This window comes from Halorussus halophilus (assembly GCF_008831545.1).
Lineage (GTDB): Archaea > Halobacteriota > Halobacteria > Halobacteriales > Haladaptataceae > Halorussus > Halorussus halophilus.
On sequence record NZ_CP044524.1, the window covers coordinates 1 to 57671 of the forward strand.

The window sequence follows — 57671 nt, forward strand, 5'->3', positions numbered from 1 at the left end:
CGTCACGCCGTCGCTCGGTGCGGGGTCGTTCGGTTCGAACGTTCGTTCGACGGAGACAGAAGCGTCCGGCAGTCGTGCGAGTGCGCCGACGACCACGTAGGCCAGCGGGAGCAGTGCCGCCACCAGTAGCCGCGGCTCGGCGTAGAGCAGGCCGAGCGCGACGAGTAACAGCGCCGCCGCGAACGCGCCGTTCCAGCGGCCGACGTGAGTCACGCGCGGTCACCCCGAGCAGTTTTTTGGACGGCGGACACTGTCCGCTCGACGCGCCGTCGCCGCTCGGTTTCGGGGTCGAGCCACCCCCTCAATCGGGTCCACAGCGAGTAGTCGGGACCGTCGTCTCCGGCCACGAACGCCGCCGCGAGTTCGTCGTCGGTCCACTCGCCGGTTTCGACTGCCCGGCGCGCAGTCTCCTTCGAGCAGTTCTGCGAGCGGGTGAGTGCCCGCGTCGCGGTGTCGGCTAGTCGCTGCTGGACCGGTTGTAGTGCCCGCGAATCGCCTGCGAGCGCGGCTTCGACCTGCCTGTCGAACCCGTCGCCGGGCGTCTCGTGGTCGGTGACGCCGACCGCTTCCGGCGGTTCGTCGGCCGCGGCCTCGTAGCGAGCGGTCGCCGGGTCCTCGTCGTCCGGCGAACTGCCGCGCCGCCACGCGGTCCAGACTGCGTAGCCGCCGGTGAGGGCACCGAGCAAGAGGAGCAGTCGCGTCGGGTCTTCACCGGCGAGCATAGCTCCGAGCGGGTCGAGTAGCGTTCCCGCGCCTGGAACGACCGACGACACGATTGCGAGCAGTGTCAGGACGACGCCAGCGGTCCCGAACACCGCGACTTTAGTCTGCATCAGTCCGCACCTCCGTCGTTCGCGGGCGTCTGGGAACTCACGGACTCCTCGTCCGGCCGAGCGGACGACTCGATGGCCGTAATCGCCGACTCGACGAACTGGAGTCGTTCGTCCGGGTCTCGCGCGCCGTACTCAACGTCGCGGAACACGTCCCGAAGCGTGCCCACCGCATCCGCCGGAAGGTCGTCTCGCTCGACGGCGTGGGTGGCGAGTTCGCCGGGCGTCATCCTCGCGGGGTTCCGAACCGACGTAGCGGCGAGGAAGCGCCCCCACGCGGCCCGAATCGTCCGGTAGGACTCGGGCGGTTCGTCCGAATCGGCCGCGTCAGTCGCGGCCGCCCCCGACCGGCCCGAAATCGTTGCATCGGCCGCCGCAGTCGCTCGTTCTCGGAGGAACGCGAACCGCGACTCGGCCCACGCTCGCAGGCGAACGAGGAGTTCGCCGACGGTCACGTCGCCGTTCCAGAGGTCACGGAGTGCTTCGAAGACAGTCCGGGCACCGGCCCGTGCGCGTTCGAGCGCGCGCTCGGCCACGGCGACCGCACCGAACAGGAACCCGACTGCGAGACCGGGGAGCGCGCGAGCGACGCCGAGCAAGCGGTTGCCCACGGAGCGAGGCGTCACCCCGCGGCGGGCCGCTAGTCCGAGGAGCGCGCCGAGAAGTGCAAGTACTGCGACGAGGACGCCGAAGAAGTTGAGCAGGAGTCCGGAGACGGTCGTCTGTCGCGTCTGGCCGTCTGCGGCCACCGAGATGGTCGCCGCGTTACGGAACGGTAAGTCGGCCGAGAGCGTTCCGTTCACGTCCGTCGTGCCGACCCGCTCACCACCAATTTGGACTGGGACGCCGCTGGCGCTCTGGCCGCCGTAGGTGGCGTTGACCGCCACCTTCGTCCACGGAAGCGCGAGCGGAAGGCTCGGTTTCGCGGTGACGTTCAGCGCGGGCAGTTCGAGCGTCTTCTCGCCAGCGACCGACTCACGCGTGACGTTCAGCGTCACGTTGCCGGGCGTTTCTGGGAGCGTCACTCGGGCGCGGCCACGCTTGTCGGTTCGGCCCACGACTTCGCCGTCGAGTCGGACCGCGGCGTTCCGCACTGGAACGCCGCGAACCGTCGCCGTGACGACGACGGTGGAGTTGGTCACGACGTCGCCCGAGACTGCGACCGAGGCGTTCGTGTCGAGCGAGTAGGAGCGCGTGCCGTTGCTAGAGTCGTTTTGGCTCTGCACGAAGACGCTCCGAGGAGGCGGTGCCGAGGCGACCGCGTCGGCGGAGAGTCGCGGGAGACCGCCAATGGGGGCAGTTCGGGTCGCTACTGGAATCGAACGCGAGGCAGTCTCGGTCGTTCCCGCGACGGAAATCGTGAGGTTCTGAGCGTACGGCACCGTCGCGGTCACGCGGCCGTTCGAGTTCGTCTCGCCGACGGGGTCGCCGTTGAACCGCACGACTTTGTTCGGCACCGGACTCCCGCCGAAGGTGACCGTGACTTCGACCTGTGCGCCGGGGACCGGCGTCCGATTCAGCGACACGTCGTACTGGGGACTCCCCTGCGTCGGCGGCGAATCCGAGTCCGACGGCGTGGTCGTCGTTGGCGGACTCGAATCCGGAGGCGTCGTCGTCGGACGCTCCGTCTCCTGCGTCGAGTCCTCGCCGGTCGTCGGGGCGCTGGTCGTCGGGCCGCCCGTCGTCGTTTCACCGGGCGTGTCCGCGGGGTCAGACTGCGTCGTTCCCGACTCCGAGGGGTCCGAAGGCTCACTCCCGTTCGCAGAGAACGTCTCGCCCGGACTCCCCGATTCGGTGGGCGAGTAGGTGCCAGAGTCGCGCTGTCGTTCGTAGGCTTGTCGTTCGGATTCGAGGCGCTCCTGACCGGGCGTCGGGTCGAATCGGACCCAACCGACGTCTGGGAAGTAGACCTCGACCCACGCGTGGGCGTTCATGCCCCGTACGCGGTAGGTGTTGTCGCCGACCTGCTGGCCCGTCGAGTAGCCGACCACGTAGCGGGCCGGAATCCCCTGCGAGCGGAGCATCACCGTCATCGACGTGGCGTAGTACTCGCAGTAGCCCTCCTCCATCTCGAAGATGAACTGCGAGGCAACGTCGGAGTCCGGCGGTTGGCTGACGTTCAGCGAGTAGTTCTTGTTCGCTTCGAGCCACGACTCAATCTTCTTCGCCTTCGCGTACGGTGTGTCGGCGTTCTTCGTGAGGTTGGCCGTGAACTGCCCGACGCGACGGTTCGTGTCGTCTGGCAGGCCGGTGTAGCGCCGCTGTAGTCTGTCGGGGTAGTCTCTGCCAGCGGTTCGCAGCACGTTCGGGTCCCTCGCCGGGAGGTGGCTGACGCCGGTGTAGGTCGTGCCGGGCGACACCGGTTGGTCGGTCGAGAACGCTCGGCCGTCGGTGACGAAGAGCGACTCGGTTCGTGAGACGGAGTTCGGCCGCCAGACGGTCGGCAGCGTCGTCGCAGAGCGGTTGAGCTTTACTTGGTAGCGAACTTCTTTGCCCTGAATGCCGCCGCCCTCAATCGGGCCGTCGTACTGCTCGCGTTCGCCGGTCTGTTTCCAGCCACCGCCGGTGTACTGGTCGTACGAACCGGTGCGCCAGTACGAAGAGACGGAACTCTGGACGACGAAGTGCGTCTCTGCGTTCTGGGACTGGAACGCGGAGGTGCCGTCCTCGCTGGCGAGCGACCCGCCGACGCCGGTCTGCGAACCGGGGTTCAGCGCGCCGAGTTGGCCGCCCGCGCCTCCCCCGCCGGGACCGGACGCGCCGGGTTGGGCGAACGGGTCTACCGCAGGCTGAGGCACGAGCGACCCGAGAGGCGAGTTGCCGAGTCCGCCCGTCGAGACGGCCGGGATGACGGTCGCGGCGAGTAACACGGCGACGACGCAGCAGACCGCGAGCAGCGCGCGGAGGCGGTCGCGGGACTGCTCTCCGGAGGGCACGAGCGACGATGGTTTGTCGGGCATGATGGGCGAGTGGCACGGCCGTTCTCGGACGGCCGTGCCGGGGAGTATGTATGAAACCTGCGACGAGATATACAAAAAGATTGGTGTGTGCGCAGGGGTCGCCGGAAGGGAATCAGTCGCTCTGCAACACCATCACTTTCACGCGCGCCACCGCGTCGAAGTCTCGGAGTCGGTAGACGAGTTCCCGGACCTGTTCGGCCGGGCCGTTGCAGAAGGCAGTTTCGAGACACCACTCGCCGCGGTGGACGTGATTCGTGGCGGTGATGACCTCCTCGAAGTCGTGCTGGACGTGATGGAGGTCGTGGATGACGGCGTCGTGTTCGTAGTCGTAGGCCAGCACCGCGACGACGTTGCCGTCGGCGGATTCGAGTTGCGCGTGCGACTCGACGTACTCGGCCATCGCCTCTCGCACCGCGCGCGAGCGCGAGTCCAGCCCTTCGGCCTGCCACGTCGCGTCGAACTCCGCGAGTACCTCGTCCGGAACGTTCAGACTCGTTCGCATGTTCGGCAGTAGGAGCGCCGAGACTCAAGTTATTACGGGTTTCGTGTTCCGGTAATAACAACCAGTTTACGTGCCGTCTGCGAATCGAGGAGTAGATGATATCGAGCGACGCAGTTGGACTGTTCGCCGGGGCCATCCTGTTGGGCATCGTGCACGGTGTCGAACCGGGACACGGGTGGCCGGTCGCGGCGAGTTACGCGCTGGACCAGACGAACAAGTGGCTCTACGGCTTCGCCGCGAGTTTCATCCTCGGACTTGGCCACCTCGTAAGTAGCATCGCGATGGTCGTCGTCTTCTTCCTCGCGAAGCAGTACTTCGAACTGACGCAGGTCAACGAGCCGATTCCGATCGATATCTTTTCGACCACGATTTTCTTGGGCGGGCCGGTCAGTCTCTTCGCCGGAGTCCTCCTCGTCGGACTCGGCATTCGTGAGTACTTCCACGGACACAGCCACGACCACGGCGGCGACGGCCACGACCATTCGCACGGTCACGGTGGCGACCACGACCACAGCCACGACGAGAGCGACGGACAAAGGTACCACATCGGCGCGACGCCAGACTACGCAGGCTCGCACGACCACGACGCTCACGAACACGAGAGCCACGACCACCCGCATGGTCACGACGACGACCACTCGCACGGGCACGACGAACACGGTCACAGACACTCTCACGACCATTCTCATAGCCACGACCACGCAGACGACGACTCCGGCGTCCTCGCTAAACTCAAACTCGCGCTCCCGTTCGTCGGCGGGCACAGCCACGGGTCCGCAGAGGACGCGAGCGAACGCGGTTTGTGGGGCATCGCTGGCTTCGCGTTCGTCCTCGGGTTCGCCCACGAGGAAGAGTTCGAAATCATCGCCATGTGCGCGGGGTCCGAGTACTGCCTGTCGTTGATGACCGTCTACGCGCTGACGGTCATCGCGGGCATCGTCGCGCTGACGCTCCTGCTCATCGCGGGCTACGAACACTATGAAGAGCGCGTCGAGCGATACACCGACTACTTGCCGTTGTTCTCGGCCGTCGTGCTGATTCTGATGGGCCTCGGATTCATCGTGGGGCTGTTCTGACAGTCGAACTCAGAGGAACTTTCCGTTGTCCTGACGACTATCGCCCATGGCCGACCGCCTCGACACCGACCACCACCTCGACGCGGTCCACTCACTCCGGGACGCTCCCGACGTGTCGTTTCGCACGGCGACGATAGAAATCGAGGCCGAGAACTGGCCCGAAAACCCCGAAGACGGGTGGATCGGAGCGGGAGCAATTGTCTGCTCACCTGACCGCGAGCGCGTCGCGCTCGTCAGAAACTGGTGGAGCGACGACCAGTGGGTCCTGCCAGGCGGTGGCGTCGAAGCGAGCGACGACTCGCTCCGGGCGGCCGTCCGGCGCGAAGTTCGAGAAGAGACGGGTCTCCCGGTCGAAATCGAGGAGGCGCTTCTAGTCGAATCCCAGACGTTCGTCCACGGAGAGGACTCATCGCGGTCGTTCGGCGGGTGGTTCGTCGTCTTTCAGACGGTAGCTGACAGGACCAGGTTCGCGGAGGACCCCGGCGAACACGACGAGGAGATTATCGACGTGGAGTGGTTCGACGAGGTTCCCGACGACATCGAACGGCACGGCAACCGAGTGCGGGACGTTCTCGGGTCGTCGTGACGTGGAGTTACCGTATTCGCTGGGAGAGTTGGCGGATGCTCCACCAGAGAGCGACCACGACGAACGCGACGGCGACCATCGAGTGAATCGGCGTGCCGGGCGTGTGGGGCGGAACGAGCGACACGAGGGTGACAATCGTCGGCTGGACTGTCAACTTTTCGTTGATTCAGGGAGGGCCTGCTTGCTCCGGACCGAGCGTGCGTCGTGATTCGACCTCGAGTACGTCGATGGTCTCGTCTAAGAGGAGTCGTAATTCGTCGTCGTCACAATCGATACTGACCCGAATCCGCCACGGGTCGCGGGATTCGACGGTCATCCGGTCGTGATTGACGACGAAGTCGAACGACCAGAACGGTCGGTTGCGGAGGTCGATTCCCCGGTCGTAGAAGAACGAGTTGACCGACGATAGTTCGAGGAGCACGACGCCGAGCGTCGTCCAGAACTGGTTCTCGCAACTTCGACATCGATAGTGCGCCAACATTTCGTGACCCTGATACGTCCAATGACCCGGCGATTCAGCGGTGAGTTCGGCGTCCATCTCTCCCCGACAGGCCGAACAAACCCCGTTCCTGACGAGTGCGAACTCAGAACGGATGTGATGGTTCACGGCCTGTTCTATCTCTGCCGGAGACCGATTCGCCAGTCCGTTCGGTGGAAACGGGACGAACAAACCGGTCTCGTCACAGTCCGTGCAGGTTATAGCGATTCGCTCGCGGTCGTCGTAGCTGATTTCGATGGGGCCTCCACAGACCGGACAGGGGTCTCTTGCCTCGAACGGCGTCAGTTCGACCTGTTCGGTGAAGACGCCCTCGACGATAGCCCGGACGACTTTTCGACCAGCGTACCGGAGTCGATAGCCCTCCTCGGTCTTCTGGACGAACCGGCCGGTCAGTTGGTTGAGGTGGTAGTTGAAGAGTCCGCTGTCGTCGATATCGAGTCTGTCGAACAGCGTAGAGAACGACACAGGCGTCAGGTCGCTTCGGTCGCGCTCGACCGCCGCGAGGCCACGGAGGATTTCTATCCGACTCTCGTCCGACACGACCGAGAACGCCTCCTCCGCCGTGAGTCGGGCATCACCGTCTGTCATAGTGGTCGGTTCGGTAGACGGTGCAAAGGTTGCGTGGATTCTGTCGAGAGAGTTGTAGACGACCTTTCAGAAAACTCGTTCGGTTCGAAAGCCAGTCTGCCTGCGCCTAGTCGTCCGAGACAAGTCGAGAACCAACCGAAGGAGAAAAATCATATTTTCTACATAAATAGCGTTCTGCGAACACTTTAGGAGCGTCCCGACCACCACACTATCGCTGGGATTCGGCCCTCCAAGCCGCTCATCAGCGTGATGTCAATGTCGAAAGAGCGAGAGTGGAACGTCGGCGTCGTCCTGAAGTACTACCTCTTCCGAGCAGTCGCCAACCCCGGGTTCATCTGGCCGATATACGCGCTGTACGTCCTCTCGTTTGAAGGCGTCGGCTACGCGACCATCGGCTACATCGGGACAGTGCAAGCAGCCATCGTCGTCGTGGGTGAGATTCCGACCGGCTACGTCGGCGACCGTATCGGTCGTCGAAACAGTCTGCTGGTCGCGCAAGTGCTGTTTACCCTTTCGACGGCGGGCATGATTCTCGCGACCGACGCCCTCGGCTTTACTGTCGCGTTCGGCGTCCTCTCGGTAGCCAACACGTTCATCTCCGGTAGTGCTGACGCGTGGCTCTACGACATCCTCGAAGAACGCCTCGACGAAGACAGTTACACCTACGTTCGGGGCCGCGGCGGCGCAGTCGGCAGTTGGGTGATGGCCGGGACGATGATAGCTGGCAGTCTACTGTACGTCCTCGAACCGGTCTACCCGTTCTACGCCGCGCTGGCGATGAACGTCGTGAGTTTCTTCGTGGTCGCCGCGTTCCCGAAGAACGCTCAGTACGCGACGAGCGACGAGGAGGAGACCGGAGACAACGAGGTGATGGGGGACGCCGAGGAGACCAGAGACGGCGAGAAGACGGAGGGCCACGAGCAAGAGAGAGGCGGAGAAAACGAAGCCGATGCGTCCGGAACCGACCGACTGACGATTATCGACGCGTTGCCCATCATCCGCCAGAAGCTGACCGAACCGCCGCTTCGCTCGTTCGTCGTCTACATGGCGCTGTTCTTCGGCGTCCTGATGACTGCTGGCGCGTACATCCAACCCATCGCCGTCGAAGCACTGAAATCGAGCGCCGGGGACCTGCTCGCGGCCTACGGTGTTCCGGAAGCCGCCTCGCTCGGCGTCCTCTACGCCTCGTTCACCGTCGTCTCGGCTATCGCCAGCGACCGGGCGAGCAACCTCGAAGCCGCGTTGGGCGTTCGCGGTGCGCTCCTCGTCGTCCCGCTAGTGACCGCCGTCGCGTTCGTCGCTCCGGCGTTCGTCGCCGTCGCCGCCTTCCCGATGTTCTTCGTCATGCGCGGCGCACGGTCGGTCGTCAGACCCATTGCTGGACAGTATCTCAACGACCACGTCGAATCGGTCGGTCGCGCGACGGTCCTCAGTGCGGTCTCGATGGTGTACGCGCTGGCACGCATCCCGTTCGCGCTTGGGAGCGGCGTTGCCGCCGACGCGTTCACCCCGATACTCGCCGTCGCTGGAATGGGCGTCGTGCTAGCGGTTGGCGGAACGGCGTTGCAAGTGTGGCGACCGCCGATTGCGGACGTGGGGACGACGAGCGTGAGCGAGTCGGCGACCGCAGAGTAACCCGGGTACGAAATAAGCCCACCAGCCTCGCTCGGGGGTGTCGCCGAGTCACTCGTTGCGACTCGCGTTCGTCACTACATTCGCGTTTTCGTGGCTCGAACTGCCTGTCAGCAGTGTATCTGTGACGGGTTGGCCGGTACTCACGACGAAGGAGTATCTCCCGCTTCCCGGGTTATCTGGCAACGGAAGGACGACCACGCTGTAAGTTCCAGTCGAGTTGACGAGTTCCGACGGAACGACCAGCGTCTTCCGCTCGCTGGCGTTGACGAGCGTTCCCGCGAGCGCTCGCCCGCCTGGACTACCGACGAGAACTGCGAACGTTCCAGTGCCACCTGCTCTCGCGATATCGACGCGGAGCGTCTGGCCCTTCGTCGCGTTGATAGTGAACCAGTCTGTGTCCGTCTCGTTCGAAATGTTGGCGGCGAACGCCTGCCCGGACTGAATCGGGTTCGCAAAGTCCACCTCTTCGTTGGGTTCGCGCTCGACGCCTTCGGTCGGTCCGTTGCCATCGCTGACCAATCGTGGGAACGTCTCGATTGCGAGTGAGTACTCGCCGGTGCCGTCCGCGGACGGGGCGGAACACTCCGGGCATCTGAACTGGGACGCCGAAGCGACGATGACGTAGTACTGGCCTGCTTCTTCGAGAGGCACTGTCAGATTCTCGTTACTCGATTCTTCCAATAGCGCACTGGCGACGAAGTTCCCCTCGCTGTCGGCGACGGCGATGCCGAACAGGCCGAACTCTTGGCCGAACCGCGAGACGTTGATGAGGAGGTTGTCGTCGCTGCTCGCGTTGATGCTGTAGAAGTCGATGTCGCCCGCGACGGGAATCGTTCCCCGAATCTCGGTCGCTCCGGTGATCGGGTTCGCAGATTGGGCGTCGTCGTTCGGTTCGCTCTCGTTAGTCAGTTGCTGTATCGCGACTGAGTTCGAAGTTGGAACTCCGAGAGCGGGGTCCTCGCTGACCGCCCGTGGAGTCGTCGCCACCGACGCCGTCGCCAGCGTAGTGCCACCCAGTACTAACAGCGAGACAAGAACTACACACACTACCGTTCGTTTCGAGGAACTCATTGTGACCGCCCACAATGCGACTGAGGCTGGCTTGAAGCCTCCGGATAGTCGTATCCCGGTACGCGCAGATACGAACCGTCGGACGAGCGATAACGTTCGTTACTCCAGCGAAATTGAACAGAACCCGCTCCTATCGAGTGAGAAACGCCCGTGCTGGAAACAGAGGGAGGCAGCAGTCGAGAGGGAGACGACGAGTACAGACTCGACTCAGCGCAGGAAGCCGAGCAATTCGTAGTCGTGGTCCGGCGTGTACTTTCGGAAGAGCAGACTGTTCGCTAACACGCTCACGCTGGAGAACGCCATCGCCGCGGCCGCAAGCACAGGCTGAAGCAGACCCAGACTTGCCAGCGGAATCATCGCCGTGTTGTAGCCGAGCGCCCAGAAGAGGTTCTGCTTTATCTTCGAGAGCGTCCCCTCCGAGACGCGAATCGCCTTCAGCACGTCGGCCGGGTCGTCGCGCATCAGCGTCACGTCGGCGGCCTCGATGGCCACGTCGGTCCCGCTTCCGATGGCCGCGCCGACGTAGGCCGCGGCGAGTGCGGGCGCGTCGTTGACACCGTCGCCGACCATCATGGCCTGTCGCCCTTCGGACTGAATCGACTCGACAGCGTCGGCCTTGTCTTCGGGGAGGACTTCCGCGCGGACGTTCCCCGTGTCGATGCCGACTTGTTCGGCGACGGCGCGCGCGGTGCGCTCGTTGTCGCCGGTAATCATCATCACGTCCCGGCCAGTCTCTTGCAGTTCCGCGACCGCATCCTTCGCGCTCTCTTTGACCGTGTCGGCGTCGGCGACGACGCCGACCAACTGGTCATCGACGGCGATTAGCATCGCCGTCTTCCCCTCCGATTCGAGTCGCTCCATCGTCTCCTCGGCGCGCGCGGTGTCGATTCCGTCGTCTTCGAGCAGTTTCCGGTTGCCGACCAGCACCTCGCCGTGACTCGTCGTCGCGCGGATGCCGTGACCGGGCACGTTCTCGAACGATTCGGGGTCTTCGACGGTGAGGTCTCGGCTCTCAGCGCCCGCGACGATTGCCTGCGCGAGCGGGTGTTCGCTCCCTTTCTCCGCGCTGGCGGCCGCAGAGAGGACGAACGCTTCGTCGATTTCTTGGGTAATGGTGGTACCCCCGTCGGCGCGATGCGACGACGGGTCCCCGAACGCCACCACGTCGGTCAGTTCCATCTCGCCCTCGGTGAGCGTCCCCGTCTTGTCGAAGACGACCGTGTCAACGTCTTTGACGCGTTCGAGTACGTCGCCGCCCTTGAACAGGACGCCGTTCTGTGCGCCGATGGAGGTGCCGACCATCGTCGCCGCCGGGGTCGCCAGTCCGAGCGCGCAGGGGCAGGCGATGAGGACCGCCGAAGCGAAGACGACGATTGCGAACTCGAAGGTCGTGATGGTGCCGCCCGCGACCTGCGGGCCGCCAGCGACCAGTCCCCAGACGGGGAGCGAGTTCACGAAGCCGGTGAGTACTTCGGGGAAGACGAACCATAGAATCCCCCAGAGCAGGGCGTTAGCGATGACGGCCGGGACGAAGTAGGCACTGATGCGGTCGGCGACCTGCTGAATCTCTGGCTGGCGGCTCTGGGCCTCCTTGACCATCTGGACGATTTGTTGGAGGGCCGTCTCCTCACCGACCTTCGTGGCCTCGACTTTGAGGACGCCGTTCTCGTTGACTGTCGCGCCGACGACTTCGTCACCGGGCGACTTCTCGACGGGGACGGACTCGCCCGTGACCATCGACTCGTCTACGGCGCTCTCGCCCTCGCGGACGATGCCGTCCGTGGGAACCTTCTCGCCCGGTCGGACGACCATCAGGTCGCCGACTTCGACTTCTTCGAGTGGGATTTCTTTCTCTTCGCCGTCCTCCTCGATGGTCGCCGTGTCGGCCTCCATTTCGAGGAGTTTTCGGAGTGCCTCGCTGGCTTGGCCCTTCGAGCGCGCTTCGAGGTAGTTGCCCAGCGTGATGAACACGAGGATGAGCGCGGCCGTCTCGAAGTAGAGCCCTCCTGACAAGCCGAACAGCACGGCGATGCTGTAGAGGTACGCCGTCGAGGATCCGAGCGCGATGAGCACGTCCATGTTCGCGGTGCGGTTCTTCACCAGCGCGGTGTAGGAGTTCTCGTAGAACTCCTTGCCGAGCAAGTACTGAACTGGCGTCGCCAGCGCGAACATCACCCAACCGAGCGGGACGCCGACGATGGAGTCACCGAGCAGGCCGTCGAACAGGAAGTGTTCGAACATGAAGAACACGAGCGGCGCGGAGAGGACAGCACCGAGCAGCACGAGATTCCGCTGTTTTCGAATCTCGGCTTGGCGAGCGGCTTCCCTGCGGTCTGTGGTCGATTCGCCGCTGGTCCCTTCTCCCTGTCCGTCCTCGCCACTGCTACGCTCGTCTTCGCGAACCGGCGAGTAGCCAGCGTCTTCGATGGCGTCGTAAAGGTCGGCCAGTCTCACGTCCTCGGGGTTGTACCGAACGCTCGCCTCGTCGGTGGCGTAGTTGACCTCCGCGGAGACGACGCCCGGCACGGCGAGCAGGGCGTCTTCGTTGGCTTCCGCGCAGTTCGAACAGGACATGTCGGTGATAGCGACGGTCGTCTCATCGCTAACGGGGTCGTAGCCAGCGTCCTCGACAGCGGCGTAGATGTCGCCCAGCGAGACGTCTTCGGGGTCGTACTCGACCGACCCCTCGTCCGTGGCGAAGTTGACGTTCGCCTCTCGGACGCCGTCCAACTCCCCGAGCGCGTCTTCGACGGTGCCCGAGCAGTTGGCGCAACTCATACCTCCGATTGCGAGGTGTGTCTTTCGCGCCATGATGGTTACTTGTTAGGTACTAAGGGTTCCTCATTGAAGCGACTTCTCACTTACAGAGCAAAGAATTCCGAGGGAGAAAATTTTCGAAGTGTCCTCTCTAACCCCCCGAACCTTAGTTACCAAATCTAGTTCTCCATCTCGAACACCGACTGCCGCTGGCGGCGCACGCTCACCGTTCGAACTGGCAGTACTTCGCCACGTGACCGACGCCTGCGAAGCCGATGGCGAGTCAGGGAGTACCTGCCGTCCGTAAAACGACAGTTCGGCCGCGTCTGGGTGTGTCTGAATTCGTTACAGGTCGCGAGTAACAATGGTGGACAGCGTGGTCTCTCCGACTACTCGAAGCATCGACAGACGACTGTGGCGGCCACATTCTTCGACGCCACACGAACGAGACGCGAGAGAACGACAGACGGACCGAGAGACCGAGAAATGCAAACCAGTAGAATACCCACGAGAACGACGACGAAGGCGACAGACCGAGCATCTAGATGGAGTCGGGCGACGGGAGACGGGGACCAGCGATGAATCTCCGAAGGACACTCGCTCGACTGCTGTCGCAACCGGGAGGCGCGGAGAGAGGCGCCGGTAGCGACAGGGAATTGCTACAATATGGCGGGACAATGGTCGGAGACCAGTCGGCGCTGTCGCCGTTCGAACCGAGCGAGATGCGATGTCCTGACTGTCGTTCGGCCCGCGTCGGAACCTGCGACGTCTGTCCGAGTTGCGACTCGACTGCCGTCGAGCGCCGCGACGTGCTCGAACACTTCGACTGCGGGTGCGTCCAGCCCCGGTCCGCGTTCGAAGCAGATGCAGGGTACGTCTGCCCGAAGTGTCGGACGAATCTCGGGTCGTTCGGCGTCGATTTCGCCCGAATCGGCGTCGTCTACGACTGCGCTACGTGTTCGTCCCGATTCGGGCCGAACGACAGACAGCCTGTCTGTCTCGCCTGCGAGAGCGGGACGAAGCGCACGGGAGAGAACGGTCTAAGACACGGGTCAGCGACTGCGCTCTACGAACAGGTGTCCCAGACGCCGCTCCTCGAACGAGGGTCGGAGTGACCGGAGAGACGACCGGGAGCCAGCGGTTCCTCGCGGCCACGTTCGCGGTATTGCTCCTCTCGACGGCCGCGACTGCGACTGTGTCCGCGAGCACTACCGCTGGACCCGCCACCCTGGAGTACCGCTCTATCGTCATCTTCCGGACTGACGACGTTCAGCCGTGGTATCGAGCGGACGCACTCGACGCGGTGAACGGCGTGTTCGCCGCGGAAGACGTTCCCGTCACGCACGCCGTCATCCCGACAATCGACGGCAAACCGGTCACAGCGTCCGGCGACTTCTGCTCGCGTCTGCGAGCGATGCAGGCCGAGAACTCGAACATCGAGTGGGCACTCCACGGCTACGACCACGGCGCGAAGACGGCGTTCTACGGCCGTAGCGAGTTCGGTGGTCTCCCCGCCGACCGACAGAGAGAGATGGTCGCCGAGGGCCACAGGACACTGACCGACTGCGTCGGGCCGACGAAGACGTTCGTCCCGCAGTTCAACACCCACGACCACAACACGACGCGGGCACTTCGGGAATCGGGTTACACCGTCGTCTCCGCGAACCGGTGGTTCGACCGGACGTACTACGGCGAAGGAGAACCGTTCGTCGCCGACGGCGTGGTCCACGTCCCGAGCAGCGAACCCTTCGTGGCCAACTGGACGACGAACCGACTCCGAGACCCTGCCGCGCTTCACGCGTCGTTCGAGTCGGCCTACGACGACGGAGAGTTGTACGTCCAGATGCTCCACTACCCGACGTTTTCGGACGAGCGGAAGGTCGAACAGCTTCGGTCGTTCGTCCAGTTCGTGAAGGCGCACGACGGCGTGAAGTTCACGACGCTCGGGGAGTTCGCGCAGGCGTATCGGAGCGGTCGCCTCCTGAAGACGAGCGATGGGTGGCTGTACCGCGAGCAGGGGCACGGGGCGTTCCCGCGACCGCTCGTGGCGAGCGAGAGCAGTTGGTGGGTCCGTGACCTGCGTGCTAACGGCCTGAGAGGAGAGGCGGCCGACGCAGACGAACTGGAACCGACGGAGAGCGACGACGAATGAGTGTCGGCGCTCGACGACACCTCGTCTCGCTGCTTGCAGTCGCATTCCTCGCCGGTGGCTTCGCCGTCCTTGCGACGGTGGTCCCGCTCGAACTGCTAGTAGTCTGCTTGCTGACCGGCGGCACAGTCGGCGGTCTGCTCGTGGTCGCCAACTGGCGCGCGACGGAACACCAAGCGGCGAACGCCCGTGCGTTCCCCCGACCCGCACCGTTGCTGATTGCGTTTCTCGTCTGCGTACCGCTCCTGTTCGGCGGCGCGCTCGCGTTTCGACGCTCGTTCTCGGCGACGCGGGTCGTCCTGCTGGTCGCGCTGACGTTCGTCTGCTTCTGGTACCTGCTCGTCGTGCCGCTGGCGTGGTATCACGCGCGACGGGGCGAACCGAACTGTGAACCCAACCAGCCACTGTCTGCTGTCAGCGTCCTCGTGCCCGCCTACGACGAAGCGGGCTACGTCGGCGACTGCGTCGAACACCTACTCGCGAGCGACTACCCCGAGAGTCTACTGGAAGTCGTCGTCGTGGACGACGGAAGCAGCGACGAAACGTACGCGGAGGCGAGCGAGTACGCCGACCGTGGCGTCACCGTCGTTCGTCGGCCCAACGGCGGCAAACACGCCGCGCTGAACTACGGCCTGCTGTACGCCTCCGGCGAGGTAATCGTCACGGTGGACGCCGACGCCTTGGTCGAACCCGAGGCGATACGCCGACTGGTCGGCGTCCTCCAGGACGACCCCGAAGCGAACGCGGTGGCGGGCAACGTCAAAGTCGCCAATCAGACCAACGTCGTTACCACCTGCCAGACCATCGATTATCTCGTCAGCATCAACGTGGTCCGGGGAGCGTTCGACCTGTTCGGAGCCGTGCCAGTCGTTCCAGGCGTGTTGGGAGCCTACCGGCGCGAAGTCCTCGAAGGCACGGGGTTCTACGACCCGGACACGCTGACCGAGGACTTCGACGCGACGGTGAAGACGCTGAAAGTCGGCGGCACCGTCCGGGCGACCACTGCCGCCTGCGCTCACACCGAAGCGCCGGGTACGTGGCGGGACCTCTATCGCCAGCGACTCAGGTGGTACCGCGGAAACCTGATGACGCTGTGGAAGCACCGTGACGCGTTCACGAACCCGCGGTTCGGCGCACTGTACCGGTTCGCGTTCCCGCTCTGGTTGCTCACGATGCTGTTCGTCCCGCTGGCAGGACTACTGACGATGGGTCTGCTGGTCGTCGCAGTAATCGCAGGAGTCGGAGCGAGCGCGCTGGCAGTCGCTTGCGTCTTCCTGCTGTTGCAGGCCGCCATCACGATTCTCGGGGTGCAGATGGAGGACGAAGACTACTCGCTGGTCGCGTACGCGCCGCTGTTCGTCCTCGCCTACAAGCCATTCCTCGACCTCGTGATGGTCAAGAGCGCGTTCGACCTCCTGCTCGGCCGGGAGCTATCGTGGACGAGCGCGGACCGCTTGGACGGACTAGGCGTTCTCTCGAAACGCGAGTGACCACGAACGTTTTTAAAATTCATTTGGGTTAGTACAAATCTAGTAGTTTTATTCGCGACGCTCCCGCACGTTCGAGTATGTCTAACGAGTTGACGACCCGAAAAGCGACGCTCGCGGACTCGAAGACCGAGATGAGCGAGATTCTGATGCCCGACGACACGAACAACCTCGGCCGCGCGCTCGGCGGGTCGGTCCTCCACTGGATGGACATCTGCGGGGCCATCTCCGCCCGACGGTTCTCACGCCGACAGGTCGTCACGGCGTCGATGGACCACGTAGATTTTCTGGCGGCAATCGACCTCGGCGAAATCGTCGTCACGGAGGCCTACGTCTTCGAAACTGGGGCGACGAGCATGGACGTGAAAGTAGACGTGTCCGCAGAACGACCGAGTACCGGCGAGTGCCGCGAGACGGCGAGTTCGTTCTTCACCTTCGTCGCGCTGGACGACGACGAAAATTCGGCGAACGTGCCAGAACTGCGCTGTCCGACCGCAGAGCAGAAGCGCCAGCGGGAGCGCGCGCTCGAAGAACGCGCAGAACGCCGAGAGGAGTTAGCGACGAAGTGAACGCCTACAAAACTTATACCACGAGAGTCGGACAACGAACGTATGGCAGACAATTGGTCCTTCCTCCGCCTCGTCGCGGGATTCCTCCTCGTATTCGCTAGCGTCCTCGGGTTCGTCGCGACCGTCGAACACGACCAACACTGTAAGATTACGGGTACGGAAAGCGAGAATCCCGGCGGGTACGCCGTTGAGTACTCGCAACTGAACAGCGAGCAACAGCAAGTCTTCGACCAGATGCGCCAGAATCAGGGCGAGGGAGTCAACAGCGACGCCTGCGTCAGTGAGACGGTGCAGTATCAAGAGCAGTACTTCGCCGTCAACCACTGGCGAACCATCGTGTGGCAGAACCCGCCGACGTTGGCCTCGGTTGCCGTCTTCCTCGGTGGCGTAGCTGTCGTCCTCTCGCTCGTCCGCAAGCAGATAGACGCGACGCCGTGATAGCAGCGCAGCGAGAGTAGTCGGAAAAGGAAATATTCAGCTAGTCGAATATTTTTGCGTGATGGCATTCAAATATCTGGCATGAGTGCCCCCGAAGACCACGAGTGAGACACCACAGGGAGCTACTCGAACCGCTGGATTGGGTCCTCGGATTTCATCGACAGTTCGGCGTTCCGCAGCATGCTCGTCCTGTTGGTGCTGCTCGCGTTGGTGTTCGGAATGCTGTTCTGGCTTCCCCAGATGACGGCGTGAACGGATTTCGTGGCTACCAGTCTAACGACCCGCCCGACTGGTACTCGGTGACCTGCTTCTCGAAGAAGTTCGTCTCCTTGTTGAGGTCGGTCGCCTCCGACATCCACGGGAAGGGGTTGTCAGTGCCGTAGGTCTCCGGCAAGTCGAGTTGCCCGAGTCGCCGGTCGGCGACGTACTCGACGTACTCCGCGAACTGTTCGGGACCCATGCCCAGAATCTCGTCGGGACAGGCCTCGCGGGCGTACTGCTGTTCGAGTTCGACCGCGTCTTCGACCAGCGCGGCGATTTCAGCGCCGAAGTCGTCGGTCCAGACGGTGGGGTGTTCCTGCCGAATCGTCCGGACGAGGTCCACGCCGAACGCGAGGTGAACCGACTCGTCGCGCATGATGTACTCGAACTGCTGGCCGATGCCGACCATCTTGTTTCGGCGTTTCAGGCCAAGCATCATGGCGAACCCCGCGTAGAAGAAGATGCCCTCCATGACGACGTAGAAGCCGACGAGGTCCCGGAGGAGCGACCGAACGTCGCGGTCGGTGTCGAGCGTGAACTCGTCGTCCAGAATGCTCTGGGTGAGGTCCACGACGAAGGCGTCTTTCTCCGCTATCGCGGGGATGCGGTCGTACATCCCGTAGAGGTACTCCGGTTCGAAGCCCAGCGAGTCACAGCAGTAGATGAACGTGTCCGTGTGAATCGCCTCTTCGTATGCCTGCCGAAGGAGGTACTGACGACACTCGGGGTTGGTGACGTACTCGTAGATTGCGAGGACGAGGTTGTTCGCGGTCAGCGACTCGGCAGTCGAGAAGAATCCCAAGTTCCACTCGACCAACTGGCGTTCGGCGTCGGTCAGCGCGTCGCCGTTCCACTGAGCCACGTCCTCGCCCATCGGAATCTCCTCGGGCACCCAGTTGTTGTTGACGCCAGCGCGGTAGTACTCGCGCGCCCAGTCGTACTCTACCGGCAGTATCTTGTTCGGGTCGGTCGCGTCGTCTTCCAGAATCATTATTGACAAGCCTCGCAAGTCGGGTCTTCGACGCTCGGCAGGTCGTCTGCTGAACTACTCTCCTCGTCGTCGCCGTCTCCGTCAGCTCCCGACTGTCCGCGCGTCTGGGTCTTCCCGTACTCGCTCATGTCCACGGTGGACTTCTCGATTTGGGAGGCACCCAGCGTTCGGAGATAATACGTCGTCTTCAGGCCGAGTTCCCACGCAGTCTGGTACACGTCGTCCAACAGCGACCCGTCCGTGGAGGGGAAGAAGACGTTGTGCGAGACTGACTGGTCTATCCACTTGCCTCTCCGAGCAGTCAATCGGAGTTGGTGGCGCGGGTCGATTTCGAAGGCACTCCGGTACAACTCCCGTATCGCTTCGGGAATCGCCTCGATTTCCTGAATCGACCCGTCGTGGAACTTGATGCGGTCAAGTATCTCCTCGTCCCACAGTCCCTCCTCGCGGAGGTCCGCGACGAGGTGGTCGTTTATCACCGTGAACTCCCCGCTCATGTTCGACTTGACATAGAGGTTCGAGTAACTGGGTTCGATGGAGGGCGTCGTCCCTGCGATAGTGGAAATCGTGGCCGTCGGCGCGATAGCCATTACGTTCGAGTTTCGCATCCCCTCCGAAGCGACGAGTTCGCGCACCGACTCCCAGTCGAGTCGCTCTTCGCGGGGGAGTGGAATCTCGTGGCCGCGCTCTTGCTCCAACAGGTCGAGCGTGTCCTGCGGGAAGACGTCTCGGTCCCACTTCGACCCCTCGAAGGAGGGGTACGCGCCGCGCTCACCGGCCAACTCCGCAGACGACCGAATCGTGTGGTAGGCGACGAACTCTTGGGCCTCGTCGGCGAACTCGACTGCCTCCTCGGAGTCGAAGGGCACGCGCTGTTCGAACAGCGACTCGTGGAAACCCATGACTCCCATGCCGATAGGGCGATGTCGCAGGTTCGACCGCTCGGCTTCCTCCGTCGGGTAGAAGTTCAGGTCCACCACGTTGTCGAGCATGCGCATGCCGGTTTCGACGGTGTCGCGGAGTTTCGTGCGATTCAGCCCATCAGCGAGGGTGTGTCTGGCGAGGTTCACCGACCCGAGGTTGCAGACGGCGTGTTCGTCCTCACTCGTGTTCAGCGTAATCTCCGTGCAGAGGTTCGAGGAGTGAACCGTCCCGACGTGGTCCTGCGGCGAGCGCACGTTGCAGGGGTCCTTGAACGTAATCCACGGATGACCCGTCTCGAACAGGCGCGTCAGCGTCTCGCGCCAGAGGTCGCTCGCGTCCACGACTTCGTACTGCCGGAGTTCGCCGTCGCGAGCTTTCCGTTCGTACTCTTCGTAAATTTCTGTGAACTCCGCACCGTACGTCTCGTGCAGTTCCGGTACCTCGTCAGGGGAGAACAGCGTCCACTCGCCGTCTGCTCGGACGCGCTCCATGAACAGGTCCGGAATCCACGCAGCGGTGTTCATGTCGTGGGTGCGTCGGCGTTCGTCACCCGTGTTCCGGCGCAGGTCGATGAACTCCGGGTAGTCGAGGTGCCAGCATTCGAGGTAGGCGCAGGCCGCGCCGCGTCGTTTGCCGGAGCGGTTGATGGCCGCAGTCACGTCGTTGGATATCTTGAGGAAGGGGACGACGCCGGTCGATTCGACGCCCGTCGATTCGATGAGCGACCCCGAGGCGCGGACGTTCGTCCAGTCGTTGCCGAGGCCCCCGCTCCACTTCGAGAGCTTCGCGTGGCCCTTGTAGCCGTCGAAGATGCCCTCCAAGTCGTCCGGAATCGTGGTCAGGTAACAGGAACTCAACTGCGCGTGGGTCGTCCCCGCGTGGAACAGCGTCGGACTCGACGGAACGAATCGGAGGGTAGACATGACCTCGTAGAACTCCACTGCTCGTTCCTCCCTGTCTCCGACTGGTTCCTGAAGCGCGAGTCCCATCGCCACGCGCATCCAGAACGCTTGGGGCAGTTCGAGGCGTTCGCCGTCAGGGGTTTTCAGGAAGTACCGCTGGTAGAGCGTGTCGAGCGCCATGTAGTCGAACAGTTCGTCTCGTTCGGGGACGATTTCCTGAGCGAGTGAATCGAGGTCGTAGGCCAGCATGCGCTCGTCCAGAATTGCTTCTTCGACGCCGCGTTCGACGTTCTCGGCGAACGTCTCACGATAGGCCACTCCCCGGTCGTCGGGCACCTCGCCCACCAGTTCGCGGTCGTATCGCTCCAGAAAGAGCGCGGCGGCGACCGACTTGAACTCCGGGACCTGCTCGGCCCGGGCCGTCGTCGCGTTGATGGCCGCCTCGTAGCGCTCCTCGCGGGACGCGTCCGCGTACAGATTGCGCTCGGTCTCCGCGATGAGGTCCGACAGTCGTTCGTCTGTGAACGTGTCTTCGTCGTCCGGTCTCGCTCGCTCGAACAGTTCGCGTATCGTCTCGGTGGTAGTCGTCGTTCCGTGACTCATGATTTGCCTGCCGGAGCGAGGAGACACGCAGCGGGTGCGCGAACGACAGCGTCGCCACTCGGCGAGTCGCGCTCGGTGGCCGTCCTCTCGAAATCACAGCATCGCCACTACGCGACTGCGTGAGACGTTCTCCTCGGATGTCCGGCGTACCTCGTGCTGTTCGTCCCGACCGGGATAAAGTTTTCCAACCAAGTTTTCAGAAGAGCAAGTTAGTTTGTTTTCACTCCGATTCGTGAATCTGCTCGCCGCGGTTCAGTCGCGCTGCGATGGTGTAGGTCTGCTCGGCAGAGCGTCGCGTCGGGAAGTGTGCCGCCATGTACCGAGCGGTGGCGACCATGTGGACGCGGGCTTTCTCGGGGGCGGATTCGCCGTCGAACTGCTCGAAGGCCGCCTCGACGTTCTGGAGCGTGTGGAAACCAGCATCCTCGCGGAGAAGTCCCGCGCCGAGCGCGGCTTTCAGTTCTGCAGGGTCGCCGTCTTCGGCCAAATAGGCCGCGACGAATCGCCCCGCAGTGTTGACTTCGCCCTCCTCGTCGAAGGTGTCGAGCAGGGCTTCCCGGATGTCGTCGGGCGCTTCGACTTCCGTTCCGTCTGGAATCGGCGCGGGCGGCGTGTTGAGGAACCGGTCGAGGTAGACGCTCATCGCGCCAGCGAACGCGCCCCTGTAGCCCGCCATCGAATTCGTCCGGCGAGCGGCTTGCTGGACCGCGTTCGCGTAGGTGTAGGTGTGGTGAACTGTGTTCCAGTCGTTGAACTCGTTGGAGGTGCCGAACTGCGCGACCCGGACCCCAGCGGCGTGGGCGACTTCGGATGCTAACTGCTCGGCCGTCGCGCCGTTCTGGACGGCGGCCTTCATCGCGGTGACGACTTCCTCGGGGTCGTCAGAGAGCAAGGTGTCAGTGAACCCGTCCGGAGCGTTCCAGTCTTCAGTTTGGCCGTCTGCCACGAGTTTCGGCAGTTCGTCGTAGGCGTCGAAGGTGTGTTCCGCCACGTCGTCGGGTTGCCGCCACGAAGAGAGTTCTTCGGAGCGCGTCGCCTGTGTGAGTCGCGGAATCACGCTCGGCAGAATCTCGTCCGCGTACTCCCACCCGACGTGGTCCAGCGACTCGCAGGCCTTATTGATGAAATCAAAAGTGTGGCCCGCGTCCATGTAGAGGTGGTCGGTCGCCGCGGCGTAGAGCATGTCCGCTACCTGTTCCGGTTCGAGCGTGGCGATGGCGGTCTGCAGGCACCGCTCGGCACCGTCGTCGTCGCGCACCTCGATGGTCTCGCGGAACCACTCTTCCAGCCGTTCGGCGGAGAGGTCAGACGCCGAGAACGACGGCTGGTCGAACTTCGGCGGTTCGCCCTGACAGTCTTGGGCGACGTGCCGGAGGCCGGTGTAGAGGGCTCGCTTCTGGTCTTCGGCGTCGAGTTCGCCGTGCAGGTTCGCCATCGCCGAGAGGATGGTCAGCCCGGAACTCCACCCGTCCTCGCGGTACTTCGCACCGAATTCGAGTCCCTGCCGAAGCGGGTCGGTGTACGGGACACCCTCGTTCACCAAGCCGATGGCCGACTTGGCGACGACGAGTCGCAGACTCTCTTCGAGACCGGTTTCGAGGCGGTCGGTCCAGTGTTCGACCGGCGGCAGGTCCGGTTCCGGGTAGGGGTCCACGTACACTTTGCCGTCCCGCACTTCGGTCGGGAACGTCTGCACGTCGTCGGCCCACGGGTCGAACGTGTCGCCACACGAGAGTTCGAAGCGCGCGTGGTGCCAGTGACAGGTCAGGATGCCGTCGTCCACGGTGCCTTCTGCGAGTGGAAAGCCCATGTGCGGACACCGGTTGTCCACGGCGCGAACCTCGCCCTCGTGGTAGAATAGTGCGAGTGCCTGATTGCCAGCACGAGATATCAGTCGGCCTTCCTCGCGGAGTTCGTCTGCGTCCGCGACCTCTACCAGTGATTCATCAGTTGCCATACACAGTGGGACGGTAGCTACCCACAAAACCGTTCGCTGAAATCGAATTATGTACTAAAATAGACAATTACCGCGACTCGTTCCGGACGTGGGACCCGACGAGGCGACGCCGGGCACCGTCGGACCCGTTCCCGGTTCCGGTCAGGTTGAAACTCCGACTACTCGCCAGCAGTTCACGACGTTTGTCGGCCAGTTGCCCAGCGAACTCGTCTTTGACTTCGAGTCGCTCGTCTTCCCACGCCATGATTCGTTCGTCGGGGATGTGCTGGCGATGGTGGAATCGCAGTTCGACCTTCGCCAGCATGGTGACGAACGAGTCGAGGAACGCCTCGACGGTGGCGTAGTCCGGGTCGTCGTCCAGCAAGAGGCGAACTGTCTCCTCCCACTCCGCGAAGAGGTGGTACGCCTCGGGGTAGTCCTCGCGCGGATACGTCTCGGCCATCGCGTCGAGCGACGCCTCGACGAACTCCACTGTCGGTTTCTCGGTGGGAGTGAAGTCACCGAGCGTGTACTGTTCGTCCAAATCGACCCGTTTGAGTTGCGACCGCAGGTCGCTGTACGCCCGGACGAACTCGTTGGGGATGTGTTCGCGGTGCTGGTAGCGCTTTATCTGTTCCATCGACGCGCGTTCGAATCGCTGGACGGTCCGGCCGACTGCCGTCTCGATTCGCGACTTCGTCTCGTCGTCCACGACGAAGTCCCAGTCGCTCACGTCGTCGGCGGGCACGTAGCGCTGGCCGTTCCAGTGCTTCGCGGCGGGCGCGTGGTAGAATCGGCCGTCGAGCGACTGTTCGTCCACGACTTCGCCGTAGAGGTACCAGTAGCGCGGGAATCCGATATCCACGCCGAGTTCCGAGTCGAGGTACCGGTCGGTGATGCAACTCAGTCGATGGAACTTCGAGCGGGAAATCTGACTGCTCTTCGACGCTTCGAGTTCGACGAGGAGTCGATAGCAGAGGTACTCGCTCGCACCGAGCGGAGCGATTTCGTCGGTCACGGGAGTTCCTCCTGCAGCACGACACCAGCAACTCTCCGACGCTTCGTCTCCCGTCCTGCCATCGATGAGTTCGTCGTTTCGAACACGTGTCGTCTCCTCCTGTTCGGTGGGCGCCGTTCGAGGGACTCGTCACCGTCGTCCTGTCGCCGCTTGGATCTCGGTAGTCCGCCGATTCGCACTTGGTGGTCCGCCACACGCCGTGGAGCCACCGCGCGTCTTTCACAGGTCTTGCGAGTGTGTGACAATCGCGTGGTTTACGCTACCCCTGTAAATATCTTTATGATTGACCTATATTCGAGGCGCTGTTAAAAAGGTTACTTCGAGTGGCCGAGACTAGTAGCAAGTTCGTGATACCGAAAATCGGGGGTGGATCACTTCAGCTGCCGGTCGAAGAGCGGCGAGAAAGTGACCGAGAGTGCCGAAAATCAGAATCGAGCTACGAAGTCACCTCGTCAGTTCGAACGAAGTTGTCATCTTTGTCTAACGAATCGTGGCTGATAACAGAGCGATAACAGTTTGTGGCAGTTTTTCGAGGTTTTCGCCGTCTGTCCGTCGTTTCAATCAGTTTCCTGACTCTCGACTGCCCGTTCGGTCGCCGCGTCCGCCGCGTCGTGAAGGTGACACGCCGCAGAGTGGCCTGCCGTCGTCCCGTCGGTCTCGCCGAGGCCCGTGCGTTCTCGCTCGCAGATCGTCTCGAACTCCCGCGAGAGCGTCTCGCGGGCGACAGTGGCGTCGCCCTCGACGAGCGACTCGATTGCGTCGGCCAGCACGGACTCTGCGTCGGAGTCGGTCAGTTCGGCGGGAATCTCGTAGCGGTCGCGGACCGCGGCGTGAAGGTCAGGGCTGTCCCCGTTTTCGCCGCTCCCTTCAGTCGCGGCGTAGGCTTCGAGCGCGTCGTGGTCGAAACCGTCTGCGAGCGCCACGCGGAGGTCCATCACCGCGCGCCAATTCCCTTGCTCGAAGTCGTAGCCATCGGGCTGGATAATTTCCGGGCATCTGGTGTGGAATCGACAACCCGCAGGCGGGTTCGCGGCGTCAGGCACTTCGCCCGAGAGGTCCACCTGCGTGAATTCGGCGGTCGGGTCGGGTCGCGGAATCGCCGCTGCCAACGCTCGCGTGTAGGGGTGTTGGGGGTCCGCGAGAACTGCCTGCGTCGGGCCGCGCTCGACGATTTCGCCGAGATACATCACGGCCACGCGGTCACAGACTTCGCGCACGACGGCCATGTCGTGGCTGATGAACAGCACGCCAAGGTCGAAGTCACGCTTCAAGTCGTCCAGCAGTGCGAGGATGTCGGCCTGTACGGAGGCGTCGAGCGCCGAGACGGGTTCGTCGGCGACGAGCAGGTCTGGATTGACGACGAGCGCGCGGGCGATGGCCGCGCGCTGTTTCTGACCGCCCGACAGCGAGTGGGGGTAGCGGTCAGCGTCGCTCGCCGACAGACCCACGCGTTCGAGGAGTGCTTCCACGAGTTCGCGGCGTTGTTCCTCGCGGCCGAGGTTGTGGATGGCGAGCGGTTCCGCGATGGAATCGCCGACGGTCATCCGCGGGTCGAGACTCGAATCAGGGTTCTGGAAGACGACGCCGACGCGCCGTCGGAAGTCTCGACGTGCATCGTCGTCGTGGTCGGCGACTCGTTCGCCGTCGAAGAACACTTCGCCGCCGGTGGGCGTTTCGAGTCGGACCATCGAGGACGCGACAGTCGATTTCCCGCTTCCCGACTCGCCGATGAGTCCGAGCGTCTCGCCGCGTGCCACGTCGAAACTCACGCCATCGACCGCTCTGACGCGGCCACTCTCGCGGGCGAGGATGCCCTCCGAGATTGGGTAATGCTTCTCCAGATTTCGAACCGACAGGAGCGTTTCAGTCATCGGTCGCCTCCGCGCTGGTAGTGGGACTGAGTTCTAAGTCGGTCGTCTCGCGCTCCGGGCCGTAGAAGACGCAGGACGCACAGCCATCGCGATTGGATTCCCCGAGGTCGGAGTCGGCGATATCGGAGTCGGCGATATCGGAGTCGGCGAGGTCGTACAGTGGCGGGTGGTCGCCCGATTTGCACGCCGAAACTGCGGCCGAACATCGCGGATGGAATCGACAGCCTTCGGGCGGGTCAGCGGGGTCTACCGGTGACCCCGGAACCGGGTCGAGACCGCCACCGCTTCCGGGCAGACAGTCGAGCAGTGCCTGCGTGTACCGGTGGGCCGGGTCGTCGAAGACGCCGTGAACGTCACCGCGCTCCATCACTTTACCCCCGTACATGACGACGACGCGGTCGGCGAGTTGCGCGACGACGCCGAGGTCGTGCGTGACGAAGAGGACCGCCATGTCGCGCTCGGCTTGTAGTTCGCGCAGGAGTTCTAAAATTCCGGCCTGGATCGTCACGTCGAGCGCCGTCGTCGGTTCGTCGGCGATGAGCAAGTCGGGGTCGCCAGAGAGCGCCATGGCGACGACGACGCGCTGGCGCATGCCGCCGGAGAACTCGTGGGGGTAGTCGTCGAACCGGGTCGCCGCCTCGGGGATGCCGACCCTGTCGAGCAGTTCGATGGCCCGCTCTCGCGCTACGTCCTTCGAGCAGTCCTTCCCGAATCGAATCGTTTCGACCAGTTGCGCGCCGACGGTGTACACTGGGTCGAGGGCGTTCTGCGGGTTCTGGAAGACGTGCGCGATGCGGTTGCCCCGGACCGACCGCAGGTCCGACTCCGAGAGACCGACGAGATTGCGGTCGTCGAATCGAATCTCTCCGGTGGTCTCCTCAGCGTCCACGAGACCGGTGACCGACTCGCAGGTGACTGTCTTGCCCGACCCTGACTCCCCGACCAGACAGACCGTCTCGCCGGGGTTCACGTCGAAGCTGACGCCATCGACCGCGCGGACGAGACCGCCACGCTCTGCGGAGCGAAAGCGAACGTGGAGGTCCCGCACCGAGAGCAGCGGGTCGCTCATCGACGGGTCCCTCGATACTGAGCGTCGAATAGGTTGCAGAATGACGTCCGCATCCGGCTACCACCCCGAAGTGTGGTAGGTCGCACCGTCAGACGTGTGGTCGTTCCTCATGGTACTGTCAGATATGTCACTGACACTAAAGAGTTGGGTTCCGATTCGACTGCACCAAAAAAACAGCGAGCGCGTCTCGATGTTACAGGGAGACGGTCGTCGTCCGCTTCGTCGTGTTGCCGGAGGCATCCTCGACGCGAACGCTGACCTCTGCCCGCGTGCCAATCGGGAACTGGAAGAGGTCCCAGCCGGACGCGCTCGCGCCGTCCACGTTCGACACCGAGAAGTTCACGTTCCCCGGATCGGTGTTGACTGCGACTTCCACCACGTCGAGGTTCTCGTCGGGGTCTGAGACGGCCCATCGGACCGAGAACATCCGGTTCGAGCCGAGTCGCTTGCTCTTGGTGACTCGGAACCCGTCGATAGCGGGAGAGTTCCCGCTAAAAGTTCCCCCACCGTACTCGGTCTGTCCGTAGCCACCCTCGCCGTACCCGATTGTCGAGTCGGCCGCACTGGCGGGAGCAGTCGCAGCGACTGCGCCAGCGGCTGCACCAGCCATCTTGAGATACGACCGCCGGTCGAGTAGTGATTCCTCTGTCTGCTGTTTCGTAACCAGTCGTTCGCGTGCCATGCGCAGTGATTACCCGGGGTGCCACGTGTATGAACTTTTTGGTCGATGTGTAGCGTTCTCTGGGAATGTCACGACTAGACAGCCATTTATCTTATTTAATGAAACTCTACTCGCGATTTTGGAGATGTCTCCTCGGCAGACCCGTCACTGTCCCGTCGAATCCAGCGGGTTGCTACTTCGAAGCTCTCGGACGACCTTGTGCGCCCACCACTTGACGGTTCGTGCATGGAACCGAAGCGGGAACTGGAACGTGTTGCTCGCGTAGGCTTTCAAGACCTCTCGGCGGTGATTCGTCCTCGCCGCTTTCGCCTCTCTGTCGTACTCGTCGGGAGAGACGAGGTCTACGTCCGTCGGAACTTGCGCCCGTATCCGAGGCACGTCGTAGGGTTCGACGGTCGCTCCATCGTTTCTCGTCGTCCGAACCGCTACTCGCGGGTCGCTCCCGGAAGCGAGACCGAATTCAAGGACGCCGCTCTCGACGTTCGCTTCGCGCCACATGTCGAAGACGAAGTTGCCGAGACTGTACGCGACGGCAGTTCCGTGGCGCAGTTCCACCGGTTGGAACGTGTGTGAGTGATGGCCGAGGACCGCATCGACACCCATCGACGCGAGGTCGTTTGCGAGCGAAATCTGGGCGGGCGACGGCCGGAGCGTATGCTCAAATCCGGACCCCCAGTGTATCGACAGTACTGAGAATCCGTCACGAGCGGCGATGTCCTCGGCAGTCGTCAGTATCTCCTCGGGGTCGCTCGACTCGTCGCCGGAACAGAGGTTGAATCCCGCGACGTGAACGTCGTGACCGTTACACGAGAACGTCTTGGGTTGCTCGCGACCAAGTGGCGACCCGACGTACTCGATTCCGGCCTCGTCCAGTCGTGCCTTCGTCTCCGCGAGAAGCCCTTCGCCGTGGTCGAGGATGTGGTTGTTGTCGATGTGGACCACGTCGAAGCCGCTGTCCGCCAAGAAGTCCGCTGTCTCCGGTGGCGACATAATCGGCGGTGGCGGTTCGTCGTACGGGAGTGCGAACGAATCAGATATCACCGCTTCGAGGTTCCCAATCGTCAGGTCTGCGTTCCGGAGGTCAGACCTGAGAGACGGGTGAACGAGACAGCTATCGGAGTGTACGAGACGGTGCGCGGCGAACGTCTCGGGTGGTTCGGTCAGATATCGCCACGACAGCGAGAAGCCAGTCATGATATCACCAACCGCCCGGAGAGTCACGTCGTCTGCCATAGAGCCTCGGCAACCCGCTAGCCTATCAATCTAGTGTCGCCTGGAGAGTCGTCACGGTGAGAACACGATCGGAAAAGAAATGGTCGAACGTCCAGCGGCATCTCGCTGGACTCGGTCAGTACGCTGTCGTCGTCTCGTTCGTGATTTCTGTCCCCGTGACGCGGACGATTTCGCCGAAGTCCCGCGTGAGGACACCGACGTAGTTCAGGCCGGGTTCGAGTTCGCTCGTCGAGACCTCGAACTGAACGGCTACTGTCTCGCCAGCAGCGACGGTGACGGGGCGTTCCTGCACGACAGTGCCGTTCACCCGCAGTTGCACGGTCTCGGTCACCGCTCTGTCGCTCGGGTTCTCAACTTGGGCGTTCACGACCAACGACCCGCCGTCCACGTCGATTCGCCGCGGACTGACGACGTTCGAAACCAGCAGTGCCGGTTCTGCGGGCGTTGTGGTTTCGACCGCGGTGGTCGTTTCGGTCGGTTCATCGGTCGTCGTTTCGGCCACTGTAGTAGTCTCCACGTCCTCCGTCGTGGTTTCGACTGAGACTTCAGTCGTCTCGACCGCTGTCGTCGTCTCGACGGATACCTCAGTCGTCGTTGGGAGTTCCTCGGTCGTCGTCTCTGCTGGTTCTTCCGTGGTCTCCACTTGTTCTGTCGTCTCAGCTACTTCCGTCGTCGTCTCGACCACTTCCGTCGTCGTCTCCGCCGATTGGGCCTCGACGGTCACCGCCGCGTCGTCGATGACCACCTGATTCTCCACGACGTACGCGCTGTCTGCTTCACCCTGCGAACGGACGAACTCGAACGTCTCGTTGCCGTTCGTGTCTCGATACGTGACCGCGAGCAGGAGTTGGTCCGCCTCTATTTGCTCGTCGAAGGTGACGGTGACGTTCTCGTGAGTTCCCGGTTCGAGGTACGCCGACGCCCCGAGGACGCTGTCCAAGACCGACCCGTTCAAGAGTTCCCGGTCGTGGACGACGACGAAGCCACCGTCCGGCACGGTGACGTTGGCAATCGTCACTGCCGACCCGTTACTCGTCTGGTTCTCGAAGGTGACCGACGAAGCGTTCGTCGTCTGGTTCTGCAACGCCGCCGACGCGAAGCGGTCTACGGCCTGCTGGTCAGAGCTCTGTGTAGCTGGTCCCCGTTCGGCGTCGGCCGTCGTGCCGAGCGTCGCCGCGACCCCGCCGGAAATCACCGCGACTGTCAGTACCACTACCGCTATGACCTGCCTCCGACTCATTTTGTGTTCTCCCCCGGCCGGGCTAACCACGACGGATTAGAAAAAATCGAGGGTTAGTTTGAACCGAGACAGGTCCGACGAGGTCACGTCGAGAGCTTTCGACCGACCCACGCCGGAACGGCTCTGAGAACGCCGAGACCCGGCGCGCCGTCCCGAAGCCAGAGCGCGGCCACAGCCACCGTCAACGCGAGTTCGGCGACGAAGAACGGCGTGAGATTCGCCGAGGTAAACTGCGAGGCGAAACTCGGGACCGTCTCGTACGTCGGTGCAGGGACGACCGGCCACGCGAGATAGCCGAGTTCGCCGAGCTCGCCACGAATCGCGGGGTGAATCGCGTCGGCTACCAAGTGACTTGCGTAGCCGACGGCGAACGCAGTCGCCTCGGCATCGTGGTCTCGGCGACGGAGCGCGAACCGGACCACAGCGACGACCACCAGCGCGGTGAACAGCGAGTGAGCGAGCGACCGACCGTGTGGGAGTAGTTCGAGCGACCACGCGAGTGGCTTGTCGATGAGGTCTGGGAACTGCGTCCCGGCTGCCACGGCCACCGTCGCGCGGCCACCCGGTTTGAGACCCGAGTCGAGACGACCTAACAGGCGATAGCTCAGATATCCCACAGCGAGGTGTCCCCACGGCCACATACGGTTTCGTTCGGACCGCTGTCGGTTAGCCTCTTCGGGAACAGGTAGCGGGGACAGAATTTGGGCAAACACCTACAAGCGTGCTGTCCTTGGAGAGCGTATGGCGATGGGAATGGGGCACTTCGCAGTGGGAGCGACTGGTGCAATCGTACTGCTGTTGATTCTGGGTCGATACCCGTGGACGACGCGCAACGCCGTCGTCGTCTTCGCGAGCGGCGTCTGGGCGATGCTACCCGACGTGGACGTCCTCGTGCCGAGTCTCGAACCGACCGACCACACGCCGCTGGTCGATATCTTCTGGTCTCACTACTCGCTCGATACCACCGCCTTCACCGACAGCGCGACCGGGAGCATCCTCCTCGTCGCCGTCTTTCTGCTCGTCGTCGGCGCGTCCCTCGTCATCGGCGAACCGCGGCCCCAGAGAAAGTCGAATCAGTGAGTGAGTCGCAGGCCGAATTGCCGTTCGTATCCAGATATGTCGGGTCAGAACAGCCACGCAGAGCGACGACGTAAACAGTAGCGTCGTCGGACAGATAATCCGGATTACAGCGGCCGTCGATGACCCGAATTCTCGGGTGGTCGAAACTGTGGGACGAGACCGACCGGGTAGACTCCGGCTATACGACGAATTTCCGGATTACCGATACTCGGTCCGACGCGGCTCGAAAGTAACGATTCAGAAACGGACGAAGCGGACGTGAACGGTCGGTTGTTTATATACCAGAACCGATTGAACCTGCTTTCGCGCCGAGAGCATTCCAAGGAGACTGAGAAAATGCAAGCCACAGCTATAGCTATCTCTAAACAGGGGGACCGGGGGCAGTCTCCGGTCGTACGAGGTGAGTAGAGCGATGAACAGCGAAGCGAGTAGCGATAGCTCCATCGTCGGGTTGGGGTACGTCGGACTTACTCTCGCGATGGCGTTCGACGACGCAGGCTACTCGACTGTTGGTTACGACATCGACGGCGAACGGATTCGAGAACTTCGAGACGGCCACGACCCGACTGGCGAGTTCGGTGACGAACGAATCGCGGAGAGCGACGTCACGTTCACCGACTCGCCGAAGGACCTCGCAGATAGCAGGTTCGTACTCGTCGCACTGCCGACGCCGGTAGACGAGACGCAGACGCCTGACCTCGACAACCTCGAATTCGCGAGCGAGACCATCGGCCGCCACATTTCCGACGGGACGACCGTCGTGTTCGAATCGACGCTGTACCCCGGTGCGACTCGGGAAGTCCTCCGTCCTGCACTCGAACGCGGTGCTGGAGAACAGGGCGGCGTGGACTTCAGCGTCGGGTACTCGCCTGAGCGCATCGTCCCCGGTGGCGGCGGTCCGAAACTGGCCGAGGCGACGAAGGTCGTCAGCGCCGAAGACGAGGCGACGCTGGTGAAACTCGTCGCGCTGTACGAGAGTCTAGCCGAGGGCGAGGTGTACGCCGCCGACACCATCGAGACGGCGGAGGCGTCGAAGTGTCTGGAGAACACCCAGCGCGACGTCAACATCGCCCTCGTCAACGAGTTCACGATGGCGTGTCGGCAACTGGACTTCGAGTTGGACCCATACGAGGTCCTAGAGACGGCGAAGACGAAGTGGAACTTCCACGACTACGAACCCGGAGTCGTCGGCGGCCACTGCATCCCGGTTGACCCCCACTACTTGCGCCACCGGTTCGAGGAGAGCGGCTACACTCCGAACCTCATCCGCGCCGCTCGTGGAGTCAACCGCGAGATGCGACGGTACGCGTTCTCGCTGACGCTCGACGCTCTCTACTCCGCGAAGTTCGAGGAGGCAGAACAACATCCCAACCTTCGGACCGAGGGCGCACTTCCCGAGAGCGTCGCCGGGTCTCGACTGCTGCTGCTGGGATTCGCCTACAAGCCGAACGTCCCCGACCTCCGGAACTCACTGCTCGCTGACATCGTCTCTCAACTTCGGGAACTGGACCTCGAACTGCTCGGTTGGGACCCGTTCTACGAGGAGCAGTCGTTACCAGAGAAGTTCGACTTGGACGTGCAGTCGGAACCGGACTTCACCGACGTGGACGCCGCTGTCGTGCTGACTCCCCACGACGAGATTCGGGAGTTCGACCTCGAATCGATGGCGCGTCGGATGGCAGACGACCCCGTGTTGGTGGACATCGGGAACGCCTTCGACCGCGAGAAGGCGGCCGCCTGTGGGTTCACCTACAGGAGGCTGTGAGATGTACCGGGACCACTCGGTGGGCGTCGTCGTCCCGGCGTACAACGAGGAGAACTTCGTCGCCGGAGTCGTCCGCGAGTTGCCCGCGTTCGTAGACGAAATCTACCTCGTGGACGACGCTTCGACGGACGGCACGTGGGCGGCGATGCTAGGGATTTCCGGTGCCAAGAGCCATCCGCAACGCTCCGGCACGCAACGCCTCAGCACCGCGAGCGACGGACTCGGTCGCGGCCTGCTCGCCGACCGCGTGGCGGATTACGAGACTGACGGCCGACTCACGAGAATCAGGCACGCCGAGAACCGCGGCGCTGGCGGTGCCGTCAAGACCGGCTACCTCGCCGCGCTCGAAGACGAAGTCGATATCGTCGCCACGATAGACGGCGACGGTCAGATGGACGCCGCGCTCTTGCCCCGAATTCTCGACCCCGTCGTGGAGGGCCGAGCGGGGTACGCGAAGGGTGACCGACTCGCTGGCGTGAGTCTCGTCCACGAGATGCCGCCGTTTCGGCTGTTCGGCAACCTCCTGTTGACCGGGCTGACGCGAATTGCGACCGGTTACTGGAAGCTTTCGGACCCGCAGAACGGCTTCACGGCCATCTCGCGGGAGGCACTGCTCGAAGCCGACGTGGAGTCGCTCTGGGAGTACTACGGCTACATGAACCAGTTGCTCGCTCGACTCAACGCGGCGGGCGTCGGGGTCGCCGACGTACCGATGGCGAGCAGTTACGGCGACGAAGTGAGCGGTATCGACTACGTCGAGTACATTCGGAAGGTGTCGTGGTTGCTGTTGGTCTCGTTTCTCTTGCGACTTCGTCGCAAGTACGTCGATGAAGACTGGCAAGGCAAACGTCTCGCCATCAGCACTGGACTCGTCGGTGTCGCACTCGCACTACTCGCGAGGTCGGTGAGAGCCGAAGAGGGACGGAACGACCGAGGGGAGATAGAACGAGGAAACGACACTCGACCGGAGGCGGGACGATGAGCTTCGACCGACCGCAGTCTCGCGGGAAAACGGACGTGTCTAGTGTGCCAGACGCGTTCGCGGTGGAACGGCAGAAGAGTGAAGAACTCTCAGCGGTCGATGGGAACGTTCGGCGCAGAGACGCGCCGACAGTCGCGTTCACCATGTGCCACCCGGCACAGGTCCATCTCTTCAGGAACGCCATACGGAAACTCGCTGGAGAAGGGTTTCGCGTCTACGTTTTCGTCCGCGAGAAGGAGATACTCGCAGACCTGCTCGACGCCTACGAGATCCCGTACAACGTCCTGTTGGCGAAGGACGCGCCGAACCTGAACTTCGACGGACCGCAACTGTTGGAGGTCGGACTAGTGCAGTTGCTATTCGAGTATCGCCTGCTTCGGGCGGCGCGGAAAATCGACCCGGACCTGTTCGTCGCGGAGGTTGGCGTCGCTGGAACGCACGTCGCCAAAGCGACGGGCGCGAAGAGTCTCGTCTTCGCCGTCTCCGAACACGCCAACCTCCAAAATCGACTCGCGTTTCCCTTCGCCGACAGAATCTGTACGCCGACCTGCTACTGGGACGACCTCGGCGTCAAGCAGTCGCGTTACCCGGGGTATCACCAGTTGGCGTACCTGCATCCCGACCGCTTCGAACCGGACCCAAGCGTCCTCGAAGTCGAGGGAATCGATCCCGACGAGAAGTTCGTCATCCTCCGAACCGTGGGGTGGAACTCCGCGCACGACGTGGGCAGTTCGGGGTTCGATGGACTCCGCGAAGTGATCGCCGAATTGGAGCGGACCGGCACTCGCGTGCTGGTCACTGCTGAAGAACCACTACCGACCGACCTCGCGTCGTACGAACTGTCGATTCCGCCCGAGGACATCTACCACCTGATGCACTACGCAAACTGCTTCGTCGGCGAGAGCGCGACCATGGCGACCGAGAGCGCCGTCTTGGGGACGCCAGCGATCTACGTCTCGACGCTCGAAGTCGGCTACACGCAGGAACTAGAGGCGGAGTACGGACTAGTGTTCAACTTCGCTGGACCGAATCGCCAACGGAGAGGCCTAGCGAAAGCGACCGAAATTCTCTCCGGAACGCTCGACGCCGACTGGGCGGCGCGCCGACGCCGCCTGCTCGAAGACAAGCGCGACACGACAGACGTCATCGTCGAGCAAGTGCGCGAGATGGTCGGGAGGACTGGAAGATGAGTAGCGTCGAACCACATCGGTTCGCCGACGCCCCCTCGACGCGAACGGCCTGCATCACGCTCGATTTGGAGAACAACTGGACGTTCGGCGGCGAGTTAGAGTACCTCGTTTTCGAGCATCTGGACGAGTTCGTCGGCCTCGTACGTCGCCTCGATGTGCCGCTGAGCGTCTTCGTGGTCGGGAAGGTCCTCGAAGACAGGCCGGACGTGGTGCGACGCCTCGACGCGGAACTCGACGTGGAGTTTCACCTCCACTCGTACCAGCACGACATGACCGGAAACGTCGATATCGGTAGAGAGCTCCGCGCGGGAACGCGAGCGTTCGAGTCCGTGCTTGGCCGCGACCCCGCCGGGTATCGGGCACCGCGGTTTATCCTCGACAAGGGGGATCTCGCCACGCTCTCAGCGATGGAGTTCGAGTTCGACAGTAGCGTCTGTCCGTCCTATCGGCCGGGCGTCTACAACAACCTCGACGCTCCCCACCGGCCGTACTACCCCGCGGAAGCGCCCGACCTCTTGGAGATTCCAGTGTCGGTGCATCCGCGACTGCGGGTCCCGATGGAGCAGAGCTACCTCCGACTGTTCGGCGACCCGTACCTCAAACTGCTAGAACACTCTCGACTACCCAAGACGCTAGTGTACAACTGCCACCTCCACGACTTCTTCCACACCGCGGCACACGAACGATTGGGACGACTCAAACGACTCGCGTTCACGAGGAACATCGAAAACTCGGTGGCCGTTTTCGAGCGGTTCGTCTCGTTGCTGACCGAGAAAGGATATCGGTTCCGAACGCTGAGCGAACTGGCCGACGACGTGCGACTGCGAGAGGACGAGCGTGTCGTCGCTGGTCTGTCGTGATCAAAATCTCCTGATACGTCGAGTTAGAACTGTCGAGCAGATTGATTCGCCACGGAGCTATTCCCCGGCGAGCAGTTTCCGACGCGATAGACGGTCGCGGCTTCCGTCCGATAGACCACCTGCTTTTCGTTGCAGTCGAGTGGATTGTACAATTGCACCGACGAGTTGCCCTCCAAGCCGAACGTGTTGATGTCCAAGTTGCCGCTACTGGCGGCCGACGAGCGGCGATAGTACTCCCTGACGACGACGTAGGAGTCGTTTTCGATGGGTGTCGTGGACGGATAGGTCGTCAGATTTGCCCCGTTCGGTTCCCGCGTCGGAACCCCGGCCTGTCGGAGTTCGGTCCGAATCGTGCGCTTGTAGATGAGGCTGTCGAGGTAGACCGACTGGTCGGGGTCTGCCCGCGATGCCGCGGAAACCATCGCGTCTACCTCGGCGTCAGTCAGTCCGATTCGGCCCACACGCTCCTCGCCGTACACTGGGTTGTTTCGGTTGATGAACGGCGTCGTCAGCATGAAGAACACGAGCAGGACGACGACGAGGTTGACCCCGACGAGTTTCCGGTTGTCGGTCGCGCGTCGGTAGAGGAATCGGAGTGCGACGACAGCGAACACCACGAGGAACAACTCGAAGAAGACGAGGATTCGATGGGGCAAAAGCAGGTGGCCCAGCCCGGCGAACGTCATCGGGTAAATGATGGTGAACAGCGAGAACGCCCCGGTGACGGCCGCAAACCGGGCTCTCGTTCGACGCGATGGGTGGAGCCAGAGGAGCGCGCCGAAGATGCCGAGCGCCATCAGGATGCTGTAGCCGCCCGTGTAGAGGAAGTTCGAAATCGGGCCGTACTGTGAGAGTGTCGCCGCGTAGCTACTCCCGCCCCCGCCGAAGTGGACGATGTTCCTGACGAGTCGCTCGACCATGTTAGTCAGGAAGCTCTGTCGGTCGCTGGACGGCGTGATAGACCACTGAATCAACATCGGCGGGACGAGCAACAACACGTCGCGCAACCGGAGCGAGAAGCCGCTAGCGGGGTCCGCCTGTCCCGATTCGAGGAACCGGTCGTAGACGACCTGCCCGAACCACAGCGCCCACAGCAGCAGCAGGATGACGAACGACGAGAGTTGGTGCGTGAAGAACGTAACGACCACGAGCGGATACACCACGTACGGCGGCCGCTCGTCGCCCCGTAGTAACACGACGAAGATGAAAATAGAGAGGACGATGACGACCGACGAGGGCGTGATGTTCGTCACCCCGCGGAGCAGAAACTGGTCGGAGATGCTGACGACCAGCGCCGCGAGAAGGCCCGCGCGTCGGTCCATCAGTTCAGTGCCGAGCAGGTAACAGCCGACTGCAGTGAGAATCGCGTACGGAACGACGATACCCGCGAACACCGACGACGGCCCCTCGAAGCCGAGCAGTTGGGTCCCCGCCACGACGAAGTGCCAGACGGGTGCGTAGACGTATTTTCCGCCGTCTGGAGGGAACGCGCCGTGCTGAGCGAGGTACGTGGCGAGTTCGAGATGTGCGTGCGTGTCGAACCCCGGCATTGTCGCCATGACGAAAAAGCGCGCGAAGCGGAAGGCGAGCGAGGCGACGACTATCTTGCAGAGGACGAGTGCGACCATGCGCGCCCTTCCCGTGTCCACCGACAGCACGTCGAAGAGGACGGTTCCGAACGCGAGCGTGACGAAGACGAAGTGAATCGTCGGACGCTCGTACGGTTCCGAGAGGGTAGAGACGACTGCCCCGACGAGGAAGAGAACGTACAGGGTTTGGGAGAGGTAGAACAACCATCCTTCTCGCCGGAGTGTCGTCCACTCGACTGCGCCGGGGAGTGACGAAGCGCGGTCCGAGTAGCGAACCCCCGTGTAGAGTCCGGACCCAGTGAGGAACGCGAAGGCGATTCCGTACTGACCGATGTGGAGGAGTAGAGAGAGAAGACCGACCACGACGCCGATGAGCGCACTTCCGAGCAACACGACGAGGTCGAGCGAAACCACACTTCGATTGAAGTTCATTTTGCGATTGTACGAGTAGTCGGCATAGGTGAGTATTAAACGATTGTAGCGTTTAGAACTATGAACGCGAATTACTGACGCGTTACCGTCTCGTACGTCGAAAGTTCTGGCAACGTATCGTCAGTTACGACGCCACTCGCTGCTGGCGATTTCCGCGGTTAGTTGAAGTAGGAGTTGATGGTCTGCACGTCCGCGACACCGGTCGAGACGGCAAGCACTATCCAGACTCCGCCACCGAGTGCGATGACGCCAGCGAGCGTGAACGCGCCCGAGACGAAACCGACGGACGTGAAGACGACGACGCTCATTATAGCCGTGATGGCGAGAATGAGCGTTAACTGTCGCATCAACCGACCTACAGGGACGGACACCTCGGTGTGCATGATGTAGAGCGTCGTCACGACGTACGCAGCGTGTCCGATGACCTTTGCGACTGCCGCACCGACGACGCCGTACACCGGAACGAGGAGGCCGATCAGTGCGAGAGAGGCAACCGCTGTCGTCGCCCGTGCGATAGAGCGCGCTCGCGCCCGCCCGAGATAGTCGAGCGCGTTGTCCGACACCTCTTCGATGGACCAGAGGACCGCGAGAACGGCCATCACGCGTAGCACGTCAGTCGCGGGGAGGTACTCTGCGCCGAACAGAATCGAGATGGCAGGTCTTGCGAGGAGGGCGAGTCCGGCCGCCGCCGGAACGTAGAACAGGAGCGTGTGGACGAGCGTGAACCGGTAGATGTTGGAGATGCGGTCGAGTTCGCCAGACGCCTTCTGGTCGCTGAACCACGGCCCGACCGAGAATCCAACGGCCGACGCGGGTGCTTGGAGGAAGTGGACGGCCTGCCGACTGAGCATGTAGTAGCCAACGGCGGCCGGGTTGACGATGAAGCCGAGCACCACCGGGTCGAGCGTCGTGTCGAGCAAATTCGCGCCACTGGTGGCCGAGAGCGGGACGGTGTACCTGAGAAGTTTTCTCCGAGTCTCGTCGGCGATGGCACGTCCCACATCGAGGTCCGGGTAGAAGCCACGGTAGAAGAGAACGGCCCCAACCGCGCCTGCGAGACCGAATCCGAGTGCGTAGCCGACCAGTGCCCCTGAGACACCGAATCCGAGAGAGACGAGTGCGACGACACAGACGAATCGACCGACACCCTCTGTGGCGTACACCGCCGCGCTCCGCTCGATGGCTTTGAACCCTTGCAACAGTCTCCGGAAGTAGAGGTAGAACGTGTGGCAGAACACGTAGCCGGTCCCGAGGAGGAGCAACGTTTCGAGTCCGGGGTCACCGAAGAGAGCCGCCACGGGGGCGTGTAGCAACGCGACACCAATGCAGACGAGTGTCACCGTCAGGAGGACGAACCGAAACGAGAACGAGACGATGGGGCCGAGTCGGTCGGCGTCGGTTTCGGCGAACTCGGCGACGTACTTCGCGGCAGACTTCGGCATGCTGAAGTTGGCGAACAGGTTGCCGACGGTGAGTATCGACGTTGCCAAGAAGAGTAGCCCGTAGGCGTCCGGTTGCAAGGCCCGGGCGAGGAAGACGAGCGTGGCTCCCGAGGCCGCAAAGTAGAGAAGACGGCCACCGATTTCCGCCCGGAACCCCTCGGCGATGTTACGTACTACGTCCATAGTCGTGTCTGAGACGGACCGAAGCGCAGGATTCGACGGTCGCGTCGTGTCGTTGGTACCCCCGGCAGGGACTGCATTTGTTATTGCGTTCCTAGCCGAGGAAACCCGACGTTACGGGTCGGTCCCAGCTGGACCAACCCGGCCGTCTATCGGTACCGATTCACCCTTCCGAGTCGATTCGGTCGGTGTGAAGGTTCCCATCGTTGTCGAGGTGGACGCGATACTTCGCCGATCCGTCGGGCGTCGTCAAGACCAGTCCCGACCCGGCCGATTCGTTGCGAAAGTCGCCGTCTACCTCGATGACTTTGTCTGCTTGGCCGCCCGTATCGCCCCGGAAGTAGTAGCCGTTCGGGCGCGCGCTGACCGCGCGGAGCAGATTACTCCGACTGCCGTCCTCGCCAGTGTGCCGGAGTTCGAGCAGTGCCCGGTTGGCCGCCTCATAACTGCCGCGCTGTGTGAGGTTCGTGACGGGTTTGTCGTCCCGCCGCAACGACCGGTACTCCGAGAAGTCCTCCCGACGGATGGCGACCGTCTCTTCCTCCGGCGCGTTGTTGGTGATTTCGAGGTCGGTCTCGTGTTGCACGTCGATTTCCACGAACGTTCCGGTGTTGATGTTCAAGAGTACTCCCTCGAATCGTCCGTGTAGCGCCACGCTACCCGTGTTCAGCTCTATGGACTCGCCGTCGGAGATGCCCTCCCACCAGCAGTGGTCACAGAGCAGGGAGTTCCCGGATTCCACGTCGAACTGGCCCCGAAAGAGACAGTTCGTGAAGTTCTGTGCGTTCGGTACCGACTCGCCGAGACTCGTCTGGCGGTACCGACCGAGGACGTACAACCCCTCGTAGCTATTCCACCACGTCCCTTCGTCGCCACCCGAGACCAGCATCGACGCTTGCTGTGCGCCCTCTCTGAGCGTTATCGACCCCCGAATCTGGAGCAGTTTCGCCCCGTCCACGAAGAGGCAGGTCTTCGCAGGTGTCTCCCCTTCGGTCGGGATGACGTCGATGCGGCCCGTGAGCATCTGACTCGTCCGACTCCGTTCGGGAGTGCCAGTTCTGATGCCGTGACAGCCGTCGGGATACAGCGTGGCGTTCAGAAAGTGAAGGTGGCTCCGCGTCGGAAGGAATATCGGTTCCGAGTAGGAGTAGTGTCCCCCGGCGACGGTGACGATTTTCGTGTGACTAAAGGCGTGGTCTATCGCCGCCGGAAGCGACTCAAACGTGTCGCTGACGGCGTCCGTCGGTCCGACCGCCTGTATCGAGATGTTGCCGTCCGTCTCGTTCGTCGCGCTGTCGCTGGTGTCCGTTGTCTGTTTTGACTTTCGAACGATGAAGCCCGAATCCGAACCTTCAGTGTTCTCTATCGGTTGCATCCCCCTGACCCCCGTCTCGGTGTCTCTTCTCCGTGTCAATCCCCCGTAGTGGTCCACGGACGCGACTGTCCCGGCACCCAGCGCCTGTAGGACGCTACGTCGAGAGACCCGTCTCATGACTTTCCCCCCGGAAGTTCTGGCATGTGACCCCCATCGTAGAAGGGTATATGGACTACGTCGTGATAATAGTTAGTTCACCAGTAAGTTACGGGACGCGACGCGGTCGATTCGTCGGAGTGACTCGTGCAAAAAGTGCCGCCAGGGGGGCACAGCAGTCGAAAGTACCGCGAGAATTTCGCGGGGGGTGCCGCAATTACTGCGGGGAAATATTGCGAGGGGAAACGTGTGACGACGAATCGGTTCGATTCAGCCGTCGTGTCGGCCGAGAAGACCCTTACAGGCTGTTCTTCCCGATGGAGATACGGTGGTCGTCGAACCAAACGTCGTTGTCGCTCGGGGATACTTCCGTACCGCCCCAGTAGATGTCGGGGCCGACACGGTCGATACCCATGTCTTCGGTCGTCCGCCAGCGGAGGCCCGTCTGCTCGTCCTGCAGGTTGCCGTCGAGCCACGCACGGTGGACGCCGTCGCGGTTCGCGCTACCACCGGAGACCGTGTTGAGCTTCGTGTAGGTGTCGATCTGGTGCCACTCACCGAGTGGGAGTGGGTCCGGCCAGTTCCAGCCGTCGCCGTACTGTCCGTCTTGGTCCAAGTGGTAGATGTACGTCGCCAACGTCACGTCGCCGTCGCCACTGCCGCCACGGCAGTAGACGCGGTTACTGAACCCGTCGTCGCCGGTCGGTGGGTCGCCACCGCGACCCGCACCGCCAGCGCTCAGGTTCGAACCGGACCAGAAGAGCTTGCAAGTCGTGCTACTGTCGGCCATCTGCCAGTTATCTTCCAGTCGGATGTAGAATCTGGTGTACACCTCGTCCGGTTGACCGTGGTCGTGGTTCGGGAAGTAGTAGGTCAGTCCGCCACCGTAGTGTTCGCCCTCGTGAGCGCGACAGTGGACGGACTGGGACCCGTTGTGGGCGTGGCTGTCGTCGAGACTGAAGTTGCTACCGCGGTTCGCGTGGTCTAAGTCGTAGAACTCGCCGACGGAACTACCTTCGAAGTCGAGATAGATGTCGCTCGTCGTACCGGAGCCACCGGAGTCGTCTCCACCGGAACCGCCCGACTTGACCCACGAACTGCCGTCGTAGTACTTCATCGCGCCGTTCGCTTGGTCGAACCAGACGTCGTTCTTGGTCGCGTTTTCCGGTGCCGACGCTTGGCTGTACAGCTCCGGGCCGCTGTTTCCGATGGTGCCGATTCGGTTCCACGAGGATCCGTTGCCCGCGTAGACAGCACCGGAGTCGGTTGCGACGAAGTGCGCGCCGTCGAACGGCTTGTAGTTGCCCTTGTTTCCATCTTTGTCCCAGATGGGAACGTCGCGGTCCAGCGCCGCGAAGTTCTTGTTTATCGGTTGATGCCAGTCGGTCGCTCCCTTCGAGGGAGTGTTGTAGTCGTGATTCTGAGTCATGCGCCCTCACCAAAGAAACGGTCGAACTGCGCGTTTCGAAGCGTTTCCCGCCGTGGAAGGACGCCACTCGAATATTCGAACTTGGTGCCGCTGTTGCGTGCCATGCAGTCTCTGCTCTGGCAGAACCAGTATAAAAATCTTCCCATGTTAGTTCAAGATTTGGGTTATAATTTAAGTAACAACTCCGGAAATCGAGTCGAACCGACCAGTGGCCCAAAGTCTTTTAAGTACTAGTTCCGGAGAATCGCTTTCCGCCACACGCTCGGACTCGCGGCGAACCGAGCCATCGCCAGTAGTCTCCCCACGGCAGGTCCGGCGTCGTCCCAGTGTGGAATCTCGTAGTGAACATCGGGGTCGAAAATCGGGAAGAACTCCCGAACGGCTTCGCGGTCGTGAACCGCCGCGAGTCGAAGCAGGTCGCCCGGGAGGATGTATCGAGCCTGGACGTCCGCACGGTAGTCCAGATTCGTGTCGAGGTCCTCGCCTCGGGCGTGTTGGTAGACGAGCCACGGGAAATCGACGCCTGAGAACACCGCGAGGTGGAGCGAACTCCAAAGTCGCGGGTTGACCTCCATCAGTTTCGGTTCGCCGTCGCGCGGGTCGAGTTTGAACTCGACGAGCGCGACCCCCTGCCACTCCAGCGTTTCGAGCAACCGGCTTCCGTACTCCAGCAGGTCCTCTCGGCCGATGCTCTCGTGGAACGTCGAGGGGCCTCCGCTCGGCGGATACTCGCGCAGGAACTCGCAGGCGAACTGCGCGTGGAGTTCGGTGTCCTCGTCGTAGACGAACGCCGCGCCGTACATCGACCCCGACTGCGGGACGCGCTCTTGGACGAGCGGCCGCGGGTACGACTCGCTCACGCGGCGGTACGCTCGGTCGAACTCCTCGCGTGTCTCCACGAACTCCAATCCCCGAGAACCGGAACTCGTGCGCGCTTTGACGACGACCGGAAATCCGATGTCGTCGGCAATCGCTCTGGCCTCCGATATCGAGTCGGGACACTCCGTTCGAGGCATCGGTATATCGGCCTCTTTGGCCGCTTCGAACGTCTCGGCTTTGTCCCACCCGCGCCGGAACCGTTGATAGTCCGTCACCGGCACGTCGGTCAGTTCGGTGAACCGGTCGCGGTGTTCGCTGACCAACTTCGTCGTCTGGTGGCCGACCGGAATCAGCGCGTCAACGTCGTTGTCTGCGAGGAAGTTGAGCAGGAACGAGACGAACTCGTCCGGGTCGCTCTCCGGCGACGGGTAGACGACGCGCTCGTCGGCGTGTCGAGAGAAGAACGCCGTGGCGAACCGCGTTGATTCGCCAGCGATGACGTGCGCGCCACGCTTTCCGAGCGACCGGACGACCGCGAGACCGCTTCGCAACTGGCCGTCGGTAACCAACACTCGTTCTCCGGACATGGTCGCAATCGGTACCACAGCAAGACACATAAATCCGGTCGCTCGTGGGTGGAGGACGGGGCAGTAACGACCGACTTACAGGTGGTCGTGGCCGACGTTGAACTGGTGGTCGTCGTAGACTAACTCGTTGTCTCTCGGGGACACCTCGCTGCCGCCCCAGTACGACCCCGGTCCGATTCGGTCGAAGCCGAGCGCCTTCGTGGTCCGCCATCGAACGTCCTCGCGGTCTTCCTGACGTTTCCCGTCCAGCCACGTCCTGACGATTCCGTCGGCGTTGGCCGACCCGTCGGTCACCGAATTGAGTTTGACGTACGCGTCTATCTGGTGCCAGTCGCCGATGGAAATCTCGTCCGGCCACGGCCACAAGCTACCGAACCTGCCGGACTGGTCCAGATGGTAGACGTACGTGCCGAGCGAGACGCTCCCGCCGTCGTCCGGCCCCCGAGTGAAGACGCGGACGCTCCACCCGTTGTCGCCGGTCGGCTCCTCGCCGGACTGCCCGGCGTCGCCAGCAGACAAGTTCGCGCCCGCCCAGTAGATTTTACATGTGTCCGAAGGAGTCGGCTGTGACCACTCGTCTTCGAACCGAACGTAGAAGCGACTGTACACTGCGTCGGGTTGCGCCCTGTCGAGTCCCGGCGTACCGTAACCATGGTTCGGGAAGAAGTAGAAGACGTTAGTACCCTGATGGTACCCTTCCTTCAACCGATGGCGCATCCGCTGCATCCCGTTGTACGGGGAGTTGCCGACGAGGAAGTCGTACCGACGCATGGAGAAGTTCTCTCGACCGCTTCGGTCCGAGCCGTTCAGCAGGAGCAACTCGTCTAAATCGGTCGCTACTCGCCACCACGAACCGTTCCTGACGTAACTCACGAGACCGCTCGACAGCGCGGTGAGTTTCGCTTTGCCGTTCGGCCCGAACGCACGAATCGACTGGGAATTGCTCGCGTCGAAGGTGACGAACAACTCCGTCGGCGCGAACCTGTCGAATCGTCGCTTGAGTTCCGAGAGCGAGAGTGTCCACTCCGCTTGGACGGCCTCGGACGGTGGGGTCGCAACTTGCACGAGAGCGTCCACGGAGTTGTCCGTCGTCCGGACCTGCCAGACGAGTCGCTCGTCGTCGTCTTGGGGCTTCCACGTTACCACGTACGAGCCGTCCGTTCCCTCGAAGGCGTTCGGCGCGCCCTCGTTCGTGACCCCCTGCATGAACTCGCTCTCGTAGTTCTCGGCGGCCGACGGTAACGAGTAGTCGAACACGACTTCATACGTGAACGGACCGACTCGCCGAAGGCCCCCGATGGAGAGTTCGACGTCATCGATTATCGGGTCCGTGGTTTCAGTCGTTCCAGTGGTTTCAGTCGTCCAGGTCGTTCCCGTCGTCCAGGTCGTTCCCGTCGTCGATTGCGCCTCCCTCCTGTCGTCCTGTGCGTCTTTGGCTAAAGCGGTCGCTCCTAGTCCGACCGCTCCACCGAGAGCGTAGCCTAAGAGACGGCGTCTGCTCAAATCTGGTCCCATCCAACCCCCACGGTAGGTAAGGACAAGGAGTACATAAACCTATAGCTGGTGGCGGCGTTCGCCGCCGATAGACGTCCCCACAAGCCGTTTCACTTTATTTTAGGAGTCGTCCATCCGAACAGTCTGAAACGCTAAGTGCGTCCGCGTAGTCGAAGGAGTCGTTCTGGGGGGACGATGGACGCAAGCACACGGGTAGCGACCGAGGAATCGAACGCTCGAAGCACTGTCGTCGAATGCTCGAACGTCAGCAGAGAGTACGAACGCGGCGGTGGCGGGTCGTGGCTCCCGTTCGTCGGCGACGAGAGCGGGGAGCGACCGACAGTCAAGGCACTAGACGACGTGTCGCTGGGCATCGAGCGTGGGGAGTTCGTCGGACTCTCCGGCCCAAGTGGGAGCGGGAAGTCCACGCTCATCCACCTGCTCGCGGGGCTGGACGCGCCGACGAGCGGCACGGTAACGCTCGCTGGCGAAGACGTGGCGAGTCTGTCCCAGAAGCGGTTGACGCGCCTGCGACTGGAACAGGTCGGCATCGTCTTCCAGCGATTCCACCTCTTGCCGTCGCTGTCGGCGCGAGCGAACGTCGCGCTCCCCCTCGTGGAGCGGGGCGTGCCGAAACGCGAGCGTCGTGAGCGAGCGGCGAGTCTACTCGAACGCGTCGGACTGGGCGAACGTCAAACGCACAGGCCGGGAGAACTCTCCGGCGGCGAACAACAGCGAGTCGCCGTCGCGCGGGCGCTCGCTGGCGACCCACTGGTCGTCTTCGCCGACGAACCGACGGGCGAACTCGACACTGACACGGGCGAGCGGATTCTCGACCTGCTGGCGGACCTCGCCACCGACCGGTCGGTCGTGCTCGCGTCGCACGACCAGCGCGCGCTCGACCGCACCGACCGGGTGATTCGCCTCGTAGACGGTCGGAGGCAGGACGACGCGGTTGTCAAGAGACGAGACGACGCGGCGGTCAGGAGACAGGACGGTAGCCAAGATGGGTAAGCGACTGACGCGCTGGATGGGCTTGCTCGGCTTCTCACTCCGGCGGACTGCGACGAAGGCGACGCGAACCGCGCCGCGCCAGACGGCCATCAGCGTCGCGGGCGTTGCCGTCGCCGTCGCGCTCATGCTGGTCGTGACCGCGACCGGACTCGGACTCGTGCAGGGGACCACGGTTCGGGGCGACGCCGTCGATTACTGGGTCGTCCCCGAATCCAGTGGCGCGGCGACGATGGTCGTCTCGACGGACGCCCCGCAGTTGGGCGACGTGCATCGCAAGAGCGCGGTGGTGATGGAAGACGAACGAGTCGAGTACGCGACGCCGGTTCAGATTTCGGTGGTACAGGTCCGTTCCGGAGGAAGCAACGAGTACGTCCTCGCCGTCGGGGTCGTCCCCTCGCCGAAGTTAGACGACGTGGCTGGCCTGTCACCCGCGCCGTTGAGCGCGGGCGACCCGTACTTCGCCAACGGGAGCTACGACGGCGAGTGGACCGGCCAAGCAGTCCTCTCGGAAGCGGCGGCCGAGCGGGTGGGCGTCTCGCAAGGCACGAACTTCTCGGTCCGCGGCGCGTTCTCCGGTGGGGGGTCAAACGACCTGCGAGTCACTGCTGTCGGTCGAACTGCCGTCGAATCTGGCCTCTCTGGGCTCCCAGTGATGCTCGTCCACCTGAGCGAGTTACAGTCGATAACCGGTGCGCAAGCGAACGACCAAGCCGACCAGATTCTCGTCCAATCGAGCGCGAGCGGTCTCCAGTCCTCGCTCGAAAGTCAGTTCGAGGGCGCGACTGCCGTCACTCGCGCGGGCTTCACTGCACAGCAGACGGCCGACTCGGACCTGCCGCTCGCGATGGCCGTGGCCGCCCTACTCATCGCCGTAGTCGTCGGCGCACTGTTCGTCGCCACGACGCAGGGCCTGCAAGTCGAGGCCGACAGCGAGCAGTTGGCCGCCCTCTCGGCGATGGGGTTCTCGCGGCGCGGGCGAGCAGTGCTGTTGGTCGGACAGGCACTCGCGCTGACGCTCGTCGGCGGCGCGCTCGGCGTCGGCTTGGCATACCTCGCAACGATGCTGACGAACTTCGTAGCCACGCGCGCTATCGCACCCGTGCCGATCGCCGACTTCCACCCCCTACTCGTGGCCTACGGACTCGGCGTCTCCGCGCTCATCGGCCTGTTAGTCGTACCCTACCTGCTGGCGATGGAGCGCCGGACGCAGGCCATCACAGAGGTGATTCGATGACTCCCGAGGTGGTCCTTCGATGAGCAAACTCCGCGTCGCGCTCGCAGTTGCGGCCGCGCAACTCCGTCACGACCGTGCGCGCACTGTCCTCGCAGTGGTCGGCGTCGCAGTCGCCGTCCTCTCGACGACCCTGCTCGCCAGTCTCGGCGTCGGCGTGGTCGAAACCGGCCAGCAGAAGTTCGACGCCTCGGGCCGGGACCTCTGGGTCACCGGCGGGTCGCTCTCGGAAGGCCCCGGCGGGTTCGGGACCTCGATTCTGAACGCCCACGAAGTCGCCGACGACGTCGAAGCGCGAGAAGACGTTCACACGGCCACACCGATGGCGTTCCGGAGCGTCTACGTCGGCAACGGTTCGGGCGAGATGCAGACGCTGGTCGGCGTCGGCGTCCCCGGCGGCGGTCCCTTCGTCGAGATTTCGGAGGGCCGCAGTTGGGAAGACAGCGACAGCCACTACGCCAACGGGAGCTACGACGGCCCGATGACGCGAGAAGTCCTCATCGACGCTCGCACTGCCGAACTGCTAGACGTTGGCGTCGGCGACGAGATTCAGATGGGTGGCTCCGTCGAGAGCGCGCGCCGGAACACGTTCACGGTCGTCGGCATCTCGCCGACGTTCTCTAGCTTCCTCGGCGCGGCGACGGTGACGGCCCCGCTGAGCGAACTCCAGTCGGTGACGGGCACGAGCGGCCAAGACCGCGCGACGTTCATCACCGTCGCGCTCGCCGAGGGCGCGGACCCAGGAGCAGTCGAGAACGAGCTACAGCAGGCGTATCCAGACTACACCGTCCGGACGAACGACGAGCAGATGCAGTCAGTACTCCAGCACAACGCCGTCGTCATCGCCGTCGGCGCGGCGCTGGTCGTCCTCTCGGTGGTCGCCGGGTTCGCGCTGACGCTGAACGTTCTCTCCATCGTCGTCTTCCAGCAACGCGAGGAACTGGCCGCGCTGACTGCGCTCGGCGTCTCCTCGCGCACGCTCGTCGGGATGGTCGGCGCGCAGGGCGTCCTCCTCGGATTGCTCGGTGGAGTTCTGGGCATCCTCGCGACGCCGCCGTTCGTCTTCGCGCTGAACTACGCCGCGGAGACAATCGTCGGCTTCGAGGGGTTAGTCCAGACGCCCGAAACCGTCCTCCTGCTCGGCGTCGGCATCGCACTCGTCATCGGGACGCTCGCCGCGCTCGTGGCTGGTTGGCGGTCGCTGAAGACGGTCGGCGTCGAGCAGTTGGCGCACTGAGGTTCAAGGAACGTTCGACGACCCTTAGACGGCCTCCTGAAGTTCCTCGTACTGCTCTTCGAACTGCGACTTGCACGACGAACAGCAGAAGTGGTAGATTTCGCCGCCGAGACGCGCCGACTCGCCCTCGCTCGTCACGGAGTTGCCACACTCGTCGCACTCCAGCGCGAACTCGACGCCCCGCGGTTGCGGGTACCACGTCGAATCGACCAGCAGACTCACGTCGTACTCGCGCACTGCGGTCGTGTCGATAGTCTCGTCAAGCAGCGGTTCGATGGCGTTCTCTTGCAGGCGGGCCTGAAAGACGATGCGACCCTCGGCGGTGACGAAGACGTGTTCGACGCCCTCTATCTCCTCGATGGCCGCGCGAACGTCGCCGACGCGGCCCGGTTCCGCGCGCAGATCTACCAGCACGGAGACGCCGTCCGCGAGCAACGAGCGGTCGAGGTCCACCGTGAACCGGCGGATGACGCCGAGGTCCGCGAGGCGGTCGATTCGGTCCGAAACCGTGGGCGGTGAGAGGTTCACGGCGTCGGCGATTTCGTTGTACGGGCGGCGACCGTCGGAGACCAACAGTCGGAGGATTTCGAGGTCGGTTTCGTCGAGTTCTCGCATTATCATCGTATTGTCACGCCAAAGTAGAAACAAGTTTCGCCCGACTGGCCGAAATCGGGGGAGTGCGTCGGGCGGGACGGACTGGCGTGCCGAGCGACGACGGACGAATCGAGGGACCGAGTCGGACCAACCGCACGGAGTGAAGACGAAAGTTGAAAGCGGGAGGGAGAACAATCCATGCTCGTATGAGTCGAACACTCACCGTCGGAGGGATGAGTTGTGGTGGCTGTGAACAGAACGTCGTAGACGCACTCGAAGCACTCGACGGCGTCGAAGACGCGAGCGCCGACCACGAGAGCGACAGCGCGACCGTCGAGGGCGAAGCCGACACGGCCGCGCTCGTGTCCGCAGTCGAAGACGCCGGATACGACGCGTCTGCCTGAGTCAGTTCACCGATTCTATCGCGACGGCCAGTTTCCGCTGGTTCGACCGCACCTGCTTCTCTGAGAGGGGCACGTAGCCGATGTCGGCCGCCAAGTGGGTCGCCGCGAGCGAGAGGTAGAATCGACAGAACTCCCGAACGAGCGGGTCCGTGAGACGCTGTCTGTCTACGTAGACGAACAGCGGTCGGGAGAGCGGAGTGTACACACCGTTCTTGGCGTTCTCCAGCGACGGCGACTGGCTACTACTACCAGACCACCAATGAAGATATTTAACACTTCAGGAACATCGACAGGTATGACCCTCTCCGCGAAACGACTGGCTACGGAAGCGATTCCGGTCGCCACGATACTGTTGTTCTGGAACGTCCTCGGATGGATTGCCGACATGCAGGAGGCTGGTGGCCTGGTCCGAACCGCTGGAACCGTGATGGCCGCGCTCTACGTCGTTCTTCGCGGTGTGGCGCTCGCACCGGAAGTCACGCCGTTCGGATTGGAGAAATTCAGTCCGCTCCTGAGAGACGACGTCAAGAAACTGCTCTCCGAAAACGCCCGCATCGCCGTCCCCGCCGGAGTCTGGTTTCTCGCGGGGATGGTCGTCTTCGCGGTCTATCCTTCGTACGTTCATCTCGACATTCTCGGCGCCTTCGGAAGCGCACTCGCTGGTGCAGGTCTCGGGGTCGTCGGACTGTATGCGATGGCAGTCGGTACGTCCGTCCTCGGGGGGCACGACGCGCCCGACGTGCCCTCGAACGACGAGTCATCGGACAACGCGTCAGCAGACGACTAGAATAATCGCGACGGGACCCTCCGACGAGATTCATCTACGTGCAACGAGTCGTCCAGTTCGAGCCACTCGCGGACCCACGTCGTGGCGTCGGCGAGCGTGCCGTTCGCCAAGGGGCGACCTCCGCGGACGCGGTTTGTCCGGTGACGGTGCGGTCTCACAGGTATCGAGAGTAGCTAGCTACGAATCACTCAGCAGAACGAATTCCGCTTTTACTCGGCGAGATGAAACGAGCGGTGGAGACTCACTGGACTGAGAACGACAAAACCCGACACTACTGAACACGAATTCCCCAAGCCCAATTCCGAACCCATTTAGCATGTCCCGCGACAACTCCCGACCAATGAGCGACCTTCTCGTCAGAGCGGCCCGCGGCGAGCGAACCGAACGGCCGCCCGTCTGGCTGATGCGGCAAGCGGGCCGATACATCCCCGAGTATCGTGCGATACGCGAAGACTATACCTTCAAGGAGGCAATCTCGACGCCCGAAGTCGCGGAAGAAATTACGCTCCTGCCGTGGAGACTGTTCGAACCAGACGGACTGGTGATGTTCTCGGACATCCTCACCGTCCTCGAACCGCTCGGCCTCGACTACCACATCGAGAGCGGCGTCGGGCCGGTTATCGAGAACCCCGTCAATGGGCCGGAGGACGTACCGACCGACCACTCTGACGTGCGCGAGGAACTCGACTACGTGGGTGCGCTCCTCGAACGCCTGCAGGACAGCATCGGCGACCAGACGAGCATCATCGGCTTCGCTGGTGGGCCGTTCACGCTAGCGGCCTACGCCGTCGCCGGAAAGCCAGCGGGCAAGAAGCAACTTCCGATTCGGCGGTTCCGCGTCGAGCACTCCGACGCCTTTTCGGCTCTGCTCGAACGCTTCGCCGACGTAACCGTCGAGTACGTGCAGTACCAGCAGGAGGCGGGCGCGGACGTGATTCAGCTGTTCGACACCTACGCCGGACTGCTCACACCCGACGACTACCGGGAGTTCGTCCAACCGCACCACCAGCGAATCTTCGACGCCGTGGACGTACCAGGTATCGTCTTCGCACGGAACCCCGGCGGAAAGTTGGACCTGCTCGAAAACTCGGGCGCGGACGTAGTGAGTCTCGACTGGACCGTAGACATGGCCGACTCCCGTCAGCAGTTGGGCGACACGCCCGTGCAGGGGAATTTGGACCCGACATATCTCTTAGGCGACGAGGAGTTCATCCGCCAGCAGACCCGCGAGGTCATCGAGAAGGCAGGCCCGGCGGGCCACATTCTGAACTTGGGTCACGGCATCAATCGGAACACGCCGGTCGAGAACGCCCAAGCGTTCGTAGACGAAGCGAAGCAGACAGAGTGGTGAGGAGCGTAGAATTCGCAGTACAGCGTCCAGCTGTCAGCGTCGGAGCAGCAGCACTGTACCCGCGGCGAGGAGCGTCGTCAGACCACCGCTAGCGACACCAGCGAGGAATCCATCGCCGCCCACCGGTGAGTTGGCACCGTCAGCGGGTGCGGATTCGCCGGTTCCTCCGTCAGATCTGTTCGCACTCGACGCGTTCTGTGCAGTTTGGTGGTCTGATTCTGTGCAGTTTGATTCGTGTTCTCGCTAGCCTGCCCGTCGGTTCCGTTCAGTGAATCGACCTGCTGTCGGAGGTCCGCTATCGTCTCGTTCTTCCATTCGAGTCGGAGTTGGTACTGCTCGATAGTCCCGTTCTTCCGCTCTAAGCGGCGTTCCAGAGAGTCGATGCGGTCCACCTTCGAGACGCTGTCTGCTGAAACAGAGTAGTCGCCGCCGATATTGGTCTCTGCCCACAGCAACCATCTCTTCTTGAACACTTCGTAGGAGACGCCTAGCTCGGACTGAACGACTTCTTCGAACTCGCCGGTGCTGCTCAGCATCTCGAACACCGCCTCCTCGCCGTACTCGTTCATCACGTAGTGCATGAGCAAGTGCCCACCAGCGTACTGGTCTTGGGTCAACACGGAGAAGTAACCGGCCCCATCCTCGACTTTCTGTTCGAACTTCTCTACTCCGGGGTCGTAGTTCCGTTGGATGTCTTCCGAGACGTTGTGATAGGCGTAGTACTCACTCAGACCTTCGCCGAACCACGACGGATACCGCGTGTGGTAGCGGTCGCCGTGTCGCTCAACGTACTCGTAGAGCATGATGTTCGCGTACTCGTGAGCCAGATTCTTCTTGATGTAATACTCGTCCACGTATTCAACCGTCTCCCAATCCGACGGGGCGATAAGATTGATTCGTTTCGGAGCGGTGTGCCAGTGGAGCGAGTACCGACTGTCCTCCCACTCGTCTATCGGGTGGATTCTGACAATTATCTTCTCGTCTATCGTCGTATCGACTGGCGTCTCGGCCTGTAGCTCGGTTCGAATGTCCTGAAGCATGTTGAGGGTCTCTTGGGCCGACGCCTCGTATCCGTCAGCGTACTTCACGACGAAGTGGTCGTCGGATACTGAATTCGGTAGTTCGCCGTCGGGGTCGGCCGCCACGGGACCGACGAACGTGGAGGTGACGAGGAGACAGGCGAAGAGCGTCCGAAAAGAGTCCGCTGGGAGCATATCCGCCAGTGAATACTAAATTCGATTAAATGTTAGGATATCGGAGTGGAAGCTATCGACCGGCCACCAGAAATCCAGTTTGGGGTATTTTGTTGGGATACCAACCCAGGATGCCAGTACTGATGTGCAACAGTAGCGGCGGCCAATTATTTCAGCAGAGTAACCATAAACGTTCGCAGAACGAGATTTATGTAATTCTAATTATCTTTTGTCGGAGGTCAGTCTCGCTCTCGCAACTCGACGACCACGTCGTCGCCCGGTGCGAGCGTCATCGCCGGAACGGGATTCAGTTCGTCGGGGTTGCGGGTTCGAACCTCAAAGCGCCGAAGGAGACTGGCCAAGACGAGTCGCATCTCGAACAGCGCGAACCGCCGACCGATACAGGCTCTCGGCCCACCGCCGAAGGGGAAGTACGCGTAGTCGGGACGGGCACAGTCGCTGTCACCGTCTCCATCGGTACCTCCATCCCCTGCTTCTGCCCACCGCTCGGGCCGAAAGACTTCGGGATTCTCGAAGAAGGCCGACCGTCGATGCGTCGCCCATTGCGAGCAGAGAACGAGCGCACCTTCGGGAATCTCGAACCCACCCACCACGTCGTCCTCGATAGCTTCCCGCATCAGCAGCGGTGCCGGTGGGTAGAGACGCATCGCTTCTCGAATCGCACGGTCGGTTCGAGGAAGGTCGTCGCCCAACTGCGGACGTCCGTCGAGTTCGGCGACTTCCGCGGCGACGGACGCCTGCGCGTCGGGATGGTTGCCGAGTAGGTACAAGGTGTACGTCAGCGCGAGCGCAGTCGTCTCGTGTCCGGCGATGAGGAACGTGACGAGTTGGTCCCGGACCCCCTCGTCGTCCATCCCCGAATCGAGTAGCGTCGAGAGCAAGTCGTCGCTCGATGCGGACGAATCGGTCTCGCGCCGACGACTCGCCACGAGGTCGGCGACGAACGAGTCGAGGCGGTCCACCGCCCGCAGGTACCGACGATTTCGAGGCGTCGGCACCCAATCGGGCACGTAGAACGGAACGCGACCGTCGGGTGTGAACCGCTCCGTGACGGCCGCAGCGGCGTCTCGTACTGCCGTCGCCTCGCGCAGGTCGGTGCCGAACAGCACAGACCCCAAGATGTCGAGCGTGAGTTCTGGCAACGCGTCGGTCAGCGTCAGCGTCTCGTTCTCTGCCCAGCGGTCGAGATACGGTTCGGTTCGCTCGACCATCGTCTCGGCGTACTCGGCGATGCGACCGGGGTAGAACGCCGGTAGAATCTGTTCGTGCTGGCGCTCCCACTGGTCGGCCTCGCTGACGAGCAGCCCGTCCCCGAGCAGGCCGTCGAACTCCTTCTTCTGGAACTCGCCCTTGCGGTAGTTGTCGTGGTTCCGCGCGAGGACGTGTTCGATGGCTTCGGGGTCCGCGAGCAACACGGCGTCGAAGGTCGGTGTGGAGAGCGCGGTGATAGGACCGTACTCTTCGACAGTTCGCTCGACGAATCCGAGCGGGTCGCTAGCGTACGCGTACGCGTGACCGACGAGTGGGAGTCCGGGCGGCGACGGCGGCGTCTTCGGAACTGTCTCGTTCATCGAGTAGACGTAGAACCCCCGGCCAGTCGAGCGCCACGCCGAGTATGGACGGCTATTTATATACGCCGGGCGACACGTCGTCCCATGAAACGCGCTCGTCTCCGAGTCACGCCACCCGACGAAGCGACGAACGCCGTCCACCGCGCAGTGCAGTCGGCACCGGAACTCGGCGACGCTGTGCTGCTCTCCGGCGGTATCGACCCGACCGACCCGACCGAACTGTTCTCCATCGCGGGCGAAGCATCGGCGGTCGAATCCGCGCTCACCGACCGCGAGGCCGTCCGCTCGTTCGACGTGACGACGGTCGATGGTGGTGCGTCGAGAGACGAAGCCGACGTGACCTACGTCTACGTCCGGGAGCAAGAACAAGACCAAGCGGGCCAGCAGTTTCAGGAAGCGTTCACTGCTGGAACGCTCGTCGCCACGCTCCCGATTCGGTTTCGCGCAGACGGCACCGTGGAGTTCACCGTCGTCGGCGCGAGCGACGACCTCCGCTCGGCGGTCGAAACTGCGGGCGAACTGGCGGCGGTGACAGTACTCTCTGTCGGCGAAGGGTGGGAAAGAGACACTGGACGGGGAACACTGACAGGACGACAACGGGAGGTCGTTCGAACGGCCGCGGAGTTGGGCTACTACGAGAATCCACGCGGTGGGACCCAAGAAGAGGTAGCGGACGCACTTGACGTAGCGTCGAGTACGGTGGCCGAGCATCTTCGGAAGGCCGAGTCGAAACTGGTCGAGCAAGCACTGGGTACGAGCGTGGAGTAACGTCGTACGTTCAGGATCCTTCCGGAAACGTTTCGGCGCTCGACTGAGCAGACCGAAACGTGTCAGAAATTACTGCCCGTGACGCCCTCGAATACGCGACCAGAGACGAACTGCTGAAACTCTACGGCGTCGTCGGCGGCGCGTGGGTACTCATGTTCGTCGGCAGTTTTCTGATGGGGCCGCTCGGCGCGCTCCCGTCCTTTGTCGGACTGCTGACCGTCGTCGCCGGACTGTTCGCGTTTCTGGCTGGCGTCGTCGCCATCGCGTACAAAGTTCTCACCGAGAGTCGGTGATCGGGGTCACTCGCGCTCCGCGAGAGTGTCAACAATTTCCGACGCAACCCGAAACGTGTTCTCCAAGCCGAGTTCGAAGACGACTTCCTCACCGTCCCGCGCTCCGCTCCCTTCTGGGGGTTGGTCGAAGTTCACGACGCCCCGTACGCTCAGATACCGGTCGAGCGCGCCGAAGCGTTCGAGCGCCGTCGTGGTGCCGAAATCCTCCATCTCGGTGGTCGCGTAGGTGCCCGCGTCGTACTGCTCGACGAGCCACTGCGCTTGCTCTGAGAACTCGCGGCCGTGCCAGAACTCGTCGCCACAGAGGGTCACGCCGGTGGAGACGAACGGCGCGCGGCTTGCGGCGTCGTGGTTGGTGCCGTCGCCGTCATCGTCGTACTGCTTTCGTAGTCTCTCTGCCTCTTCCGAGTCGGCCAGTTCGACTTCCTCGACAACGTCGAGAGCGTCCGCTACCAGGTCCGAATCCAGTCGGAACACGTAGTCGTGAGGCCGATAGCGAAGCAGTTCGACGCGGGAACCGCCCTCGTCGTCGCCCACACGATGCTTACGGTCCCAATCGACCACCGCATCGGCGAGGAAGACGGCCCCCAGCGTGGCGACCGATGGTGGTGCGCCAGCGACCCCTGCGGTCACGAAGTACGTCTCCGAGCAGTCCAGATGGGGCGACCCGAAAAGGGCGGCGACAGTCGTCGCCGCCTCGACTTTCCCCATCCCCGTGGTGGTGATTCCGATTCCGCTCTCGGTGTAGTAGACCGGAGCGTTCGCGCCCGGCACTTCGATTTCGTGGGCAAAATCGTACGCGTCGAGCCACTGCTGGAGTTCGTTCGGCACGTCCGAGTCGCCCGGTTCGTGCTGCTCGTCCAGTCGGAAGTCCTCGGCCGCGAACGCGGGCAGCACGAATACGTCGAGCGCGAGCGGGTCGGCTGCTGTGTGTGAGGTCGCTTCGGTTGGCATAGTGGTGGGTTGAGAGTCGAGGTGGTCACTTCTCGCTCAGTTCGGCCGCAACCTGCTCGGCCTCTCGAAGCCGACTCGGGACGCCCATCCGCGCCGTGTAGTTCGTCGCGAAACGTACGCCATCGGGGAGTTCGACTCGCTCGATTGCGTCCCACGAGTTGTCGTAGGCCGGGAAGCCGCGCCGGAGTCGGTTCACCGCAACGACCTCTGCGTCTGCGCCCGTCACTGCCTCGAACTCCGTGGTCGCTATCTCGGCGATTCGCTCGTCGCTCTCCTCGAAGATTTCGGGGTCGTGCATCCCGCCGAAGAAGCAGGTGCAGATATCCCGCTCGAACATGCTGGCGTTCCACGAGACACCGAGAGTTCGTAGCTCCTCGCCGTAACCGACCTGATAGCCAAGTGCCGCTGGGTCTACGTCGCCCGAATCGAGGTCTGCACGGACGTAGACCAGCACGAGCGGGTTGTAGTTCAGTTCTCGCAGTGCCTCGGCCGAGTCGGGCGCGAGGTCGGCGACGAGGTCCGCGCTGAGGTCGGCGGGCGTCGTGAGAACCACGTCGTCGAACTCGGTGGTCCCGTCGGGCGTCTCGACTTCGTAGCTCCCGCCCGAGTCTCCGTCTGCCGACCCGCGAACGCCGATGACCGGCGTGTCGAAGCGCACCCGCTCGGCGTGCGCCGCCGCGAGTGCCTCGGGGAGTCGCTGGAGTCCGTCGTCGAACGAGATTGCAGGTGGCGTGTCTCGGCCGCCAGCGGTTCGTTTGATGGCCGCTTTCAGGAGGCTTCCGTCGCGCTGTTCGAGTTTCAGCATTCCCGACAACGCGTGGCCGACCGGCATGTTCGCGGGGTTCGAGCCGTAGATACCGCCGAAGAGGGGTCCGAGCAACTTCTCGTAGGCTTCCCGACCGAACTTCCGCGTGAACAACTCGGCGGCGGTTTCGTCCGGACGACCGGGGTCGGTCGTCGGTTCGTTGAGTACGTCTAGTTTGCCGCGCCACGACAGCAGGTCAGTCGCCATGAACTGCTCCATCGAGAAGGGTGCCTCGTGGAGTTCGCCGTCCG

At 62.9% G+C, this 57671-nt stretch carries 49 protein-coding genes (1 of these 49 running past the window's edge); 21 read left to right on the forward strand and 28 right to left on the reverse strand.

What is annotated here, in order from left to right; genetic code table 11:
• Window positions 1-209 precede the first annotated feature (209 nt).
• From F7R90_RS18085 to F7R90_RS18095, 3 genes are all read right to left on the reverse strand, one after another.
• Window positions 210-833, reverse strand: coding sequence for a DUF7269 family protein (locus F7R90_RS18085; protein WP_158058979.1), 624 nt, complete (start codon window positions 831-833; stop codon window positions 210-212).
• Window positions 833-3790 carry a transglutaminaseTgpA domain-containing protein gene (locus tag F7R90_RS18090; RefSeq protein ID WP_158058980.1) on the reverse strand — a complete coding sequence of 986 codons (2958 nt, stop codon included), beginning with the start codon at window positions 3788-3790 and terminating at the stop codon, window positions 833-835. The genes F7R90_RS18085 and F7R90_RS18090 overlap by 1 nt, the downstream gene beginning before the upstream one ends.
• 112 nt (window positions 3791-3902) lie before the next feature.
• Window positions 3903-4292, reverse strand: a complete 390-nt coding sequence (locus F7R90_RS18095; RefSeq protein ID WP_158058981.1) for a CopG family ribbon-helix-helix protein — start codon at window positions 4290-4292, stop codon at window positions 3903-3905.
• Between the two features lie 95 nt (window positions 4293-4387).
• On the opposite strand from F7R90_RS18095, the gene F7R90_RS18100 reads away from it, so the two are divergent.
• Together F7R90_RS18100 and F7R90_RS18105 are read left to right on the forward strand one after the other, a co-directional pair.
• On the forward strand, window positions 4388-5368 hold the full coding sequence (locus F7R90_RS18100; protein ID WP_158058982.1) for a hypothetical protein: 981 nt from the start codon (window positions 4388-4390) through the stop codon (window positions 5366-5368).
• A 46-nt stretch (window positions 5369-5414) separates the two neighbouring features.
• A complete protein-coding gene (locus F7R90_RS18105; RefSeq protein ID WP_158058983.1) occupies window positions 5415-5954 on the forward strand; it encodes an NUDIX hydrolase in 540 nt (179 codons plus the stop codon).
• Window positions 5955-6120: 166 nt separating this feature from the next.
• On the opposite strand, the gene F7R90_RS18110 is transcribed toward F7R90_RS18105, so the two are convergent.
• Window positions 6121-7041: a DUF7351 domain-containing protein gene (locus tag F7R90_RS18110; RefSeq protein WP_158058984.1), complete on the reverse strand. Its 921-nt coding sequence runs from the start codon at window positions 7039-7041 to the stop codon at window positions 6121-6123.
• A 255-nt stretch (window positions 7042-7296) separates the two neighbouring features.
• On the opposite strand from F7R90_RS18110, the gene F7R90_RS18115 reads away from it, so the two are divergent.
• A complete protein-coding gene (locus F7R90_RS18115; protein ID WP_158058985.1) occupies window positions 7297-8676 on the forward strand; it encodes an MFS transporter in 1380 nt (459 codons plus the stop codon).
• Window positions 8677-8724: 48 nt separating this feature from the next.
• Here the strand turns inward: F7R90_RS18115 and F7R90_RS18120 are convergent, their stop codons facing one another.
• Together F7R90_RS18120 and F7R90_RS18125 are read right to left on the reverse strand one after the other, a co-directional pair.
• The gene (locus tag F7R90_RS18120; protein ID WP_158058986.1) at window positions 8725-9747 is read right to left on the reverse strand and encodes a hypothetical protein; all 1023 of its coding nucleotides are present in this window, start codon (window positions 9745-9747) and stop codon (window positions 8725-8727) included.
• A gap of 207 nt (window positions 9748-9954) precedes the next feature.
• Complete coding sequence (locus F7R90_RS18125) at window positions 9955-12561, reverse strand: heavy metal translocating P-type ATPase (RefSeq protein WP_192498502.1); 2607 nt, start codon at window positions 12559-12561, stop codon at window positions 9955-9957.
• Window positions 12562-13181: 620 nt separating this feature from the next.
• Between F7R90_RS18125 and F7R90_RS22360 the strand changes: the two genes are divergently transcribed.
• The 5 genes from F7R90_RS22360 (at window position 13182) to F7R90_RS18145 (ending at window position 17147) form a co-directional block, all read left to right on the forward strand.
• Window positions 13182-13619 carry a TackOD1 domain-containing metal-binding protein gene (locus F7R90_RS22360; protein WP_192498489.1) on the forward strand — a complete coding sequence of 146 codons (438 nt, stop codon included), beginning with the start codon at window positions 13182-13184 and terminating at the stop codon, window positions 13617-13619.
• Window positions 13616-14656 (forward strand): DUF2334 domain-containing protein, encoded by a 1041-nt coding sequence (locus F7R90_RS18130; protein WP_192498490.1) that lies wholly within the window; start codon window positions 13616-13618, stop codon window positions 14654-14656. Before F7R90_RS22360 ends, F7R90_RS18130 begins: the two co-directional genes overlap by 4 nt.
• A complete protein-coding gene (locus F7R90_RS18135; RefSeq protein WP_158058989.1) occupies window positions 14653-16143 on the forward strand; it encodes a glycosyltransferase in 1491 nt (496 codons plus the stop codon). Before F7R90_RS18130 ends, F7R90_RS18135 begins: the two co-directional genes overlap by 4 nt.
• Before the next feature lie 77 nt (window positions 16144-16220).
• On the forward strand, window positions 16221-16709 hold the full coding sequence (locus F7R90_RS18140) for an acyl-CoA thioesterase (RefSeq protein WP_225741350.1): 489 nt from the start codon (window positions 16221-16223) through the stop codon (window positions 16707-16709).
• A 42-nt stretch (window positions 16710-16751) separates the two neighbouring features.
• Window positions 16752-17147, forward strand: coding sequence for a hypothetical protein (locus F7R90_RS18145; protein WP_158058990.1), 396 nt, complete (start codon window positions 16752-16754; stop codon window positions 17145-17147).
• A gap of 265 nt (window positions 17148-17412) precedes the next feature.
• On the opposite strand, the gene F7R90_RS18150 is transcribed toward F7R90_RS18145, so the two are convergent.
• The 10 genes from F7R90_RS18150 to F7R90_RS18195 all read right to left on the reverse strand — a co-directional run bounded on the left by F7R90_RS18150 (window position 17413) and on the right by F7R90_RS18195 (window position 30518).
• Entirely contained in the window at window positions 17413-18399 is a 987-nt protein-coding gene (locus tag F7R90_RS18150) for a ribonucleotide-diphosphate reductase subunit beta (protein ID WP_394352029.1), read from the reverse strand.
• A complete protein-coding gene (locus F7R90_RS18155) occupies window positions 18399-20828 on the reverse strand; it encodes a ribonucleoside-diphosphate reductase subunit alpha (RefSeq protein ID WP_158058991.1) in 2430 nt (809 codons plus the stop codon). The genes F7R90_RS18150 and F7R90_RS18155 overlap by 1 nt, the downstream gene beginning before the upstream one ends.
• 220 nt (window positions 20829-21048) lie before the next feature.
• Window positions 21049-22785 carry a Rieske (2Fe-2S) protein gene (locus F7R90_RS18160; protein WP_158058992.1) on the reverse strand — a complete coding sequence of 579 codons (1737 nt, stop codon included), beginning with the start codon at window positions 22783-22785 and terminating at the stop codon, window positions 21049-21051.
• Window positions 22786-22852: 67 nt separating this feature from the next.
• Window positions 22853-23782: a hypothetical protein gene (locus F7R90_RS18165; RefSeq protein WP_158058993.1), complete on the reverse strand. Its 930-nt coding sequence runs from the start codon at window positions 23780-23782 to the stop codon at window positions 22853-22855.
• A 557-nt stretch (window positions 23783-24339) separates the two neighbouring features.
• Window positions 24340-25653 (reverse strand): ABC transporter ATP-binding protein, encoded by a 1314-nt coding sequence (locus F7R90_RS18170; RefSeq protein ID WP_158058994.1) that lies wholly within the window; start codon window positions 25651-25653, stop codon window positions 24340-24342.
• Complete coding sequence (locus F7R90_RS18175) at window positions 25646-26722, reverse strand: ABC transporter ATP-binding protein (RefSeq protein WP_158058995.1); 1077 nt, start codon at window positions 26720-26722, stop codon at window positions 25646-25648. Before F7R90_RS18175 ends, F7R90_RS18170 begins: the two co-directional genes overlap by 8 nt.
• A gap of 193 nt (window positions 26723-26915) precedes the next feature.
• On the reverse strand, window positions 26916-27404 hold the full coding sequence (locus F7R90_RS18180; protein WP_158058996.1) for a hypothetical protein: 489 nt from the start codon (window positions 27402-27404) through the stop codon (window positions 26916-26918).
• A gap of 144 nt (window positions 27405-27548) precedes the next feature.
• On the reverse strand, window positions 27549-28637 hold the full coding sequence (locus tag F7R90_RS18185; RefSeq protein WP_158058997.1) for a CapA family protein: 1089 nt from the start codon (window positions 28635-28637) through the stop codon (window positions 27549-27551).
• 115 nt (window positions 28638-28752) lie between these two features.
• Window positions 28753-29877 carry a DUF7282 domain-containing protein gene (locus F7R90_RS18190; protein ID WP_158058998.1) on the reverse strand — a complete coding sequence of 375 codons (1125 nt, stop codon included), beginning with the start codon at window positions 29875-29877 and terminating at the stop codon, window positions 28753-28755.
• An 83-nt stretch (window positions 29878-29960) separates the two neighbouring features.
• Window positions 29961-30518 (reverse strand): metal-dependent hydrolase, encoded by a 558-nt coding sequence (locus F7R90_RS18195; RefSeq protein WP_158058999.1) that lies wholly within the window; start codon window positions 30516-30518, stop codon window positions 29961-29963.
• A gap of 100 nt (window positions 30519-30618) precedes the next feature.
• Here F7R90_RS18195 and F7R90_RS18200 point away from each other — a divergent pair, with 100 nt between their 5' ends.
• From F7R90_RS18200 to F7R90_RS18220, 5 genes are all read left to right on the forward strand, one after another.
• Window positions 30619-30957 (forward strand): hypothetical protein, encoded by a 339-nt coding sequence (locus F7R90_RS18200; protein WP_158059000.1) that lies wholly within the window; start codon window positions 30619-30621, stop codon window positions 30955-30957.
• A 412-nt stretch (window positions 30958-31369) separates the two neighbouring features.
• Window positions 31370-32722, forward strand: a complete 1353-nt coding sequence (locus F7R90_RS18205; RefSeq protein ID WP_158059001.1) for a nucleotide sugar dehydrogenase — start codon at window positions 31370-31372, stop codon at window positions 32720-32722.
• Between the two features lies 1 nt (window position 32723).
• Complete coding sequence (locus F7R90_RS18210) at window positions 32724-33704, forward strand: glycosyltransferase family 2 protein (protein ID WP_158059002.1); 981 nt, start codon at window positions 32724-32726, stop codon at window positions 33702-33704.
• A complete protein-coding gene (locus F7R90_RS18215) occupies window positions 33701-34894 on the forward strand; it encodes a DUF354 domain-containing protein (protein WP_225741351.1) in 1194 nt (397 codons plus the stop codon). Before F7R90_RS18210 ends, F7R90_RS18215 begins: the two co-directional genes overlap by 4 nt.
• Window positions 34891-35754, forward strand: coding sequence for a polysaccharide deacetylase family protein (locus F7R90_RS18220; RefSeq protein WP_158059003.1), 864 nt, complete (start codon window positions 34891-34893; stop codon window positions 35752-35754). Before F7R90_RS18215 ends, F7R90_RS18220 begins: the two co-directional genes overlap by 4 nt.
• 23 nt (window positions 35755-35777) lie before the next feature.
• Here F7R90_RS18220 and F7R90_RS18225 read toward each other — a convergent pair whose 3' ends face one another.
• The 6 genes from F7R90_RS18225 to F7R90_RS18250 form a co-directional block, all read right to left on the reverse strand.
• Entirely contained in the window at window positions 35778-37775 is a 1998-nt protein-coding gene (locus tag F7R90_RS18225) for a hypothetical protein (RefSeq protein ID WP_225741352.1), read from the reverse strand.
• Between the two features lie 158 nt (window positions 37776-37933).
• Entirely contained in the window at window positions 37934-39400 is a 1467-nt protein-coding gene (locus F7R90_RS18230; RefSeq protein WP_158059004.1) for an oligosaccharide flippase family protein, read from the reverse strand.
• Window positions 39401-39560: 160 nt separating this feature from the next.
• Window positions 39561-40889: a hypothetical protein gene (locus tag F7R90_RS18235; RefSeq protein WP_158059005.1), complete on the reverse strand. Its 1329-nt coding sequence runs from the start codon at window positions 40887-40889 to the stop codon at window positions 39561-39563.
• Window positions 40890-41166: 277 nt separating this feature from the next.
• The gene (locus F7R90_RS18240; protein WP_158059006.1) at window positions 41167-42297 is read right to left on the reverse strand and encodes a hypothetical protein; all 1131 of its coding nucleotides are present in this window, start codon (window positions 42295-42297) and stop codon (window positions 41167-41169) included.
• 230 nt (window positions 42298-42527) lie between these two features.
• Window positions 42528-43703 (reverse strand): carboxylate--amine ligase, encoded by a 1176-nt coding sequence (locus F7R90_RS18245; RefSeq protein ID WP_192498491.1) that lies wholly within the window; start codon window positions 43701-43703, stop codon window positions 42528-42530.
• Window positions 43704-43778: 75 nt separating this feature from the next.
• Window positions 43779-45218, reverse strand: coding sequence for a hypothetical protein (locus F7R90_RS18250; protein ID WP_158059008.1), 1440 nt, complete (start codon window positions 45216-45218; stop codon window positions 43779-43781).
• 174 nt (window positions 45219-45392) lie between these two features.
• On the opposite strand from F7R90_RS18250, the gene F7R90_RS18255 reads away from it, so the two are divergent.
• The 3 genes from F7R90_RS18255 to F7R90_RS18265 are packed head-to-tail and all read left to right on the forward strand — an operon-like array spanning window position 45393 to window position 48679.
• The gene (locus tag F7R90_RS18255; protein WP_158059009.1) at window positions 45393-46211 is read left to right on the forward strand and encodes an ABC transporter ATP-binding protein; all 819 of its coding nucleotides are present in this window, start codon (window positions 45393-45395) and stop codon (window positions 46209-46211) included.
• Window positions 46204-47445: an ABC transporter permease gene (locus F7R90_RS18260; protein ID WP_158059010.1), complete on the forward strand. Its 1242-nt coding sequence runs from the start codon at window positions 46204-46206 to the stop codon at window positions 47443-47445. The genes F7R90_RS18255 and F7R90_RS18260 overlap by 8 nt, the downstream gene beginning before the upstream one ends.
• Window positions 47446-47464: 19 nt before the next feature.
• Complete coding sequence (locus tag F7R90_RS18265) at window positions 47465-48679, forward strand: ABC transporter permease (protein ID WP_158059011.1); 1215 nt, start codon at window positions 47465-47467, stop codon at window positions 48677-48679.
• Between the two features lie 24 nt (window positions 48680-48703).
• Here the strand turns inward: F7R90_RS18265 and F7R90_RS18270 are convergent, their stop codons facing one another.
• A complete protein-coding gene (locus F7R90_RS18270; RefSeq protein WP_158059012.1) occupies window positions 48704-49294 on the reverse strand; it encodes an AsnC family transcriptional regulator in 591 nt (196 codons plus the stop codon).
• 185 nt (window positions 49295-49479) lie between these two features.
• Between F7R90_RS18270 and F7R90_RS18275 the strand changes: the two genes are divergently transcribed.
• Window positions 49480-49677 carry a heavy-metal-associated domain-containing protein gene (locus F7R90_RS18275; RefSeq protein WP_158059013.1) on the forward strand — a complete coding sequence of 66 codons (198 nt, stop codon included), beginning with the start codon at window positions 49480-49482 and terminating at the stop codon, window positions 49675-49677.
• Window position 49678: 1 nt separating this feature from the next.
• Here the strand turns inward: F7R90_RS18275 and F7R90_RS18280 are convergent, their stop codons facing one another.
• The gene (locus F7R90_RS18280; protein WP_158059014.1) at window positions 49679-49882 is read right to left on the reverse strand and encodes a hypothetical protein; all 204 of its coding nucleotides are present in this window, start codon (window positions 49880-49882) and stop codon (window positions 49679-49681) included.
• A gap of 90 nt (window positions 49883-49972) precedes the next feature.
• Here F7R90_RS18280 and F7R90_RS18285 point away from each other — a divergent pair, with 90 nt between their 5' ends.
• Window positions 49973-50464 carry a hypothetical protein gene (locus F7R90_RS18285; RefSeq protein ID WP_158059015.1) on the forward strand — a complete coding sequence of 164 codons (492 nt, stop codon included), beginning with the start codon at window positions 49973-49975 and terminating at the stop codon, window positions 50462-50464.
• 340 nt (window positions 50465-50804) lie between these two features.
• The gene (hemE, locus tag F7R90_RS18290; RefSeq protein ID WP_158059016.1) at window positions 50805-51815 is read left to right on the forward strand and encodes a uroporphyrinogen decarboxylase; all 1011 of its coding nucleotides are present in this window, start codon (window positions 50805-50807) and stop codon (window positions 51813-51815) included.
• A gap of 77 nt (window positions 51816-51892) precedes the next feature.
• Here the strand turns inward: hemE and F7R90_RS18295 are convergent, their stop codons facing one another.
• Both F7R90_RS18295 and F7R90_RS18300 read right to left on the reverse strand, forming a co-directional pair.
• Complete coding sequence (locus F7R90_RS18295) at window positions 51893-53029, reverse strand: hypothetical protein (RefSeq protein WP_158059017.1); 1137 nt, start codon at window positions 53027-53029, stop codon at window positions 51893-51895.
• 218 nt (window positions 53030-53247) lie between these two features.
• Window positions 53248-54600, reverse strand: coding sequence for a cytochrome P450 (locus F7R90_RS18300; protein WP_158059018.1), 1353 nt, complete (start codon window positions 54598-54600; stop codon window positions 53248-53250).
• 84 nt (window positions 54601-54684) lie between these two features.
• Between F7R90_RS18300 and F7R90_RS18305 the strand changes: the two genes are divergently transcribed.
• Window positions 54685-55368: a helix-turn-helix domain-containing protein gene (locus F7R90_RS18305; protein ID WP_158059019.1), complete on the forward strand. Its 684-nt coding sequence runs from the start codon at window positions 54685-54687 to the stop codon at window positions 55366-55368.
• 59 nt (window positions 55369-55427) lie between these two features.
• Window positions 55428-55661, forward strand: coding sequence for a hypothetical protein (locus tag F7R90_RS18310; RefSeq protein ID WP_158059020.1), 234 nt, complete (start codon window positions 55428-55430; stop codon window positions 55659-55661).
• A 6-nt stretch (window positions 55662-55667) separates the two neighbouring features.
• Here F7R90_RS18310 and F7R90_RS18315 read toward each other — a convergent pair whose 3' ends face one another.
• On the reverse strand, window positions 55668-56615 hold the full coding sequence (locus F7R90_RS18315; RefSeq protein ID WP_158059021.1) for a phosphorylase family protein: 948 nt from the start codon (window positions 56613-56615) through the stop codon (window positions 55668-55670).
• A gap of 25 nt (window positions 56616-56640) precedes the next feature.
• On the reverse strand, window positions 56641-57671 hold the 3' portion of the coding sequence (gene hemG, locus F7R90_RS18320) for a protoporphyrinogen oxidase (protein WP_225741353.1). The gene runs 301 nt beyond the window's last position; the window shows 1031 of its 1332 coding nt (coding positions 302-1332); its start codon lies off the right edge, out of view; it ends in the stop codon at window positions 56641-56643.

What these genes read in the sequence shown, in the direction of transcription:
- F7R90_RS18230 (WP_158059004.1), bottom strand. Translation starts at nt 39,400, where the DNA reads ATGGACGTAGTACGTAACATCGCCGAGGGGTTCCGGGCGGAAATCGGT.
- F7R90_RS18315 (WP_158059021.1), bottom strand. Translation starts at nt 56,615, where the DNA reads ATGCCAACCGAAGCGACCTCACACACAGCAGCCGACCCGCTCGCGCTC.
- F7R90_RS18085 (WP_158058979.1), bottom strand. Translation starts at nt 833, where the DNA reads ATGCAGACTAAAGTCGCGGTGTTCGGGACCGCTGGCGTCGTCCTGACA.
- F7R90_RS18205 (WP_158059001.1), top strand. Translation starts at nt 31,370, where the DNA reads ATGAACAGCGAAGCGAGTAGCGATAGCTCCATCGTCGGGTTGGGGTAC.
- F7R90_RS18220 (WP_158059003.1), top strand. Translation starts at nt 34,891, where the DNA reads ATGAGTAGCGTCGAACCACATCGGTTCGCCGACGCCCCCTCGACGCGA.
- F7R90_RS18120 (WP_158058986.1), bottom strand. Translation starts at nt 9,747, where the DNA reads ATGAGTTCCTCGAAACGAACGGTAGTGTGTGTAGTTCTTGTCTCGCTG.
- F7R90_RS18155 (WP_158058991.1), bottom strand. Translation starts at nt 20,828, where the DNA reads ATGAGTCACGGAACGACGACTACCACCGAGACGATACGCGAACTGTTC.
- F7R90_RS18090 (WP_158058980.1), bottom strand. Translation starts at nt 3,790, where the DNA reads ATGCCCGACAAACCATCGTCGCTCGTGCCCTCCGGAGAGCAGTCCCGC.
- F7R90_RS18160 (WP_158058992.1), bottom strand. Translation starts at nt 22,785, where the DNA reads ATGGCAACTGATGAATCACTGGTAGAGGTCGCGGACGCAGACGAACTC.
- F7R90_RS18270 (WP_158059012.1), bottom strand. Translation starts at nt 49,294, where the DNA reads ATGCGAGAACTCGACGAAACCGACCTCGAAATCCTCCGACTGTTGGTC.
- F7R90_RS18095 (WP_158058981.1), bottom strand. Translation starts at nt 4,292, where the DNA reads ATGCGAACGAGTCTGAACGTTCCGGACGAGGTACTCGCGGAGTTCGAC.
- F7R90_RS18210 (WP_158059002.1), top strand. Translation starts at nt 32,724, where the DNA reads ATGTACCGGGACCACTCGGTGGGCGTCGTCGTCCCGGCGTACAACGAG.
- F7R90_RS18275 (WP_158059013.1), top strand. Translation starts at nt 49,480, where the DNA reads ATGAGTCGAACACTCACCGTCGGAGGGATGAGTTGTGGTGGCTGTGAA.
- F7R90_RS18305 (WP_158059019.1), top strand. Translation starts at nt 54,685, where the DNA reads ATGAAACGCGCTCGTCTCCGAGTCACGCCACCCGACGAAGCGACGAAC.
- F7R90_RS18140 (WP_225741350.1), top strand. Translation starts at nt 16,221, where the DNA reads ATGTCTAACGAGTTGACGACCCGAAAAGCGACGCTCGCGGACTCGAAG.
- F7R90_RS18110 (WP_158058984.1), bottom strand. Translation starts at nt 7,041, where the DNA reads ATGACAGACGGTGATGCCCGACTCACGGCGGAGGAGGCGTTCTCGGTC.
- F7R90_RS18105 (WP_158058983.1), top strand. Translation starts at nt 5,415, where the DNA reads ATGGCCGACCGCCTCGACACCGACCACCACCTCGACGCGGTCCACTCA.
- F7R90_RS18190 (WP_158058998.1), bottom strand. Translation starts at nt 29,877, where the DNA reads ATGAGTCGGAGGCAGGTCATAGCGGTAGTGGTACTGACAGTCGCGGTG.
- F7R90_RS18265 (WP_158059011.1), top strand. Translation starts at nt 47,465, where the DNA reads ATGAGCAAACTCCGCGTCGCGCTCGCAGTTGCGGCCGCGCAACTCCGT.
- F7R90_RS18255 (WP_158059009.1), top strand. Translation starts at nt 45,393, where the DNA reads ATGGACGCAAGCACACGGGTAGCGACCGAGGAATCGAACGCTCGAAGC.
- F7R90_RS18260 (WP_158059010.1), top strand. Translation starts at nt 46,204, where the DNA reads ATGGGTAAGCGACTGACGCGCTGGATGGGCTTGCTCGGCTTCTCACTC.
- F7R90_RS18245 (WP_192498491.1), bottom strand. Translation starts at nt 43,703, where the DNA reads ATGTCCGGAGAACGAGTGTTGGTTACCGACGGCCAGTTGCGAAGCGGT.
- F7R90_RS18235 (WP_158059005.1), bottom strand. Translation starts at nt 40,889, where the DNA reads ATGAGACGGGTCTCTCGACGTAGCGTCCTACAGGCGCTGGGTGCCGGG.
- F7R90_RS18100 (WP_158058982.1), top strand. Translation starts at nt 4,388, where the DNA reads ATGATATCGAGCGACGCAGTTGGACTGTTCGCCGGGGCCATCCTGTTG.
- F7R90_RS18225 (WP_225741352.1), bottom strand. Translation starts at nt 37,775, where the DNA reads ATGAACTTCAATCGAAGTGTGGTTTCGCTCGACCTCGTCGTGTTGCTC.
- F7R90_RS18170 (WP_158058994.1), bottom strand. Translation starts at nt 25,653, where the DNA reads ATGACTGAAACGCTCCTGTCGGTTCGAAATCTGGAGAAGCATTACCCA.
- F7R90_RS18200 (WP_158059000.1), top strand. Translation starts at nt 30,619, where the DNA reads ATGGCGATGGGAATGGGGCACTTCGCAGTGGGAGCGACTGGTGCAATC.
- F7R90_RS18295 (WP_158059017.1), bottom strand. Translation starts at nt 53,029, where the DNA reads ATGCTCCCAGCGGACTCTTTTCGGACGCTCTTCGCCTGTCTCCTCGTC.
- F7R90_RS18300 (WP_158059018.1), bottom strand. Translation starts at nt 54,600, where the DNA reads ATGAACGAGACAGTTCCGAAGACGCCGCCGTCGCCGCCCGGACTCCCA.
- F7R90_RS22360 (WP_192498489.1), top strand. Translation starts at nt 13,182, where the DNA reads ATGGTCGGAGACCAGTCGGCGCTGTCGCCGTTCGAACCGAGCGAGATG.
- F7R90_RS18185 (WP_158058997.1), bottom strand. Translation starts at nt 28,637, where the DNA reads ATGGCAGACGACGTGACTCTCCGGGCGGTTGGTGATATCATGACTGGC.
- F7R90_RS18135 (WP_158058989.1), top strand. Translation starts at nt 14,653, where the DNA reads ATGAGTGTCGGCGCTCGACGACACCTCGTCTCGCTGCTTGCAGTCGCA.
- F7R90_RS18180 (WP_158058996.1), bottom strand. Translation starts at nt 27,404, where the DNA reads ATGGCACGCGAACGACTGGTTACGAAACAGCAGACAGAGGAATCACTA.
- F7R90_RS18250 (WP_158059008.1), bottom strand. Translation starts at nt 45,218, where the DNA reads ATGGGACCAGATTTGAGCAGACGCCGTCTCTTAGGCTACGCTCTCGGT.
- hemE (WP_158059016.1), top strand. Translation starts at nt 50,805, where the DNA reads ATGAGCGACCTTCTCGTCAGAGCGGCCCGCGGCGAGCGAACCGAACGG.
- F7R90_RS18150 (WP_394352029.1), bottom strand. Translation starts at nt 18,399, where the DNA reads ATGATTCTGGAAGACGACGCGACCGACCCGAACAAGATACTGCCGGTA.
- F7R90_RS18215 (WP_225741351.1), top strand. Translation starts at nt 33,701, where the DNA reads ATGAGCTTCGACCGACCGCAGTCTCGCGGGAAAACGGACGTGTCTAGT.
- F7R90_RS18145 (WP_158058990.1), top strand. Translation starts at nt 16,752, where the DNA reads ATGGCAGACAATTGGTCCTTCCTCCGCCTCGTCGCGGGATTCCTCCTC.
- F7R90_RS18240 (WP_158059006.1), bottom strand. Translation starts at nt 42,297, where the DNA reads ATGACTCAGAATCACGACTACAACACTCCCTCGAAGGGAGCGACCGAC.
- F7R90_RS18175 (WP_158058995.1), bottom strand. Translation starts at nt 26,722, where the DNA reads ATGAGCGACCCGCTGCTCTCGGTGCGGGACCTCCACGTTCGCTTTCGC.
- F7R90_RS18285 (WP_158059015.1), top strand. Translation starts at nt 49,973, where the DNA reads ATGACCCTCTCCGCGAAACGACTGGCTACGGAAGCGATTCCGGTCGCC.
- F7R90_RS18195 (WP_158058999.1), bottom strand. Translation starts at nt 30,518, where the DNA reads ATGTGGCCGTGGGGACACCTCGCTGTGGGATATCTGAGCTATCGCCTG.
- F7R90_RS18115 (WP_158058985.1), top strand. Translation starts at nt 7,297, where the DNA reads ATGTCGAAAGAGCGAGAGTGGAACGTCGGCGTCGTCCTGAAGTACTAC.